The 55882-nt window shown below is 58.3% G+C and carries 59 protein-coding genes and 1 pseudogene (2 of these 60 running past the window's edge); 29 read left to right on the top strand and 31 right to left on the bottom strand.

The genetic code is table 11. The annotated features are described in order from the left end of the window. The 5 genes from argH to GOX21_RS13190 all read left to right on the top strand — a co-directional run. Positions 1-963 carry the 3' portion of an argininosuccinate lyase gene (gene argH / locus GOX21_RS13210; RefSeq protein ID WP_170377780.1) on the top strand. It extends 426 nt beyond the left edge of the window, so 963 of the gene's 1389 nt are visible here — the last part of the coding sequence; the start codon falls outside the window, past its left edge; its stop codon occupies positions 961-963. Then, positions 960-1145: an argininosuccinate lyase gene (locus GOX21_RS13205; RefSeq protein ID WP_413247489.1), complete on the top strand. Its 186-nt coding sequence runs from the start codon at positions 960-962 to the stop codon at positions 1143-1145. Before argH ends, GOX21_RS13205 begins: the two co-directional genes overlap by 4 nt. A gap of 91 nt (positions 1146-1236) precedes the next feature. Next, the gene (locus tag GOX21_RS13200) at positions 1237-1386 is read left to right on the top strand and encodes a hypothetical protein (protein WP_170350645.1); all 150 of its coding nucleotides are present in this window, start codon (positions 1237-1239) and stop codon (positions 1384-1386) included. Between the two features lie 65 nt (positions 1387-1451). Further along, a complete protein-coding gene (gene lysA, locus GOX21_RS13195; protein WP_170377778.1) occupies positions 1452-2717 on the top strand; it encodes a diaminopimelate decarboxylase in 1266 nt (421 codons plus the stop codon). Between the two features lie 36 nt (positions 2718-2753). Beyond that, entirely contained in the window at positions 2754-5291 is a 2538-nt protein-coding gene (locus tag GOX21_RS13190) for a TIGR02302 family protein (protein WP_368040023.1), read from the top strand. 18 nt (positions 5292-5309) lie between these two features. Here the strand turns inward: GOX21_RS13190 and GOX21_RS13185 are convergent, their stop codons facing one another. Then, positions 5310-6110, bottom strand: a complete 801-nt coding sequence (locus tag GOX21_RS13185; RefSeq protein ID WP_170377776.1) for a zinc-ribbon domain-containing protein — start codon at positions 6108-6110, stop codon at positions 5310-5312. Positions 6111-6293: 183 nt separating this feature from the next. On the opposite strand from GOX21_RS13185, the gene GOX21_RS13180 reads away from it, so the two are divergent. Genes GOX21_RS13180 through GOX21_RS13165 form a run of 4 tightly spaced genes read left to right on the top strand, consistent with a single transcriptional unit; the run spans position 6294 to position 9202 of the window. Beyond that, positions 6294-6971 carry a cell division ATP-binding protein FtsE gene (locus GOX21_RS13180; protein WP_170377774.1) on the top strand — a complete coding sequence of 226 codons (678 nt, stop codon included), beginning with the start codon at positions 6294-6296 and terminating at the stop codon, positions 6969-6971. Then, positions 6968-7867, top strand: coding sequence for a cell division protein FtsX (locus GOX21_RS13175; protein WP_170350641.1), 900 nt, complete (start codon positions 6968-6970; stop codon positions 7865-7867). Before GOX21_RS13180 ends, GOX21_RS13175 begins: the two co-directional genes overlap by 4 nt. Beyond that, the gene (locus tag GOX21_RS13170; RefSeq protein WP_170377773.1) at positions 7867-8607 is read left to right on the top strand and encodes a lysophospholipid acyltransferase family protein; all 741 of its coding nucleotides are present in this window, start codon (positions 7867-7869) and stop codon (positions 8605-8607) included. Before GOX21_RS13175 ends, GOX21_RS13170 begins: the two co-directional genes overlap by 1 nt. Further along, entirely contained in the window at positions 8594-9202 is a 609-nt protein-coding gene (locus GOX21_RS13165) for a pyridoxamine 5'-phosphate oxidase family protein (RefSeq protein WP_170377771.1), read from the top strand. Before GOX21_RS13170 ends, GOX21_RS13165 begins: the two co-directional genes overlap by 14 nt. Before the next feature lie 148 nt (positions 9203-9350). Here GOX21_RS13165 and lpdA read toward each other — a convergent pair whose 3' ends face one another. The 11 genes from lpdA to mdh all read right to left on the bottom strand — a co-directional run bounded on the left by lpdA (position 9351) and on the right by mdh (position 21729). Further along, the gene (gene lpdA / locus GOX21_RS13160; RefSeq protein ID WP_170377769.1) at positions 9351-10739 is read right to left on the bottom strand and encodes a dihydrolipoyl dehydrogenase; all 1389 of its coding nucleotides are present in this window, start codon (positions 10737-10739) and stop codon (positions 9351-9353) included. Between the two features lie 73 nt (positions 10740-10812). Next, positions 10813-11082 carry a hypothetical protein gene (locus GOX21_RS13155; RefSeq protein WP_170361376.1) on the bottom strand — a complete coding sequence of 90 codons (270 nt, stop codon included), beginning with the start codon at positions 11080-11082 and terminating at the stop codon, positions 10813-10815. A gap of 2 nt (positions 11083-11084) precedes the next feature. Then, on the bottom strand, positions 11085-12596 hold the full coding sequence (gene odhB, locus GOX21_RS13150; RefSeq protein ID WP_170377768.1) for a 2-oxoglutarate dehydrogenase complex dihydrolipoyllysine-residue succinyltransferase: 1512 nt from the start codon (positions 12594-12596) through the stop codon (positions 11085-11087). A gap of 3 nt (positions 12597-12599) precedes the next feature. Further along, on the bottom strand, positions 12600-15557 hold the full coding sequence (locus GOX21_RS13145; RefSeq protein WP_170377766.1) for a 2-oxoglutarate dehydrogenase E1 component: 2958 nt from the start codon (positions 15555-15557) through the stop codon (positions 12600-12602). A gap of 39 nt (positions 15558-15596) precedes the next feature. Continuing rightward, complete coding sequence (locus GOX21_RS13140; protein ID WP_170350632.1) at positions 15597-16301, bottom strand: sulfotransferase family 2 domain-containing protein; 705 nt, start codon at positions 16299-16301, stop codon at positions 15597-15599. A gap of 57 nt (positions 16302-16358) precedes the next feature. Next, complete coding sequence (locus GOX21_RS13135; protein ID WP_170377764.1) at positions 16359-16901, bottom strand: DUF805 domain-containing protein; 543 nt, start codon at positions 16899-16901, stop codon at positions 16359-16361. Continuing rightward, entirely contained in the window at positions 16898-17584 is a 687-nt protein-coding gene (locus GOX21_RS13130) for a hypothetical protein (RefSeq protein WP_170350629.1), read from the bottom strand. Before GOX21_RS13130 ends, GOX21_RS13135 begins: the two co-directional genes overlap by 4 nt. Before the next feature lie 3 nt (positions 17585-17587). Beyond that, entirely contained in the window at positions 17588-18469 is an 882-nt protein-coding gene (gene sucD / locus GOX21_RS13125; RefSeq protein ID WP_170350627.1) for a succinate--CoA ligase subunit alpha, read from the bottom strand. Positions 18470-18502: 33 nt separating this feature from the next. Then, positions 18503-19210, bottom strand: coding sequence for a class I SAM-dependent methyltransferase (locus GOX21_RS13120; protein ID WP_170377761.1), 708 nt, complete (start codon positions 19208-19210; stop codon positions 18503-18505). Positions 19211-19252: 42 nt separating this feature from the next. After that, positions 19253-20446: an ADP-forming succinate--CoA ligase subunit beta gene (gene sucC / locus GOX21_RS13115; RefSeq protein WP_170350625.1), complete on the bottom strand. Its 1194-nt coding sequence runs from the start codon at positions 20444-20446 to the stop codon at positions 19253-19255. Positions 20447-20766: 320 nt separating this feature from the next. Beyond that, the gene (gene mdh / locus GOX21_RS13110; RefSeq protein ID WP_170377759.1) at positions 20767-21729 is read right to left on the bottom strand and encodes a malate dehydrogenase; all 963 of its coding nucleotides are present in this window, start codon (positions 21727-21729) and stop codon (positions 20767-20769) included. 161 nt (positions 21730-21890) lie between these two features. On the opposite strand from mdh, the gene GOX21_RS13105 reads away from it, so the two are divergent. Beyond that, a complete protein-coding gene (locus GOX21_RS13105; protein WP_170377757.1) occupies positions 21891-22646 on the top strand; it encodes a sulfite exporter TauE/SafE family protein in 756 nt (251 codons plus the stop codon). Here GOX21_RS13105 and GOX21_RS13100 read toward each other — a convergent pair. Further along, the gene (locus GOX21_RS13100) at positions 22643-22942 is read right to left on the bottom strand and encodes a hypothetical protein (RefSeq protein ID WP_170377755.1); all 300 of its coding nucleotides are present in this window, start codon (positions 22940-22942) and stop codon (positions 22643-22645) included. The two genes, GOX21_RS13105 and GOX21_RS13100, sit on opposite strands and share 4 nt — an antisense overlap. Positions 22943-23110: 168 nt before the next feature. On the opposite strand from GOX21_RS13100, the gene GOX21_RS13095 reads away from it, so the two are divergent. The 11 genes from GOX21_RS13095 (at position 23111) to GOX21_RS13045 (ending at position 30730) form a co-directional block, all read left to right on the top strand. Then, complete coding sequence (locus GOX21_RS13095) at positions 23111-23968, top strand: HpcH/HpaI aldolase/citrate lyase family protein (protein WP_170377753.1); 858 nt, start codon at positions 23111-23113, stop codon at positions 23966-23968. A 6-nt stretch (positions 23969-23974) separates the two neighbouring features. Further along, positions 23975-24529, top strand: a complete 555-nt coding sequence (locus GOX21_RS13090) for an NnrU family protein (RefSeq protein ID WP_170377751.1) — start codon at positions 23975-23977, stop codon at positions 24527-24529. Between the two features lie 12 nt (positions 24530-24541). Continuing rightward, the gene (locus GOX21_RS13085; protein ID WP_170350615.1) at positions 24542-24748 is read left to right on the top strand and encodes a DUF1737 domain-containing protein; all 207 of its coding nucleotides are present in this window, start codon (positions 24542-24544) and stop codon (positions 24746-24748) included. Continuing rightward, complete coding sequence (locus GOX21_RS13080; RefSeq protein ID WP_170377749.1) at positions 24748-25776, top strand: MaoC family dehydratase; 1029 nt, start codon at positions 24748-24750, stop codon at positions 25774-25776. The genes GOX21_RS13085 and GOX21_RS13080 overlap by 1 nt, the downstream gene beginning before the upstream one ends. Positions 25777-25831: 55 nt before the next feature. Beyond that, positions 25832-26500 (top strand): DUF1194 domain-containing protein, encoded by a 669-nt coding sequence (locus tag GOX21_RS13075; RefSeq protein WP_170377747.1) that lies wholly within the window; start codon positions 25832-25834, stop codon positions 26498-26500. A 207-nt stretch (positions 26501-26707) separates the two neighbouring features. Further along, positions 26708-27091, top strand: coding sequence for a succinate dehydrogenase, cytochrome b556 subunit (gene sdhC / locus GOX21_RS13070; RefSeq protein WP_170350610.1), 384 nt, complete (start codon positions 26708-26710; stop codon positions 27089-27091). A gap of 11 nt (positions 27092-27102) precedes the next feature. Further along, positions 27103-27474 (top strand): succinate dehydrogenase, hydrophobic membrane anchor protein, encoded by a 372-nt coding sequence (locus GOX21_RS13065; RefSeq protein WP_170350608.1) that lies wholly within the window; start codon positions 27103-27105, stop codon positions 27472-27474. 22 nt (positions 27475-27496) lie between these two features. Beyond that, complete coding sequence (sdhA, locus tag GOX21_RS13060; protein WP_170377745.1) at positions 27497-29305, top strand: succinate dehydrogenase flavoprotein subunit; 1809 nt, start codon at positions 27497-27499, stop codon at positions 29303-29305. Positions 29306-29317: 12 nt separating this feature from the next. Continuing rightward, a complete protein-coding gene (locus GOX21_RS13055; protein WP_170361401.1) occupies positions 29318-30097 on the top strand; it encodes a succinate dehydrogenase iron-sulfur subunit in 780 nt (259 codons plus the stop codon). 88 nt (positions 30098-30185) lie between these two features. Continuing rightward, positions 30186-30434 carry a hypothetical protein gene (locus GOX21_RS13050; RefSeq protein ID WP_170377743.1) on the top strand — a complete coding sequence of 83 codons (249 nt, stop codon included), beginning with the start codon at positions 30186-30188 and terminating at the stop codon, positions 30432-30434. A 155-nt stretch (positions 30435-30589) separates the two neighbouring features. After that, a complete protein-coding gene (locus GOX21_RS13045; protein WP_170377741.1) occupies positions 30590-30730 on the top strand; it encodes a hypothetical protein in 141 nt (46 codons plus the stop codon). Between the two features lie 258 nt (positions 30731-30988). Here the strand turns inward: GOX21_RS13045 and deoD are convergent, their stop codons facing one another. The 3 genes and pseudogenes from deoD to GOX21_RS13030 all read right to left on the bottom strand — a co-directional run. Beyond that, positions 30989-31702, bottom strand: coding sequence for a purine-nucleoside phosphorylase (gene deoD / locus GOX21_RS13040; RefSeq protein ID WP_170377739.1), 714 nt, complete (start codon positions 31700-31702; stop codon positions 30989-30991). 17 nt (positions 31703-31719) lie between these two features. Beyond that, positions 31720-32037 carry an H-NS histone family protein gene (locus GOX21_RS13035; RefSeq protein WP_170361622.1) on the bottom strand — a complete coding sequence of 106 codons (318 nt, stop codon included), beginning with the start codon at positions 32035-32037 and terminating at the stop codon, positions 31720-31722. 123 nt (positions 32038-32160) lie between these two features. Then, positions 32161-34137, bottom strand: a pseudogene (locus GOX21_RS13030) (methylmalonyl-CoA mutase family protein); the annotation flags it as partial. Between the two features lie 135 nt (positions 34138-34272). Here GOX21_RS13030 and GOX21_RS13025 point away from each other — a divergent pair. The 7 genes from GOX21_RS13025 to GOX21_RS12995 all read left to right on the top strand — a co-directional run bounded on the left by GOX21_RS13025 (position 34273) and on the right by GOX21_RS12995 (position 41181). After that, positions 34273-35661: a 1-acyl-sn-glycerol-3-phosphate acyltransferase gene (locus GOX21_RS13025; protein WP_170377735.1), complete on the top strand. Its 1389-nt coding sequence runs from the start codon at positions 34273-34275 to the stop codon at positions 35659-35661. 110 nt (positions 35662-35771) lie between these two features. Continuing rightward, entirely contained in the window at positions 35772-37058 is a 1287-nt protein-coding gene (ccrA, locus tag GOX21_RS13020; RefSeq protein ID WP_170377733.1) for a crotonyl-CoA carboxylase/reductase, read from the top strand. Between the two features lie 205 nt (positions 37059-37263). After that, the gene (locus tag GOX21_RS13015; protein WP_170377559.1) at positions 37264-37485 is read left to right on the top strand and encodes a hypothetical protein; all 222 of its coding nucleotides are present in this window, start codon (positions 37264-37266) and stop codon (positions 37483-37485) included. Next, positions 37421-38140, top strand: a complete 720-nt coding sequence (locus tag GOX21_RS13010; RefSeq protein WP_170361413.1) for a helix-turn-helix transcriptional regulator — start codon at positions 37421-37423, stop codon at positions 38138-38140. The genes GOX21_RS13015 and GOX21_RS13010 overlap by 65 nt, the downstream gene beginning before the upstream one ends. Positions 38141-38224: 84 nt before the next feature. After that, positions 38225-38863, top strand: coding sequence for an acyl-homoserine-lactone synthase (locus GOX21_RS13005; protein WP_170377731.1), 639 nt, complete (start codon positions 38225-38227; stop codon positions 38861-38863). Between the two features lie 60 nt (positions 38864-38923). Then, the gene (locus tag GOX21_RS13000; protein ID WP_170377729.1) at positions 38924-40456 is read left to right on the top strand and encodes an ATP-dependent DNA helicase; all 1533 of its coding nucleotides are present in this window, start codon (positions 38924-38926) and stop codon (positions 40454-40456) included. Further along, a complete protein-coding gene (locus tag GOX21_RS12995; protein WP_170377727.1) occupies positions 40453-41181 on the top strand; it encodes an SDR family oxidoreductase in 729 nt (242 codons plus the stop codon). The genes GOX21_RS13000 and GOX21_RS12995 overlap by 4 nt, the downstream gene beginning before the upstream one ends. A gap of 3 nt (positions 41182-41184) precedes the next feature. On the opposite strand, the gene GOX21_RS12990 is transcribed toward GOX21_RS12995, so the two are convergent. The 13 genes from GOX21_RS12990 to trpS form a co-directional block, all read right to left on the bottom strand. Then, the gene (locus GOX21_RS12990; protein WP_170350596.1) at positions 41185-41952 is read right to left on the bottom strand and encodes a TIGR02186 family protein; all 768 of its coding nucleotides are present in this window, start codon (positions 41950-41952) and stop codon (positions 41185-41187) included. Between the two features lie 2 nt (positions 41953-41954). Continuing rightward, complete coding sequence (locus tag GOX21_RS12985; protein ID WP_170350595.1) at positions 41955-42875, bottom strand: sulfite exporter TauE/SafE family protein; 921 nt, start codon at positions 42873-42875, stop codon at positions 41955-41957. 344 nt (positions 42876-43219) lie between these two features. Further along, positions 43220-44230, bottom strand: coding sequence for an ABC transporter permease (locus tag GOX21_RS12980; protein WP_170350594.1), 1011 nt, complete (start codon positions 44228-44230; stop codon positions 43220-43222). Next, positions 44230-45324, bottom strand: a complete 1095-nt coding sequence (locus tag GOX21_RS12975) for an ABC transporter permease (RefSeq protein WP_170377724.1) — start codon at positions 45322-45324, stop codon at positions 44230-44232. Before GOX21_RS12975 ends, GOX21_RS12980 begins: the two co-directional genes overlap by 1 nt. Before the next feature lie 3 nt (positions 45325-45327). After that, positions 45328-46857 (bottom strand): ABC transporter ATP-binding protein, encoded by a 1530-nt coding sequence (locus GOX21_RS12970; RefSeq protein ID WP_170377722.1) that lies wholly within the window; start codon positions 46855-46857, stop codon positions 45328-45330. 85 nt (positions 46858-46942) lie between these two features. Beyond that, positions 46943-47941: a BMP family lipoprotein gene (locus tag GOX21_RS12965; protein ID WP_058281934.1), complete on the bottom strand. Its 999-nt coding sequence runs from the start codon at positions 47939-47941 to the stop codon at positions 46943-46945. A 159-nt stretch (positions 47942-48100) separates the two neighbouring features. After that, positions 48101-48514, bottom strand: a complete 414-nt coding sequence (locus GOX21_RS12960) for a GNAT family N-acetyltransferase (protein WP_170377720.1) — start codon at positions 48512-48514, stop codon at positions 48101-48103. After that, positions 48511-49095: a tRNA (adenosine(37)-N6)-threonylcarbamoyltransferase complex dimerization subunit type 1 TsaB gene (tsaB, locus tag GOX21_RS12955; protein ID WP_170377718.1), complete on the bottom strand. Its 585-nt coding sequence runs from the start codon at positions 49093-49095 to the stop codon at positions 48511-48513. The genes GOX21_RS12960 and tsaB overlap by 4 nt, the downstream gene beginning before the upstream one ends. Continuing rightward, a complete protein-coding gene (locus GOX21_RS12950; protein ID WP_170350589.1) occupies positions 49085-49648 on the bottom strand; it encodes a NifU family protein in 564 nt (187 codons plus the stop codon). Before GOX21_RS12950 ends, tsaB begins: the two co-directional genes overlap by 11 nt. A gap of 69 nt (positions 49649-49717) precedes the next feature. Next, a complete protein-coding gene (locus GOX21_RS12945; protein ID WP_170377716.1) occupies positions 49718-50311 on the bottom strand; it encodes a 2-hydroxychromene-2-carboxylate isomerase in 594 nt (197 codons plus the stop codon). A 10-nt stretch (positions 50312-50321) separates the two neighbouring features. Beyond that, positions 50322-50777 (bottom strand): universal stress protein, encoded by a 456-nt coding sequence (locus GOX21_RS12940; RefSeq protein WP_170350587.1) that lies wholly within the window; start codon positions 50775-50777, stop codon positions 50322-50324. Between the two features lie 65 nt (positions 50778-50842). After that, the gene (locus GOX21_RS12935; protein WP_170377714.1) at positions 50843-51706 is read right to left on the bottom strand and encodes a branched-chain amino acid aminotransferase; all 864 of its coding nucleotides are present in this window, start codon (positions 51704-51706) and stop codon (positions 50843-50845) included. Between the two features lie 58 nt (positions 51707-51764). Beyond that, positions 51765-52793 (bottom strand): tryptophan--tRNA ligase, encoded by a 1029-nt coding sequence (gene trpS, locus GOX21_RS12930; RefSeq protein WP_170377712.1) that lies wholly within the window; start codon positions 52791-52793, stop codon positions 51765-51767. Positions 52794-52879: 86 nt separating this feature from the next. On the opposite strand from trpS, the gene GOX21_RS12925 reads away from it, so the two are divergent. Beyond that, positions 52880-53566, top strand: a complete 687-nt coding sequence (locus tag GOX21_RS12925) for a rhomboid family intramembrane serine protease (protein WP_170350584.1) — start codon at positions 52880-52882, stop codon at positions 53564-53566. On the opposite strand, the gene murJ is transcribed toward GOX21_RS12925, so the two are convergent. Both murJ and GOX21_RS12915 read right to left on the bottom strand, forming a co-directional pair. After that, positions 53567-55108 (bottom strand): murein biosynthesis integral membrane protein MurJ, encoded by a 1542-nt coding sequence (gene murJ, locus GOX21_RS12920; RefSeq protein WP_170377710.1) that lies wholly within the window; start codon positions 55106-55108, stop codon positions 53567-53569. Beyond that, on the bottom strand, positions 55105-55882 hold the 3' end of the coding sequence (locus GOX21_RS12915; RefSeq protein ID WP_170377708.1) for a [protein-PII] uridylyltransferase. It continues 2042 nt past the right edge of the window; the window shows 778 of its 2820 coding nt (coding positions 2043-2820); its start codon lies beyond the right edge, outside the window — the gene reads right to left on this strand; its stop codon occupies positions 55105-55107. Before GOX21_RS12915 ends, murJ begins: the two co-directional genes overlap by 4 nt.

Below are 55882 nucleotides of genomic sequence, written 5' to 3'. Positions count from 1 at the left end.
GCGCTTTTGGCGCAGGCCGAGGCCGGGGCCGATTGGGTCATGCCAGGCTTTACCCATCTGCAAACCGCACAGCCGGTGACGTGGGGCCACCACATGATGGCCTATGTCGAGATGTTTGGCCGTGACCTGAGCCGCGTCCGCGATGCGCGAGCCCGGATGAACGAATCCCCCTTGGGGGCGGCGGCCTTGGCTGGGACGTCTTTTCCCATCGACCGCCAGATGACGGCCGAGGCGCTGGGCTTTGACCGGCCTGCCGCCAACTCGCTGGATGCAGTCAGCGACCGCGATTTCGCGCTTGAGTTCCTGTCGACCGCCTCGATCTGCGCCATGCACCTGTCGCGCTTTGCTGAAGAGCTGGTGATCTGGTCTTCGGCCCAGTTCCGATTTGTCACCCTGTCTGATCGGTTTTCAACTGGTTCGTCGATCATGCCGCAGAAGAAGAACCCGGATGCTGCAGAGTTAATCCGCGCCAAAGTGGGCCGCATTTACGGTGCAAATACCGCATTGATGATGGTGATGAAAGGCCTGCCGCTGGCCTATTCCAAGGACATGCAAGAAGACAAGGAGCAGGTCTTTGATGCCGCCGACAATTGGATGCTGGCGCTGGCTGCGATGGAAGGTATGGTTAAGGACATGACTGCCAACCGCGAGAGCCTTGCGGCGGCAGCGGGCTCGGGGTTCTCGACCGCTACCGACCTTGCTGACTGGCTGGTTCGTGTATTGGGCCTGCCGTTCCGCGACGCCCACCATGTGACCGGATCGCTGGTGGCCATGGCCGAAAGCAAAGGCTGCGACTTGCCTGACCTGACGCTGGAGGACATGCAATCGGTCCACGCAGATATCACCGATGACGTCTATTCTGTCCTTACCGTCCAAAATTCGGTAAACTCGCGCCAGTCTTATGGCGGCACCGCACCGGATCAGGTGCGGGCCCAGATCAAGCGATGGAGGGCGTTGGTATGATGCAAATTCTCCGTGTTGTCCTGCTGATTGCGGCTGGGTTTGCCCTGGCCGCCTGTGGCGCAGATGGCGAGCCGATCCAACCCACGATGAGCGCCAATGTAGGCGTCGGAAGCAGTGGCACCTATGTTGGTGGTGGTGTTGGCTTTCGGCGCGGTGGATTGGGTGTTTTTCTTGGGGTTTAATCCTCTGAGGTAATTGCATTTTGTCCACGCGGCGCCCATGTTCGCACGTATGATCGGCCTAGCGCCGAATTTCCTGAGCTAAGATGACATCATGAAGATTTTCGGCCTGATCCTGACTATTGCCGTACTTGCGGCCTGCGAGCCTTCGCACAACTCCCGCCCCGAACCCGAGGCGAATTCCGGCAGCTCTGGCGTTTCGATTTCGGGCTATGGTCGGGTTGGCGTTTCTGTCACCAACTGACCGAATAGCGCCGGATGTGCGGAATCCATTGATCCGCCGGGCGGTTTTGGTCTAAGCGCGCTGTCATGGATCACTTTCTCTACCGCGACGGCGCGCTTTACGCCGAGGATGTCCCAATCTCCGAAATCGCTGCCGCGGTCGGGACCCCGTTTTACGTCTATTCCACCGCGACTTTACTGCGCCATTTCCAGCTGTTCGATGATGCGCTGGAAGGGACCGAGCATCTTGTATGCTATGCGATGAAAGCCGCCAGTAATCAGGCGATCCTGAAAACGCTGGCGCAGGCGGGCGCGGGGATGGATGTGGTCTCGGGCGGGGAATACCTGCGCGCCAAGGCGGCGGGTGTGTCCGGCGATAAAATCGTGTTCTCAGGTGTTGGCAAAACTGTGGATGAGATCCGCACCGCGCTGACCGGGGGCATCCGTCAGTTCAACGTCGAATCCGAGCCCGAGATGGAAGTGATTAACGCTGTAGCGCTGGAATTGGGTGTGGTTGCGCCTATCACTGTGCGGGTTAACCCGGATGTTGATGCCAAAACCCACGCCAAGATCGCTACAGGAAAGTCCGAGAACAAGTTCGGTATTCCCATCGCCCGCGCGTCAGAGGTCTATGCCCACGCCGCGTCCCTGCCCGGGCTTGAGGTGATTGGCATCGACGTCCATATCGGCTCGCAACTGACCGAGCTGGAGCCGTTCGAGCTGGCCTATACCAAAGTCGCAGAGTTGACTGAGCAGCTGCGTGCCGAAGGTCACAATATCCGCCGTCTCGATCTGGGCGGAGGTTTGGGCATTCCCTATACCCGTGCCAATGACGCACCACCGCTGCCCGTAGAATACGGTGCGTTGATCAAGAAAACGCTGGGCCATCTGGATTGCGAGATCGAGATCGAACCTGGTCGTCTGATCGCGGGCAATGCCGGTTTGATGATCAGCAAGGTGATTTATGTGAAATCCGGTGAGGGGCGCGATTTTCTGATCCTCGACGGGGCCATGAACGACCTGATCCGCCCCGCCATGTACGAGGCGCATCACGATATCGTTGCCGTGCAAGAACCGGCGCCGGGCCTAGAACAACAACCCTATGATATTGTCGGTCCGGTCTGTGAGACCGGTGATACCTTTGCCAAACAACGCAACATGCCACCACTGGCGCCGGGTGATCTGGTGGCCTTTCGCAGCGCCGGAGCCTATGGGGCGGTGATGGCAAGCGAATATAACACGCGCCCCCTGATCCCTGAGGTTCTGGTACATGGGGATCAATTTGCAGTTATTCGTGAACGGCCAAGCTTTGACGAAATCATAAACCGCGATACCATACCTGAGTGGCTTTGACGCGATGACCGCGCGGGCCCGCTCAGGAGGCCTGCCTTGAACGCAAGACATAACCTGCCGATTCCAAGACTTTCCCTGTGGCTGACGCACGCAGGGATGCTGGCCGAGCAGGTTTTGCGTGCATTCTGGCCATTTTTCTCGATTTTCATGGCGATTCTGGCTGCGTTGATGCTGGGGTTGCAGGATCACGTCCGGGTCGAGGTGGTCTGGGCAGTGGGTGTTGTCGCAGTGATTGGCCTGCTGGTGGCGCTGGTTTGGGGTATCAGGCGATTCCATCTGCCCAGACGGGCCGAAGCGCTGATGCGGGTGGATGCGTCACTGCCGGGGCGTCCGATTCAGGCGCTTATGGACGATCAGGCCATTGGGGCGATGGATGCCGATTCAGTCGCGCTGTGGCAGGCGCACCAGACGCGTATGGCGCAACGGGCGGCGCAGGCTGAGCCGGTCAAACCAGATTTGCGGCTGGCTGATCGCGATCCTTATGCGTTGCGTTACTCTGCCTTGCTGGCGCTGGTGATTGCGGTTTTGTTCGGATCGTTCTGGCGCATTGGTTCAGTGGCCGAGATGACGCCGGGCGCGGCCACGGCTGGGCAGGGGCCCAGCTGGGAAGGCTGGGTGGAGCCGCCACGCTATACCGGCTTGCCGACGCTTTACTTGGCGGATCAATCAGACCCGACACTATCTGTTCCGCAAGGTAGCCGCATCACCCTACGTTTTTATGGCGAAGTCGGCGGCCATAGCTTGACCGAGACAACATCGCCCCTGGGTGCCGAAGACGCATCTGAGGTGGAACAGGATTTTCTTGCCACCCGTTCAGGCCAGTTGACGATTGATGGTCCGGCAGGGCGGAACTGGGCCGTAAACATCATTGCTGATACATCGCCGAAGATTGCGATCGCCGACGAGGCCGAGACCGAGGCTGGCGGACGCATGAAACTGCCGTTCACTGCTGTGGACGATTATGGCGTAGTCTCTGGATCAGCCGTGATCGCGCTGGATCTGGCTGAAGTCAGCCGGAGCTATGGCCTGGCCGCTGTACCTGAACCGCGCGAAGTGATCACCGTGGAACTTCCGATGCCGATTACCGGCGACCGGATCGATTTTACCGAAGACCTGATCGAGGATTTCTCGCAGCACCCTTGGGCGCATTTGCCGGTCAAAGTTACATTGACGGCACGGGATGCGGCCGATCAGGAAGGCCACTCTGATCCGTATCAGACCACATTGCCTGCGCGACGTTTCTTTGATCCGCTGGCCGCTGCGGTGATCGAACAGCGGCGTGATTTGCTGTGGGCTAGGGATAACGCGACCCGGGTGTCTCAGATTTTGCGCGCGGTCTCGCATCTGCCCGAAGGGTTCTTTCGATCCGACACCGCGTATCTGCGTCTTCGTGTGACCCTGCGGCGATTGGAAATGTTCGATGACTACGGGCTGACACTGGAACAACAGGAAGAGATCGCCCAGGCCCTATGGGATCTGGCGATCATCATCGAAGACGGAACGCTGGCCGATGCGCTGGAACGGATGCGCCGGGCACAGGAACGCCTGACCGAAGCGATGAAGAACGGCGCCACCGATGAGGAAATCGCTGAGCTGATGCAAGAGCTGCGCGAGGCAACGCAGGATTACATGCGCCAACTGCAGCGTCTGGCACAGGAAAACGGTGAGTTTGACGAAAACCAACAAGGCGAGAATGGCGAATCCCTGCAGATGACGCAGGATGATCTGCAGCGGATGATGGACCGTATTCAGGAACTGATGGAACAGGGCCGCATGGCTGAGGCTCAGCAGGCGCTGGAAGAGTTCCAGCGGATGATGGAAAACATGCGCGTCACTCAGGGCCAGGGGCAGGGCCAGCAATCCGAAGGCCAGCAGGCGATGGAAGGGTTGGCCGAAACCCTGCGCGAACAGCAAGGCCTCAGCGATCAGGCTTTCCGCGATCTGCAGGAACAGTTCAACCCCGGCGCGCAGGCTGGTGAAAGCCAGGGCAACGAAGGCCGCAATGGCGGTCAGGGTCGGGGACAAAGCCACGAAGGTCAGGGTGGTCGCGGCTCGGATCAACAGGGCGACGGCCAGCAAGGGCAAGGATCGCTGGCTGATCGCCAACAGGCTTTGCGCGATGAATTGGGTCGTCAGCAACAGAATCTACCCGGTGCGGGCACGCCCGAGGGCGATGCCGCGCGCGATGCGCTGGGCCGCGCAGGGCGGGCTATGGACGAGGCCGAAAACGCGCTGCGCAATGATGATCTGGCTGATGCAATCGACAACCAGTCCGAGGCGATGGAAGCCCTGCGCGAAGGTATGCGGTCACTGGGTGAAGCCTTGGCCCAGAACCAGCAGAACCAACCGGGTCAGGGATCGCAAGAAGGTGATATGCAGGCCAACAGCCGTGATCCGCTGGGCCGCAACCCGGGTTCGAATGGCTCGATCTCAACCGATGACAGCCTGTTGCAGGGCGAGGATGTCTATCGTCGCGCCCGCGAATTGCTGGACGAAATCCGTCGCCGCACCGGTGAATCGGATCGTCCTCAGATCGAGTTGGAATACCTCAAGCGGCTGTTAGAGCGGTTCTAGGTCCGTCTTTCAATCAGGTCAGTTCTGTGCTGTCCCCGAAGTCTGTGCTTCGAGCCACAGACGTGCCTGATCCACCAGCGACACATATGGGGTCAGGATCGGTTCGGCCTGCGGCACAACCTCGCTGATTTTTTGGGCGTTGCCATAGACCAGCAACAGAATGATGCCAACAATCAGGATCAATGCAAATCCGCGCACAAATCCGCCAGATTTACGCGGCGCGGGCTCGTCTTCTGCGCCCATGATGTCGTCGCTGCGCAAGCTGGAATTGATCGCCTCGACATCGGGCAGGTCATCTTTCTGGCCCGCGTCTTCTGCGGTTTCCGTGGCCGTCAGTTCCTTGATGGCGTGTTCGGGGTCAGGTTCCGGAGGAGTGTCCAGTGCCAAATCGGGCTGAGTTTCTATGCTGCCGCCTTCCTGGGCACGCAGCTCAGCCTCTCGGGCGGCTTCCTCTTGCAGAATGCCGGCAACAGCGGGGTCAATATTTCCGGTTGTTTCGGGTTTTTCCGGCTCGGGGGCTGCTTCAGGTTCTGGTGCGGGTGTTGTTTCGGGTTCCGTCGCAGGTTCAGATCTAGGCTCAGCCTGCGGTTCCGCGGCAAACGCTTCATCCACCGGTGTGGGGGTCGGGTCTGTCGCGGCTTCCTCGGCTGCAGGCTCTTCTGAAATGGGCGTGACCGCTGCGGGCGCGGGTTGGTCCGGGTATTTGGCCTGGAACCAGGTGTTCTCGCAATTTGAACACTGAACGTCGCGGCCCTCTTCCGGGATGACTTCGTCTGGCACCTCATATTGGGCACCGCAATTCGGACACGTAAGACGCATGCTGCCTCCTGGTCGGGACCTCGACCTGATAATAGTTTTTTTAGGGATGTTATTCCGTTAAGACCTGACCGCAAAGGGTGTTTTCGGTTTGGCAGCATAAATGTCACCAATTCGCCCCGGTGCAGGCATTGAAACCACAACCACGCTCGGGCAAGAAGAGCAGCAATTAGAACGGGGGCCCCTGTGATCGAGCTGGAAAATGTCAGCTACACCTATGGTGGAGGTGAATTGCTGAGCAACGTGTCCCTGCGACTGCAGCCGGGTTCGTTCCACTTTCTGACCGGCCCGTCGGGCGCGGGCAAGACCACTTTGCTTAAACTGTGCTACGGCGCATTGCTGCCCACGTCCGGACGGTTAAATGCGTTTGAACAGGACGTGGCCCAGTTGGATCGCGATCAGATGGCTCTGCTGCGCCGCCGGGTTGGCGTTGTGCATCAGGATTGCCGGTTTCTGGATCATATGACGGTGGCCGAAAATGTCTCGCTGCCGCTGATGGTGTCGGGGCGTTCGGAATCTGCGTTGCGGGATGATCTGACTGAATTGCTGAACTGGGTGGGTCTTGGCACCCGGCTGGGCGCGCTTCCGCCCGAACTGTCGGGTGGTGAACGTCAGCGCGCCGCGCTGGCCCGGGCGGTGATCCTGTCGCCCGATGTTGTTCTGGCAGATGAGCCCACTGGCAATGTGGACTGGGAGATGTCGCAACGCTTGCTGCGCCTGTTGGTCGAGCTGAACAAGATGGGCAAAACCGTGCTGATTGCCACCCATGATCTAAGCCTGATCCGAGCCGCCAAAAGCCAGGTGCAAGCACGCGTGCTGCGTATTTCGCAACGGCAGGTCCAACTTGCGGGGGCAGACCTATGAGCAAGGGGATGATCCGAAACTTGCTGAAACGGGATGCGCGGGCCGATCGGGTGGTGCCCCCCACCGGTTACACCGCGCATCTAACCTTGTTCGTATCGGGCGCGATGGCTTTTCTGGCCGTGTTTGCGCTGGCCCTGTCGCTGGCGTCCGGACGATTGGCCGACCGTTGGGCAACCGAACTGGCCGGGGCGGCCACCTTGCGGATCAATGCCCCCGCCGACCAGCTGGCCGCCCAGACCGAGGCTGCGTTGACCGTGCTGGCCCAAACCCCCGGCGTCGCATCGGCCCGGGCGCTGACGACCGAGGAGCAGGCCGCGCTGTTGTCGCCATGGTTTGGTTCTGACCTGCCGCTGGACACATTGCCCGTTCCGCAACTGATCGAGATCATCGAAGGCGATCCGGGTCTGGATGCAACCGGACTGCGGTTGCGGTTGGGGGCCGAGGTACCGGGCGCTGTGCTGGACGACCACACCCGCTGGCGCGAACCTCTGGTCGATGCGGCCATGTCACTGCGCCGGCTCGGTTGGGTCTCAATCCTGCTGATCGGTGGCGCGACCGCAGCAATGATTACGCTTGCGGCTAATGCCTCGCTTGCGGCCAACGCGCAGATCATCGAGGTGCTGCGTCTGGTTGGTGCCAGGGATCGCTTTATCGCCCGCGCCTTTGTCCGGCGCTTTACCTACCGGGCATTCTTTGGCGCGGTTGTCGGGGTATTGCTGGGTATGACCGGGGTGCTTTTGCTGCCCGAAGCCTCGGACGAGGGCGGGTTTTTGACCGGTCTGGGCTTTCAGGGGGCAGGCTGGTTGCTGCCTGCACTGATCCCTGTGTTGGGCGCAACTGTTGCCTTCCTGGCCACGTGGACCGCCGCCAGCCGCAAATTGAAGGAGCTTTCGTGATGGCCACAGCGTTTCAATGGGTGCGCTCTTTGATCTTCATGATCGTGATCTATGTCTGGATGCTGATCCTGGGCATCGTGTTTGCCCCCTTTGCCCTGTTCAACAAGCGTGGTGCGTTGCGGGCGTGTAAGACCTATGCCCGCACAACCCTGTGGCTGGCGCGCTGGATGGTTGGCATTCGATCCGAAGTACGCGGCACAGTGCCGGTGGACGAGGTGGTGATTGGCGCCAAGCACCAGTCCTTTCTCGACATCATCATAATTTTCGACGCCATCCCCCACGGCAAATTCATCATGAAGAAAGAGCTGCTGTGGACCCCTGTCATCGGCATGTATGCGCGGCGCCTCGGCTGTATCCCAGTCGATCGCGGTAAAAAAGGCGCTGCCGTTGCCAAGATGGTCAAAGACGTCGCAAAAGAATTCACCGAGCCCGGTCAATTGGTGATCTACCCGCAGGGCACTCGCGTTGCGCCAGGGGTGCAGAAACCTTACAAAGTGGGCACAGCGGTTCTGTATGAGGGGTTGGGATTTCCCTGTGTCCCGGTGGCGACAAATGCCGGAGTTTTCTGGCCGCGCACAGGTGTTCTGCGCAAACCGGGTTTGGCGATTGTGGACTTTCTTGATCCGATCGAGCCGGGGGTTGCGCGCAATTCGTTTCTTGGTCGATTGGAAGACGTGATTGAGACGCGATCCAATGCATTGATGAAAGAAGTGGGGTTTGATCCGGATGGAATTCATTAAGGACATCAAATCGCTCGAAGAGATCTACAACAGACCGCCCGGCGCGGCCTCTTTTCGAAAAGTGGTACACAGCCTGACGCCACTTTATCGCAAATGGATCATGACCTCGCGGCTTTGTATCCTCAGTACCGTGGGTCCCGAAGGTGTGGATGGCAGCCCCCGCGGAGATGATGGCCCGGCGGTGTTAGAGCTTAATCCAAATACGCTGGCCCTTCCGGACTGGCGCGGCAATAATCGATTGGATTCCCTGCGCAATATTGTACGTGATCCGCGTGTGGCCTTGATGTTTATGGTATCGGGTTCAAACAACGTGGTGCGTGTGAATGGAACGGCCCGACTGACTGCGGATGCAGACCTGCGCGCCCGGTTTGAGAAACACGGCAAACAGCCAGCTACGGTCATCGTTATCGAAATCACCGAGATCTACACGCAATGCGCCCGTGCCTTGATGCGCGCTGAAATTTGGACCTCGGGTGACAATTCCGCCGAGTTGCCCAGTATTGGTGAGATTTTGGCCGAGGCAAGTCAGGGTGAGGAGGGCGGTGAACGCTACGATTCAGAATGGGGCGCACGCGCTGCAAAAACGATGTGGTAAATGGGGGCTCTGCCCCTGCTGCGGCAAGCCGCAACTCCCCCGAGGTATTTAATGGCCAGATGAACGAGGAATCCGTCTTTTCATCTTGCCAAAAATATCTCGGAGCGCGAGGCAGAGCCTCGCTAACTCCGGTTGAGTCAGTGCTGTCCTACGAGTGGATCGGACCGTCACCACAAGCCAGTGCAGCTTCGCGCACCGCTTCCGAATAGGTCGGGTGGGCGTGACAGGTCAGGGCCAGATCCTCGGCTGACGCACCGAATTCCATCGCCACGCAGACCTCGTGGATCAGATCACCCGCTGCCGGGCCGATGATGTGGCAGCCCAGAATGCGGTCCGTGTCCTTGTCGGCCAGAATCTTCACAAAGCCATCGGCGGCAAAGTTCGCCTTGGCGCGCCCGTTGCCCATGAACATGAACTTGCCGACTTTGTAGTTGCGGCCCTGTGCTTTCAGCGTCTCTTCGGTTTCACCCACATTGGCCACTTCGGGCCAAGTGTAGATCACGCCGGGAATGACGCCATAGTTCACGTGGCCATGCTTGCCCGCGACCTGTTCAGCAGCGGCCATGCCCTCATCCTCGGCCTTGTGGGCCAGCATCGGGCCTTCGGTCACGTCGCCGATGGCGTAGACTCCCGGTACGTTTGTCTGCCAGTCGCTGCCAACTTTGATCTGACCGCGCGGTGTCATTTCGACCCCCAGAGCCTCCAGTCCCAACCCGTCAGAGAACGGCTTGCGCCCGGTGGCGACCAACACGGTATCCGCGTCGATCACATGCTCGCTGTCGTCTTTCAGAAGTTTATAGGTGACCTTGGCCTTGGTTTTGGTCGCTTCGGTCTTTTGCACCGCTGCGCCCATCACAAACTTCAAGCCCTGTTTCTTGAGAATGCGCTGGAAAGTCTTCTGAACCTCGGGGTCCATGCCCGGTGTGATTTCCTTGAGGAACTCAATCACCGTCACTTCGGCCCCCAATCGCTGATAAACCGAGCCAAGTTCCAACCCGATCACACCGGCACCAATCACGACCATCTTCTTGGGAATCTTGCCAAGTGACAGCGCACCAGTCGAGGTCACGACAACCTTTTCGTCAACGTCTACACCAGGCAGCGAGGACGGTTCAGACCCCGAGGCAATGATGATGTTCTTGGCCGTGTGAACCTCATCGCCCACCTTGACCTGACCGGCAGCAGGGATCGACCCCCAGCCCTTCAGCCAGTCGATCTTGTTCTTTTTGAACAGGAACTCGATGCCCTTGGTGTTCCCTTCGATGGTTTCTTCCTTGTAGGCCTGCATCTGTTTCCAGTCGACCGAGGGGCTTTTGCCCTTCAGGCCCATCTTAGCAAAGTTATGCTCGGCCTCATGCAGCTGATGGCTGGCATGCAGCAATGCCTTGGACGGGATACAGCCCACGTTCAGACAGGTGCCGCCCAGCGTTTCGCGCCCTTCAACAACAGCAGTCTTCAGGCCCAGCTGGGCGCAACGGACGGCGCAGACATAGCCGCCGGGGCCGGCGCCGATTACGATGACATCATAATTTGCCATTTTACTCTCCTAAGTCGACCGGATTGGCCGGTGGCCGCATGATCCAAAGTGGTTGGATCATGCTGTGCTTACTTCAAACCGGTTCCAGCAGCTTGATCGTGATATGGGCGATGCCGCCCCGTTCATGGTGCATCGCCAATTCCTCAGATCCGAAAAAGGCGCGGGCCTTGTCCAGGTTCGTAACCTCGAACATGGCAATGGCATGGTCGGCCTGATCCGGGTCACGCCAGACGTGCAAGTCGCGGATACCCGCAGCCTTGCGCATTGGCGTATCCTCACGAAACACTTTCAGCCAGGCATCGAAATCGGCCACATCGGCCTGCCACAATACATGCGTTGCCATAATTACAGATCCATCAGCAGGCGGCGCGGATCTTCCAGCGCCTCTTTTACACGAACAAGGAAGGTCACGGCGCCTTTGCCGTCAACGATCCGGTGGTCATAGGACAGAGCAAGGTACATCATCGGACGGATCACAACCTGACCGTTGATCGCCATCGGACGGTCCTGAATCTTGTGCATGCCCAGGATACCCGATTGCGGCGGGTTCAGGATTGGCGAGGACATCAGCGAACCATAGACACCGCCATTCGAGATGGTGAAGGTGCCGCCCTGCATCTCCTCCATTGACAGCTTGCCATCACGGGCGCGCTTGCCTTTTTCGGCGATGGCTTTTTCGATCTGGGCAAAGGACATCGAATCCGCGTCGCGGATAACCGGAACCACAAGACCGGTCGGTGTTCCGGCGGCAACGCCCATATGGACAAAGTTCTTGTAAACGATGTCGGTGCCGTCGATTTCCGCATTCACTTCAGGCACTTCTTTCAGCGCGTGGCAGCAGGCCTTGGTGAAGAAAGACATAAAGCCCAGACGCACGCCGTGCTTCTTTTCGAACTGGTCTTTGTACTGGTTACGCAGGGCCATCACCTCGGTCATGTCCACCTCGTTATAAGTGGTCAGCATGGCGGCGGTGTTCTGACTGTCTTTCAGACGCTTGGCGATGGTCTGGCGCAGGCGGGTCATCTTGACCCGTTCCTCGCGCGCGGCATCACCTGCTGCGACCGGTGCGCGCGGTGCAGGTGCAGGCGCTGGGGCAGGGGCCGCAGCCGCGGCTGCGGGGGCCGATGCGGCGCGGGCCACGTCCTCTTTCATGATGCGGCCATCGCGGCCAGTACCTGTAACCTGATCGGCGGACAGGCCAGCCTCGGCCATCGCTTTCTCAGCCGAGGGTGCATTGGCCACGTCTTTACCAGCGGTGGCTGCTGCAGGCGCTGCTGCGGCGGCTGGGGCTGCGGCCGGGGCGGCTCCAGCACCCGAACCCGAAATCACGGCCAGCTTGGCCGAGGCGTCCACGGTGGTGCCTTCGGGCGCTACGATTTCCGCCAGAACACCAGCAGCCGGTGCCGGAACCTCAACCGAGACCTTATCGGTTTCCAATTCGCACAGCATTTCGTCTTGCGCCACGGCATCGCCAACCTGTTTGAACCAGGTCGAAACGGTAGCCTCGGTCACGGATTCACCCAAAGTGGGCACCATCACATCGACGCTGCCACCACCAGCGGCCGCTGCAGGCGCGGCAGCAGGGGCTGGGGCAGCGGCGGGTGCCGGCGCAGCACCTTCGCCTGCGGTGATGGTGGCCAGCAATGCGTCAACGCCTACGGTTTCACCTTCGGCAGCGACGATTTCGCCCATCACGCCGGCAGCGGGGGCCGGAACCTCGACCGTTACCTTGTCGGTTTCAAGCTCACAGAGCATCTCATCCACGGCTACAGCGTCACCAGGTTTCTTGAACCAGGTGGCAACCGTAGCTTCGGTGACGGATTCGCCTAGCGTAGGTACACGAACTTCAATGGTCATCGTTTACTTTCCTTCGAGGCTCAGCGCTTCGTTCACAAGCGCCTCTTGTTGAGCTTTGTGTTGGCTGGCCAGACCCGTCGCGGGCGAAGCCGAGGTTGCGCGGCCGACATAAATCGGCCTTGTATGTTTGGCGCCGATGCGGGTCAGCACCCATTCGATATTGGGTTCGATAAAGGTCCAGGCGCCCTGGTTCTTGGGTTCTTCCTGACACCAAACCATCTCGGCCCCTTTGAAACGCTCAAGCTCATTGATCAGCGAGTGGGCGGGGAAGGGGTAGAACTGCTCGATCCGCATCAGATAGACGTCGTCGATCCCGCGGGCGTCGCGTTCTTCCAGCAGGTCATAGTAGACCTTACCCGAACACATCACGACCCGCTTGATCTTGTCATCCTTGACCAGCTTGGTGTCCGAATTGCCGTGTTGTGCATCATCCCACAGCACCCGATGGAAGCTTGAGCCTGTGGTGAATTCGTCGGCAGTGCTGACCGCCAGCTTGTGGCGCAGCAGCGATTTCGGCGTCACCAGGATCAGCGGTTTGCGGAAGGTGCGGTGCAGCTGACGGCGCAGGATGTGGAAGTAGTTCGCAGGCGTCGTACAATTCGCCACGATCCAGTTATCCTGGCCGCACATCTGCAGGAACCGCTCAAGCCGTGCGGATGAGTGTTCGGGCCCTTGCCCTTCAAACCCGTGCGGCAGCAGGCAGACCAGACCGGACATGCGCAGCCATTTGCTTTCGCCCGAGCTGATGAACTGATCGAACATGATCTGCGCACCGTTGGCAAAGTCTCCGAACTGCGCTTCCCACAGGGTCAGTGCGTTCGGTTCGGCCAATGAAAACCCGTATTCGAAACCCAGTACAGCGTATTCGCTGAGCATCGAGTCGATCACTTCGTATTTCGACTGGCCTGCACGGATGTTGTTCAGCGGGTAGTACCGCTCTTCGCTTTCCTGATGCACAAAGCCCGAGTGACGTTGACTAAAGGTGCCGCGTGTCGCGTCCTGACCGGACAGGCGCACCGGGAACCCTTCGGTCAGCAACGAGCCAAAGGCCAGCGCCTCGCCCGTGGCCCAGTCAAAGCCCTTGCCGCTGTCGAACATGTTCTTCTTGTGATCCAGCAACCGCCCGACGGTCTTGTGCAGGGCAACGTCGGCGGGTGCATGCGTCAGGGCCTTGCCGATCTCGGTCAGAGTGTCCGGGGTAATCGCGGTTTCCCCGCGCACGTACTCCTCTTTGTTCTTGTCCAGATGTGACCAGCGCCCGTCCAGCCAGTCAGCCTTGTTCGGTTTATAGTCTTTGCCCGCGTCGAACTCATCGTTCAGATGGGCCTGAAAGGCGGCTTTCATATCCTCGATCTCACCCTCGGGGATCAGGCCGTCCTTGACCAAGCGCTCGGTGTACAGCGACAGCGTGGTCTTATGGGTTTTGATCTTCTTATACATGATCGGATTGGTGAACATGGGCTCGTCGCCCTCATTGTGACCAAACCGGCGATAGCAGAAGATGTCGATCACGACGTCTTTGTGGAACTTCTGGCGGAACTCGGTTGCGACCTTGGCGGCGTGCACGACGGCCTCTGGGTCGTCACCGTTCACGTGGAAGATTGGTGCTTCGACCATCAGCGCGATATCCGTGGGATATGGGCTGGAGCGTGAGAAGTGCGGAGCGGTGGTGAAACCGATTTGGTTATTGACCACGATGTGCATGGTGCCGCCGGTCTTGTGCCCGCGCAGACCCGACAGGCCAAAGCCTTCGGCCACAACACCCTGACCGGCGAACGCCGCGTCGCCGTGCAGCAGGATGCCCATCACAGTCGTGCGGTCATCGTCTTTCAACTGGTCTTGCTTGGCGCGGACCTTGCCCAGCACCACCGGGTTCACCGCCTCAAGGTGCGAGGGGTTCGCGGTCAGTGACAGGTGGACCGAGTTGCCATCAAACTCACGGTCGCTGGAGGCGCCGAGATGGTATTTCACGTCGCCCGAACCATCCACGTCTTCGGGCTTGAAGCTGCCCCCCTGGAATTCGTTGAAGATCGCGCGATAGGGCTTGCGCATCACGTTGGCCAGAATGTTCAGACGGCCCCGGTGCGGCATGCCGATCACGATGTCCCGAACGCCCAGGGCGCCACCGCGTTTGATGATCTGCTCCATCGCCGGGATCAGGGCCTCGCCGCCGTCCAGACCAAAGCGCTTGGTGCCCATGTATTTGACGTGCAGGAATTTCTCGAAACCTTCGGCCTCGACCATCTTGTTCAGGATCGCCTTGCGGCCCTCCTTGGTGAAGGCGATTTCTTTGCCATAGCCTTCGATCCGTTCCTTCAGCCACGCGGCCTGTTCGGGATCAGAGATATGCATGTATTGCAGCGCAAAAGTGCCGCAATAGGTGCGTTTCACGATCTCAACGATCTGGCGCATGCTTGCCATCTGCAGGCCAAGCACGTTGTCGATAAAGATCGGACGGTCCATGTCGGCCTCGGTGAAGCCATAGGTTTTGGGGTCCAGCTCGGGGTGTGTACTGGCCGTGCGCATGCCCAGCGGGTCCAGATTGGCGGCCAGATGGCCCCGGATACGGTAGGCCCGGATCAGCATCAGCGCCCGCAGGCTGTCCAGCACCGCGCGCTTGATTTGATCGTCGCTGACGGCAACGCCCTTGTCCGCAGCCTTTTCCTTGATCTTTTGGCCCGCTGCCTTGGCGTCGATCTCGGCCCATTCGCCGGTTAGCGCGCCGGTTAGGTCATCGGCTGGCATCGGCGGCCAGTCGGTGCGCGCCCAGGATGGCCCCTCGGCCTCACGCTGCACGTCCGGCGTAGCGTCACCCATGGCCTTGAAGAACTCGGCCCAGGCGGCATCCACCGCGCCGGGATTCTTGGTGTACTGGGCATAAAGCTGTTCCAGATACTCGGCATTGTGCCCCTGCATAAAGCTAGAGGCGTGAAATGCGGAATTGGGCGTATGTTCGGTCATGTGCGAACCTCGAATGGGCTGGCGGTTTCGGTTTTGGTCTCAGTGCTGCGGGCTGTCGGGGTAGCCCAGCTTGTCAAACACCCAGGCCATGTTTCGTCGGACAGTATCGATCGTTTCGGTGTCATAATACTCTGGCACAGGTATTCCTTTTCGTCGTTCCTTCATCGATTTGTCATGCCCCAGGTTAAAACTGTTTTCCGGCAGGCCAAAATCAGCGAAAATACCGTTCAGGTCGGCAACCAGATGTTCCTTTCGAATAAAGCGATCCACGATCAAAATGTTGTCGATCGAGACAATCTTCCAATCGATGGACCAGGTTCCCGACAAGATGAACGATTTGAATTGCTCAAATTCCGTTTTCGGATCTTCCGAGGGCAGGTTCTGCTGGTATTTCATGAAGTGAAACTGAGACACCGCCCGGTCAAAGGGATCGCGGACATTTGCGATTTTGGTGTACTCGTCGAATGTTTCGGCCCCAAGGTTCTCTTTGACTTCCCAGGCTGGCATGTGGTTGCGCCATGGGTATTTGTGCTTGCGCCAGAACTGCCAATCCGGATGCGGTTCAAGCCGCCCAGGCCCCCGTGCCCCGACGATCCCGTATTTAGAGATCCTGACCTTGCCGTTTTCCAGTTCCCCCAGACCCGGCTTTTCGCAAAGCGGCTGAAGGACCTTTTCCGTCGACGTGCCAGCCGTCTTAGTAGTCTTGAGGTAGATGAATTTATGCTTGTGGCACACCAGAACCATTTCAACGGTCCTTTCCGGAAGACGATGGCCGCGACCTTTTTTGCATACCAAGTCCGTTCACTGGGGCACCTCAATTGGATTGGGGCCGTATTTATTGACACCTGGCTGACTTGGGCGGGTTAGCCACCACAACACCAGAAGAGGAGACACAAACAGAACGATCAACGTCGGAACTACGATCAGCAGCGTGGCGCGGGTGAACAGGATGTCCAGACTGCCGCCGTGCTGAAAATGCGACGCAAGACCGATACCAAAGATCAGAACCGCAAAGGCCCCGAGGATCAGCAGGATCGGCAGCAATGCGTATAGCCCGCTGCGCCCTGTATCATGCATCCGCCGCCAAGCGACCGCCAGATGCGGGAAGAAAACGATCAGGCTAACGATGCTTTGCACCGGTGCCGAAGACGTGGCGGTGACAGATTTGGATGTTTCAGTTTCAGTCACAGCAACCTGAGTGAAGAACTGTGCATCAATGATCCCGGCGATGATACTCCAGATCACGATGAACAGGAAAAAGAACCAATATTCAGACCGCGAGGCACGACCCGAGAAGGTGAAGAATTTCGAGAAACAGGTGCGGATGGCGTCGGAGAAGGTCATTTTGAGTTCTCTGCCTGTTTCGTGACATAGGTTGAGAAAATGGAGGACACATCTATCCCAATGTCCGAAACGGTTGAAATGCGCTCGGTGTTCAGTACTGCACTGTTCAGAACCCGTTTTAGGCCATTGCTTTCATAAGATTGAGATCTGAGACGGTACACCGGAGGCAAAGTCGCAGGGTCGCGTCCTGAACCCCCAAGCAAACGCTCAAATGTCACTGGCGAGTCTTCATCCTTGAGTGCAATCAGGCAACGTAATTGACTGTAGGTGTTATACTCATCAGTGCTGATGCGTAAAACACTCCCAGTTTGCAATTTTACAAACCAACGGTCTTTTTGTTCTGTGCCTTCGAAAGTTACTAGATTGCGTGTACCGGCGGCATTTTTTAGCGCAAGTTCCCATGTTCTTACTATGCGCGGATCAGCAACGTCCCCATAACCAAACTGTTCTGAAAGTAACGATGCGGCAAAAGACTTTATTGCGCGGTCATCAAGTTCTGCTGGAACAGCGTGAGTCCAACCAATCTTGATCAGGTTATCCGTTACCGTCACCAGATCAATGGCGGATTGACAAGCCGCCACGGTTTCCGAAGCGAATTTTGAGCTGTCGGCGACAGCTGGGGCAGTTGTGGCTGCCGAGACGGCAGCCACAAGGCCAATAAGGGTTCTTGTACCCCAGTTCACAGTTTACCCAATCGCTTCCAGCACTGCCTCACCCAGTTGCGCCGGGCTTTCGGCCACGACGATACCGGCCGAGCGCATGGCTTCGATCTTGTCCTCAGCTCCACCTTTGCCGCCGGCGACGATTGCGCCCGCGTGGCCCATGCGGCGGCCCGGAGGGGCCGTACGGCCTGCGATGAAACCTGCGGTTGGCTTTTTGCGGCCCTTCTTGGCCTCATCCGCCAGGAACTGCGCGGCTTCTTCCTCGGCTGAGCCACCGATCTCACCGATCATAATGATCGACTCGGTTTCGTCATCGGCCAGGAACCATTCCAGCACGTCGATATGCTCGGTGCCTTTGATCGGGTCGCCGCCGATGCCCACGCAGGTGGACTGGCCCAGACCTACATCGGTGGTCTGCTTGACGGCCTCATAGGTCAGGGTGCCCGAACGGGACACAACGCCGACCGAACCGCGCTTGTGGATGTGACCGGGCATGATGCCGATCTTGCAGGCATCCGGCGTAATCACACCGGGGCAGTTCGGGCCGATCAGGCGCGAGCTTGAGCCTTCCAGCGCGCGCTTCACCTTCATCATGTCCAGAACCGGGATGCCTTCGGTGATGCAGACGATCACTTCCATTTCGGCATCAATCGCTTCGAGGATCGAGTCCGCCGCGAAGGGCGGCGGTACATAGATCACGCTGGCATTGGCTTCGGTCACATGCTTGGCCTCGTGGACCGAGTTGAAAACGGGCAGGTCAAGATGGGTCATCCCGCCTTTGCCGGGGGTCACGCCGCCGACCATCTTGGTGCCATAGGCGATGGCCTGTTCGCTGTGAAATGTGCCCTGCGAGCCGGTAAAGCCCTGACAGATCACTTTGGTATTTTCATCGATGAGGACTGCCATTTCGTGGCCTCCATAGTGATTAATGTTAGCGCGCTAGATGTTTTGATCACCAGCGCTGCGAGTCTCGTTTTGGTCGGGATCAGAACCGCGTCGTGCCACGGCGTCGATGACCTGGTCTCGGGACCAAATCCCCAAAGACCGTTGTTTCTGACCTTCTCGCGTCAGCATAAACTCGGGGTCCAGGTTGATTTCGCCCGTTTCACTGACGGTCTCGATCGGTTCTGAAAAGTTAAAGGGTGCAACGCACGGGTTGAACCGTTTGAAACCTCCGTTTCTTGGCAGTCTGGGGTTTTGGGGTATGTAATGCCGCGTCGTCAGCAAATACGGGATTCCGCTGGCGACGAAGTTTTCAAAAAAGGCCCACCGCAACCACCATTTTAGATGAAAAAGACAGTCGCGGCACATCATCATGTCCGCCTTTGGCAGAGTGTCTGATGTGATGTCGAGGTGCATGAACTCGCGTCCCGGAGCAGCATGCTGCTGTTTGACCTCTTCCAGAACCTCCAGCGAAATGTCCCCGCCGACATATTGAATGCCGGTCAGGTCAACATGTTGCATCCAGGTCCAATCACCACATGGCGCGTCAAGAAACGTTTTGACATTGTACTCGTCAAAAATACGCGGAAGCGCATCACGCAGCGGTCGGGTCGCCGCAAGGGTCGACCCATGCCCCGAGCGCGGTCCGTTGCGGCGTCCGGACCAGCTCAGCGTTTCAAAAGTGTCTCTCAAACCACTGCGCATAGCGGTTCTCCGTTTGGTTTAAGGTTCGATGAGTTGTGGCGATTACCCCTTAACCGCCTTCACGATCTTCTCGGCACCGTCTTTCAGGTTGTCCGCCGCGATCACGTCCAGGCCTGAGGTGTTGATGATCTCTTTGCCTTTCTCGACATTCGTGCCTTCCAGACGCACGACCAGCGGAACCTGCAGGCCGACCTCTTTCACCGCGGCGACAACGCCCTCGGCAATCACATCACAGCGCATGATGCCGCCGAAGATGTTGACCAGAATGCCTTTGACCTGCGGGTCCGAGGTGATGATCTTGAACGCCTCGGTCACTTTCTCTTTGGTCGCACCGCCACCCACGTCGAGGAAGTTGGCAGGCTCAGCGCCATACAGCTTGATGATGTCCATCGTCGCCATCGCCAGACCGGCACCGTTGACCATGCAGCCGATCTCACCATCCAGCGCGATGTAGTTCAGGTCGTATTTCGAGGCTTCCAATTCCTTGGGGTCTTCCTCGGTCGTGTCGCGCAGTTCGGCGATGTCGGGGTGGCGGTAGACCGCGTTGCCGTCAAATCCGACCTTGGCGTCCAGCACCTTGAGGTCGCCGCTGTCGGACACGATCAGCGGGTTGATTTCCAGCATCTCCATATCCTTCTCGACGAAGGCGTTATAGAGCTGGCCCATCAGCTTGACGCATTGCTTGACCTGAGCGCCTTCCAGACCCAGCGAGAACGCGATCCGGCGGCCGTGATAGGGCTGATAGCCGGTTGCAGGGTCAACCGAGAAGGACAGGATTTTCTCGGGCGTGGCTGCGGCCACTTCTTCGATGTCCATGCCGCCTTCGGTCGAACAGACGAAGGAAATGCGGCTGGTCTGGCGATCCACCAGCAGGGCCAGGTACAGTTCACGCTCGATGCCGGAACCGGCTTCGATATAAATGCGGTTAACCTGTTTGCCCGCCGGGCCGGTCTGATGCGTAACCAGCGTGCGGCCCAGCATCTTCTTGGCTTCTTCGGCGGCTTCTTCCACCGATTTGGTCAGACGCACGCCGCCTTTTTCACCGGCATCGGCCTCTTTGAAGCTACCTTTGCCGCGTCCACCTGCGTGGATTTGCGCTTTGACAACCCAAAGCGGGCCGTCCAGTTCACCGGCTGCGGTTTTGGCTTCCTCGGCGCGCAGAACCGCGCGTCCCTCGGAGACCGGAGCGCCATAGCTGCGAAGAAGAGCTTTGGCCTGATATTCGTGAATGTTCATCAACACTGTCCCGTCTGACTACGATTACCCCGTTATAGAGGGCTGTAGAGCGCAAATATAAAGGCTTTTTTGACGGCGAAGAGCTTTTTAGCGTAGATTTTTGCTATTTGTGATCACAGTTTTTTGGGGTGTGATCACAATTCATTCTCGGGCAGTTACTTGATTCGAATCTGAAACCAAACCTGCCAAAAACACATTCAAAAACAAAATTTAAAACGTTTGCGCCAACATTTTCGGTAGCTCCATTCGGACTTGGGCAAACGGGCAATAGAAAAGCCGGACCTGAAAAGGACCGGCTTTCAGAATTCTCACAGAAGGGATCAGGCCAGCGAGCTGTCGATGCCTTTGCACGCCTCGATCAGGCCCTTCACCGCGTTGACCGAATTGTCGAAACCAGCCTGCTCTTCTTCGTTCAAGTTGATGTCGACGATCCTTTCAATACCGCCCGCGCCGATCACGGTGGGTACGCCCACGTACAGGCCGCTGACGCCCAGCTCACCTTCGCAATAGGCTGCGCAGGGCAGGACGCGCTTTTGGTCTTTCAGATAGGCTTCGGCCATTTCGATTGCCGACGTGGCCGGTGCGTAGAAGGCCGAACCGGTTTTCAGCAGGCCAACAATTTCGGCACCGCCGTCACGGGTGCGCTGTACGATAGCGTCCAGCTTGTCTTGCGTGGTCCAGCCCATTTCGACCAGATCGGGCAGCGGGATACCAGCGACGGTCGAGTAACGGACCGACGGCACCATAGTGTCGCCATGGCCGCCCAGAACAAACGCGGTGACGTCTTTCATCGAGACGTTGAACTCTTCGGCCAGGAAATGAGCAAAGCGGCCCGAATCCAGAACACCTGCCATACCGCAGACCTTGTTGTGCGGCAGGCCCGAGAATTCACGCAGCGCCCAGACCATCGCGTCCAGCGGGTTGGTGATGCAGATGACGAACGCGTCGGGTGCGTTGGCCGCAATGCCTTCGCCGACAGATTTCATGACCTTCAGGTTGATGCCCAACAGGTCGTCGCGGCTCATGCCCGGCTTGCGAGGGACGCCAGCGGTCACGATGCAGACGTCGGCGCCAGCGATATCTTCGTAGGACTGAGTGCCTTTCAGCTTGGCGTCAAAGCCTTCGGACGGGCCGGATTCAGCGATGTCCAGCGCCTTGCCTTCGGGGGTGCCTTCGGCGATGTCGAACAGGACGACGTCACCCAGTTCTTTCATTGCTGCGAGGTGGGCGAGCGTGCCGCCGATCTGACCTGCGCCGATCAGCGCGATCTTGGGTCTGGCCATTTGGATTATCTCCGGTCGGTTTTGAAATCGCGGTTTTGCTAGTCGTTAAATGGGTTTCGCGCAAGTACCCTTGGGCGCGGCATGCAACCGCATACCATTTGCACCCGGCCGTGTGATTGCGCTAAACGGCCTTTTAGACAGGCCAATTTGCAGGACGCCACATGTTCGAATTGAACTTGATGTTTTTTGCCGTGGCGATCCCTGCGGTGGTCTTTGCCGGAATCTCGAAGGGCGGGTTCGGGTCGGGGGTGGCGTTTGCGTCCTCGTCGATTCTGGCCCTAATACTTGAACCCGGGCAGGCGCTTGCGCTGATGTTGCCGATCCTGATGGTGATCGATGTGGCCACCCTTGGCCCATACTGGAAACGGTGGAGCTGGCCGGATTCACGCCTGTTAATACTGGGCGCTGTGCCGGGGGTTGCGCTGGGGGCGTGGTTGTATCGCGCCACCAATGATGACCTGCTGCGATTGTTGATCGGCGGAATTTCTGTCGGATTTGTGATTTGGCATTTTTCGCAGACCAAAGGCTGGGTGCGCGGCTTTGCCAACCGCCTGCCACCGCCTGCCGGGCTGTTCGCGGGTCTGATCGCCGGGTTCACCAGTTTCGTCAGCCACGCCGGAGGGCCCCCGGCCGCGGTCTACCTGCTGTCGCAGCGCTTGACGAAGACTCAGTTTCAGGCGTCGACCGTGCTGGTTTTCTGGGTCATCAATATCGCGAAGTTTGTGCCTTATGCCTATCTGGGTCTGTTCACCTGGCACACCGCATGGGTTGACCTGCTGCTGACGCCCTTTGCTATTCTGGGTGCTTGGCTGGGCGTCCGGGCGCATTTCATGCTGTCCGAGCGCCTGTTCTTTGGCATCGCCTATGTGCTGCTGACATTGACCGGCAGCAAGCTGATCTGGGACGCGTTGACCTAGACGTTGGGCGGCAGCGCCTCGGCCATATCATCATAGGCCTGGCCCGAGGCAACCAGGCAAGTTATCCCGTCCGGCAATGTCACCGTGATCGTCCAGCTGCCGCTTTGATCCGAAGCGTAAACCTCCATCATGGTCCCTTGCCGCGCGACGCCGATACTGCGGCGTGTTTCGCCGTAGGTCTCGGTCAGGCGCCTCACTATGTCCTCGCGCGGGGCACAGGTGCGGGCCTGTACCTGTTGTGCGGCCAGAACCATGATCCCAAGGCCCATCGTCATCTTGAACAGCGTCGTTTTCATCAGGCACCCCTTTCGATTCCATAGCAATCAGAGTGCGTCCGGCGGGCAGAAATCCGGTTAAAGCTCCGCACGTTGCATCGTAAATGCTGCAGCGCGGCGATTTTGCTCTTGAACTTTCCGACAAAAAATGCCCCATTCCGCGCAACATTCTTTCAAAGGGAGAGGCCAATGGACCCCCGTCAGCGCCCCTATCGTTCCGTTCTCTATATCCCCGGCTCGCGCGATCGGGCGCTGGATAAGGCCCGCACCCTGCCAGTGGATGCGATCATCTTTGATCTTGAAGATGCCGTTGCCGCCGACGAAAAGGTCAATGCGCGCGAAACGCTCAGGGCGGCACTGGCTGCTGGCGGGTATGGTGACCGGGCCAGGATCGTGCGCATCAACGGGCTGGATACCGAATGGGGCCGTGCCGACGCCGAAGCCGTACACGAGATGGACGCGGATGCCGTGTTGTTGCCCAAGGTGGGTTCGGCCGCTGACGTGGACGCGCTGGCCGCGATCACCGGCGACATGCCGATCTGGGCGATGATGGAAACTCCGCAAGGGATGTTGAATGCGGCCGAGATTGCAGCGCATCCGTTGATGGCAGGCTTTGTCATGGGCACCAACGATCTGGCCAAAGATCTGCAAACCCGGTTCCGTCCGGACCGTCTGCCGTTGATGACGTCGCTGGGCCTGTGCGTGCTGGCCGCCAAGGCCCATGGGCTGATCATCGTGGATGGTGTCTATAACGCATTCAAGGATGAGGCTGGTCTGGCCGCAGAATGCGAACAAGGCCGTGACATGGGTTTTGACGGCAAGACGCTGATCCACCCGGCGCAGGTCAACATCACCAATGCGGCCTATGCGCCGTCAGAGGCCGAGATCGACTTGGCCCGCCGTCAGATTGCAGCTTTTGAAGAGACCGAGGCACAGGGGCAGGGCGTTGCCGTCGTGGATGGGAAGATCGTTGAAAACCTGCATGTTGTAACAGCCCGCGAAATTCTGGCAAAAGCAGAGGCGATTTCAGCTTTGCAAGCGGGGTAGCCAGCAATGGGCTTTGTTCTTCTGATCCTTGGGGTGGCGCTGTGGTGGGCCGCTCATCTGTTCCAACGCGTCATGCCGGCGCAGCGCGCGGCGATGGGCAGCGCGGGCAAAGGCGCGGTTGCGCTGGCGCTGGTCGTGGCAATCCTGCTAATGATCTTCGGCTATCGCTTGACCGATACCGTTTTCGTCTGGGCACCACCATCCTTCATGATCCACATAAACAATCTGTTGGTGTTGATCGCGATCTATATGATGAGCCCCGCAGGCACCAAGGGTCGCCTGTTGAACAAGCTTCGCCACCCAATGCTGGGCGGGTTCAAGCTGTGGGCTTTTGCGCATTTGCTGGTTAACGGCGATTTGGCCTCGATCATTCTGTTCGGCGGGCTTCTGGCCTGGGCTGTTGTAGAGGTCATTGTGATCAACAAGTCCGAGCCCGGTTGGACACCCGGTGAACCCGGTACCTATGGCAAGGACGCGATGTTCTTTGTCGCCTCGGTCGTGTTGTTGGGTGTGATCGGCTATATTCACGGGCTGGTTGGTCCGTCTCCGTTCCCATCTTAAGGAAATGACATCATGGCAAAACTCTATCGCCTGCTGACCGAGGAAGACACATCCGCCTTCTGCCACAAAGTGTCAGACGCCTTAGCAAAAGGGTGGGAGTTGTATGGCGACCCGTCTTACGCCTATGACGAAAACAGCCGCATGATGCGGTGTGCGCAGGCTGTGACCAAAGAGGTCGAGGCCGACTATTCCTCCGATATGAAACTGGGACAGCAATAATGGCAAAGACAAATCCGGGCCGCTTTTTCGAGGACTACTCTGTTGGTCAGGTGCTGCATCACGCCGTGCCGCGTACAGTAACTGACGGAGAGCGGGCGCTGTATCATGCGCTCTACCCGGCGCGGCACGCGCTGTATTCGTCGGATGAATTTGCTCGGAATTGCGGCTTGCAGCAAAGCCCGATTGACGATCTGGCTGCTTTCCACGTGGTGTTTGGTAAGACCGTGCCAGACATCTCGCTGAACGCGGTTGCCAATCTGGGCTATGCCGAGGGACGCTGGCTGTTGCCGGTCTATCCGGGCGATACGCTGCGCTCTGAATCCGAGGTAATCGGGGTCAAGCAGAATTCGAACGGCAAGACCGGCGTGGTCTGGGTACGCACGCGTGGCCTGAATCAGCGCGATGAGGTCGTGATCGAATATGTCCGCTGGGTGATGGTGCGCAAATCGAACCTTGACGCTCCTGCGCCTGAAGCGGTTGTGCCGGACCTGAAAAAGGTGCTTGAGCCCAAAGACCTGGTGGTGCCTGCGGGGTTGGATTTCTCGAATTACGATTTTGCCCAATCGGGCGAGGCGCATCGTTGGGGTGATTACGAGATTGGCGAAACCATTGATCATGTCGACGGCGTGACGGTGGAAGAGGCCGAGCATATGCTTGCCACCCGGCTGTGGCAGAACACAGCCAAGGTACATTTCGACCTGACCTTCCGGCCCGATGGTCGTTTGATTTATGGTGGCCACGTAATTTCGATGGCGCGGACATTGTCGTTCAACGGCCTGGCCAATGCGCAGATGATTGTCGGCCTGAACGGCGGCGCCCATGCCAACCCCTGCTTCGCAGGCGACACAATCAAGGCCTGGTCCGAGGTTCTGGACAAGGCCGAAACCGGTGTGCCGGGCGTGGGGGCCATCCGTCTGCGGCTGGTCGCGACAAAGGGTGGAGAGCCGTTTGCGCTGAAAAACGAAGATGGCCGGTATCAGCCGAACGTCCTGTTGGACCTTGATTATTGGGCGCTTATGCCAATCTGAGCACGCCCCACATTCATTTGATCGCAGCCTGCGTCAATCATGCTAGGCTGCGATCATGGTCCTACTTCGATCACTTGCTGCCTGCCTGTTTCTGACGCCGCCCGCCGTCGCGTGCGATCTGGCGTTGGCTTTGGCAGTGGACGTATCCGGTTCGGTCGATACGACGGAATACCGGATACAGATGGATGGGCTGGCCGCCGGGCTGCGCGACCCCTTAGTGTCCGAGGCGCTGGTGCGGGGGCAGGCACAGTTGATGCTGGTGCAGTGGACCGGGTCCTCGCGTCAAAAGGTGACGATCCCGTGGACCCGGATCGATAGCTTTGACACTCTTGAACGGTTTGCCGATCAAGTTGCCGACGACCCTAGGGTTTGGCGCAACTTTTCAACCGCAATCGGTGAGGCGCTTGAGATGACCATGTCCAGCTTCGATGCGGTGGCGGATTGCAAACGGCACCTAATAGACATTTCGGGCGATGGGGTGTCGAACGAGGGTGTCGAACCAACCGAGACGCACAGGGCGTTACGCACACGCGGGGTGACGGTAAACGCAATTGCGATCGAGGAAAGCGAACCGGACCTGACCGCCTATTTCTTTGAAAATGTCATTGTCGGCGAGGGCGCATTTGTGGTGTCGGCAGCGGGGTTTGCCGATTACCCCGAGCGGATTCGAAAGAAGCTGTTGCGCGAAGTTACACAGCAATCAGCGGCTTTGGAGCAGCAGTAGCAGATTCGTGATCACAATGCTTGTTCCCTGAAAACGCTAACATTCAAGGCTTGGAAGAGTTTTCGTGATCACAGTATTATTTTGCGTGATCACAAACTGATGAAATCTGCTATTTTGAACCCTTTTTACCCATTTTTGCGCATGCAGCACGTGACAGAAGGGCAAAAAACAGTAAAACGACCGGTAGCCAACGAAAGAGGAGCCGACATGGCCGATGTCAATCGGGGCAACCGCCCGCTCTCGCCACACATTATGATCTATCGCCCCCAGATGACTTCGTTGTCGTCGATCATGGTTCGCCTCTCGGGATTGGGCGCCTTTGCCGTTGCAATCCTGATCGTCTGGTGGCTGTTGGCCGCTTCGACATCGGAAAGCGCGTTTCTGGCCATCGACGGTTTTCTGCGCAGCTGGTTCGGCGACATCCTCCTGACCTTGGCCACCTGGGCGCTTTGGTATCACACGCTGGGTCGTCTGCGTCACGTCTTTTGGGATTTCGGCTACTGCCTTGATGTTGAGGTCTCTGAGAAACTGGGTCTAGGCATGTTCGTCGGTGCGACCATCCTGACCATTATCACTGTGATTGCGGTTTAAGGGGGCGGCACATGCGATATCTGACTGACCGTAAACGCGCGCAGGGTCTGGGCGCAGGGAAATCCGGCACACAAACACATTGGCGCACCATGGTCCGGGCGATGATCCTGACCGTGCTGGTTCCGATCTTCATCTTCACCTTCGGGGCCGGTATCGGCGGCACATACGAAGAAGTCGTCGCCTATTTCAGCCGCCCATTCCCGGCAATTGTGACCGCTCTGACTTTGGTCGTGGGCATGCAACAGCTGATGTATGAGGCGCAGGAAACCATCGAAGATTATGTCCATGGTGTTCTCGAGAAAGTCTCGCTGGTTGCAATGTGGGCCCTGGGCTACACGCTGATCGCGGCCGGGCTGTTCGCTCTGGTCAAGCTCGCCCTGTGATGCGCGGTAAGGAACAAGAACAATGACAGCAGCATATGAATATGAAACCCACGAATACGACGTCGTTGTCGTAGGCGCAGGTGGTGCAGGTCTGCGGGCGACGCTGGGCATGGCCGAACAGGGCCTACGCACTGCATGCGTCACCAAAGTGTTCCCGACACGCTCGCACACGGTTGCGGCGCAGGGCGGCATCGCGGCATCTCTGTCTAACATGGGACCGGACCACTGGCAGTGGCACATGTACGATACCGTCAAGGGTTCGGACTGGTTGGGTGACACTGACGCGATGGAATATCTGGCCCGTGAAGCACCCAAAGCGGTGTATGAGCTGGAGCACTACGGCGTGCCCTTCAGCCGGACCGAAGAAGGCAAGATTTATCAGCGTCCCTTCGGTGGCCACACAACCGAATTCGGCGAAGGTCCTGCCGTGCAGCGAACCTGTGCCGCAGCCGACCGGACAGGCCACGCGATCCTGCACACGCTGTATGGTCAGTCGCTGAAGAACAACGCCGAGTTCTACATCGAATACTTCGCCATCGATCTGATCATGTCCGAGGACGGGCAGTGTCAGGGTGTCGTTTGCTGGAAGCTTGACGACGGAACGATGCACGTCTTCAACGCCAAGATGGTGGTACTGGCGACCGGCGGCTACGGCCGTGCCTATTTCAGCGCGACGTCGGCCCATACCTGTACTGGTGACGGCGGCGGTATGGTGGCCCGGGCGGGCCTGGCGCTGCAGGATATGGAATTCGTGCAGTTCCACCCGACCGGCATCTACGGTTCGGGCTGCCTGATCACCGAAGGCGCACGGGGCGAGGGTGGCTACCTGACCAATTCGGAAGGTGAACGGTTCATGGAGCGTTACGCGCCCCAATACAAGGACCTCGCGCCGCGCGACTATGTTTCGCGTTCGATGACCATGGAGATCCGCGAAGGCCGTGGCCATGGTGACAACGGCGATCACATTCACCTGAACCTCAGCCACCTACCTGCCGAAGCACTGGCGGAACGTCTGCCGGGCATCTCGGAATCGGCGCGTGTGTTTGCCGGTGTGGACGTGACCAAGGAACCGATCCCAGTTCTGCCGACCGTGCACTATAACATGGGTGGCATTCCGACCAACTATTGGGGTGAGGTTCTGAACCCCACAGCCGATAACCCAACGGCTGTTGTCCCGGGCCTGATGGCCGTGGGTGAAGCGGGTTGTGCCTCGGTCCATGGCGCGAACCGTTTGGGCTCGAACTCGCTGATTGACCTTGTGGTGTTTGGCCGGGCTGCCGCGATCCGGGCCGGTGAAGTTGTCGATGCCAAAGCGTCGAACCCGGTTCTGAACCAAGCGTCGGTCGACAAGGCGTTTGACCGGTTTGATGCTGTGCGGAATGCGAGCGGCGCAATCCCTACCGCCGATCTGCGGCTTGAGATGCAGCGGACCATGCAGGAAGACGCAGCCGTATTCAGGACCGCCAAAACCATGGCCGAAGGCGTCGAAAAGATGACGGTGATCGCGGCCAAGATGGACGACCTGAAGGTCTCCGACCGTTCGCTGGTGTGGAACAGTGATCTGATGGAATCTCTGGAACTGACCAACCTGATGCCAAGCGCGCTGGCTACCATCGTTGGTGCCGAGGCACGCAAGGAATCCCGCGGTGCTCATGCGCACGAAGACTTCACCGAGCGCGACGACGAAAACTGGCGTGTCCATACCGTTTCGCGGGTTGAGGGCAACAAGGTTGAGCTCAGCTATCGCCCGGTCATAGCCGATCCGCTGACCACCGAAGAAGAAGGTGGCATCAGCCTCAAGAAAATCGCGCCCAAGGCGCGGACGTTCTAAGGAGAGGAACTAATGGTACAACTGACCCTCCCAAAGAATTCGCGCATCACGACGGGCAAAACTTGGCCCAAACCCGAAGGCGCGACCAATGTGCGTAAGTTCCAGATTTATCGCTGGAACCCGGATGACGGCAAAAACCCCCAGCTCGACACGTACTTCGTCGATATGGACAACTGTGGGCCGATGATTCTGGATGCGCTGATCAAGATCAAGAACGAGATCGATCCGACTCTGACCTTCCGCCGCTCGTGCCGTGAAGGCATCTGCGGTTCCTGCGCAATGAATATCGACGGGATCAACACGCTGGCCTGTATCTACGGTATGGATGAGATCAAGGGCGACGTGAAAATCTATCCGCTGCCGCATATGCCTGTGGTTAAGGACCTGATCCCCGATCTGACGCATTTCTATGCCCAGCACGCTTCGATCATGCCGTGGTTGGAAACCAAGACCAACCGCCCCGCGAAAGAGTGGAAGCAGTCGATCGAAGACCGCAAAAAGCTGGATGGTTTGTATGAATGTGTGATGTGCGCCAGCTGCTCGACCTCGTGCCCGAGTTACTGGTGGAACGGCGATCGCTACCTTGGGCCCGCCGCGTTGCTGCATGCCTATCGTTGGATCATCGACAGCCGCGATGAAGCCACGGGTGAGCGTCTGGACGAGCTGGAAGATCCCTTCAAGCTGTATCGCTGCCATACGATCATGAACTGTGCCAAGACCTGTCCCAAGGGGCTGAACCCGGCCAAGGCAATTGCCGAGATCAAGAAGATGATGGTCGATCGGTCCGTTTGATCACAGCCACAAAAGAAGACAAAACCCGGGGTAGAAAAACTCCGGGTTTTTTCGTGTTATGCGGGCATTGTAGTATCGGAGTACATCAATGACCCAAAGACTACTAAAAGCCTTTTCAATTTCTGCCATCACCATTCTTTCAGCGTGTGGTGGATCGGGCAGCGACCGGGCGGACTTAGCATTCAAACAGGTAGACTGTGCAAAACAGGCCGGAATTGGTGGGGCATTTACCACTCAATACACCCTTCAGGATGGTAAGCAGACTGAGGTGTTCGTTTCCGGCAACGGCGTCAGCGAAGAACAAGCCGCTAAAGCGAATGCTTGTATGACCGCGTAATTGGCGAAAAACGAGAAAGGCTGGCAGATGCAAGTGCCAGCCTTTTATGCAGTTTTGTCATACCGAGGTTGCGAAAAGATGTGATGAAGTCAGTTGTTGGACTGCTTAACCTTTAAACAGGGGAGGAGTGATGGAACCGAAACGGGATCGCTCCGATGCAAGGCCAAAACTCTAAAACGAACGCTGCTGAAGCTCTGGAACTGTTGGAACAAGCTTGGGCTTATTACACGCCGGAACCTGCGCCGGTGGCTGAGGTTCACGAGCCTGAATTGTTCGAATACGCAAACGCCGCCTAACGCTTGAATTTATCCTTGGATTGGGCAATGCATAAGCATGCCCATTCTGTTGTTAGTACTGGCGGCCGGAGTGTTCGCCTATTTTATCTGGCGATCACGGACGTCGTCGTTGACGCGCGATTGCCGATGGCGGCAGCACCGCAAGGAAGGCGTCTGGGTTTGTGCCTATTGCGGGGCACAGCACGAAGGCGCGGATACACCGACCAGTTGCCTGAAAGGGAAATAGGACAGCAGGGCGATCATTCGCCCAGTCTGTGGCTATGTCGCGTCGGGAAATGCTGCTTGCAGCGCGATTTCCACCATATCCCCAAAGCTGCTTTCGCGTTCGGACGACGGCAGTGCCTCACCCGTCAGCAGGTGATCGGACACGGTCAGAACGGCCAGCGCGCGGCAATTGTGACGCGCGGCGAGGATATACAATTCGGCGGCCTCCATCTCGACCCCCAGAATGCCGTGTCGCACCATCTGTTCATTCAAATCAGGTCGTTCGTCATAAAACACGTCCGACGAATAAATCCCGCCGATATGCGTGGGTGTCCCTTTCGCAGCCGCCGCCTGAGCCGCCGCCTGTAGCAAACCCCAGTCGGCGCAGGGGGCAAAGTTCAGTTCTTTCAGAATGCCGCGTGATGGCGTGCTGAGCGTTGTCGAGGTCATCGCCAATATCACATCGCGGATATTGACACTGTCCTGCATCCCGCCGCACGATCCGATGCGGATCAGGGTTTTAGCACCAAAATCGCGGATCAGTTCATTGGCGTAAATCGACAAGGACGGCATCCCCATGCCGCTGCCCTGAATTGAAACCGGGTTTCCTTTCCAGGTTCCGGTGAAACCCAGCATGCCCCGCACGTTATTGACCAGCCTGGCATCCTGCAAAAAGGTTTCTGCCGCCCATTTCGCCCGATAGGGATCACCGGGCATTAAAACGGTTTCAGCAATTTCACCTTTTTCTGCGCCAATATGAATTGTCATTTTTCACTCAATTCCTGTCAGATTTCCAAATCCGAAATATCTGCCCCGGCTTTTAACGCGTCATGAACCCATTGCGGTTTGCGGCCTCGGCCCGACCAGGTTTGTTCGGGGTTGGAGGGATTTTTGTACTTTGCGTTGGCCTTTGAACTCTTAGGTAATTTTGAGCCATTGCCAGACAGGTCTGAAAGTGAAAATCCGAACTCAGCGGCGGCCTTTTCGGCCGCTTTCAAAGCCTCTTTGCGATCACGCTTTTCCGCATTTTTAAGCGCGATTTCCACCTTGTCGCGCAATTCAAGCAGTTCTTTTCGAGACATTTTATCTAGGCTGATCGCCATTTTTTTCTCCGTTCCGCACTTCGTCATACGTGGACGCAATAGCCCACCGTAATTCCAAATCCGAAATTTATCTATCCCCTCGTGAAGGGGAATAGAAACAGAGATTTCCCAAAAAGGGTTGAACTATTCAGCCGCGATATTTTGCGGATCGACCAGAGTTACGATATCGCCCATGATTACATTCAACTCAAAGTTCTTGGGCGTATAGATTTTGGCAACGCCCATTGCCTTGAGTTTCGCTGCATCATCATCGGGAATGATCCCTCCAACCACGACAGGGACATCGTTCAGCCCGGCTTCGCGCAGGCGGGTCATGACGTCTTGCACCAATGGGATGTGGCTGCCGGACAGAATCGACAGACCGATGACATGGGCCTTGTCTTCAATGGCAGCCGTGACGATTTCCTCGGGCGTCAGGCGAATGCCTTCATAGCTGATGTCGATGCCGCAATCGCGGGCGCGGAAGGCGATTTGCTCGGCTCCGTTTGAATGGCCGTCCAATCCCGGCTTACCCACCAGGAATTTCAGGCGGCGCCCCAGTTTGTCACTGACCGCATCAACAGCAGCGCGCAGATCCTCCAGCCCTTCGGTCTTGTTCGATACCGAACCTGAGACGCCGGTTGGGCCGCGGTAGGTGCCGTAGACCTTGCGCATTTCTTCAGCCCACTCTCCGGTGGTGACACCTGCCTTGGCGGCGGCGATTGACGGTTCCATCACGTTGGTGCCGGATCGCGCCGCCTCACGTAGTGCGGCCAAAGCCGCCTTGACGGCTGCGTCGTCACGATCTGCGCGCCATTCATTCAGGCGGTTGATCTGCTCTTGCTCAACGGCAGGGTCGACAACCATGATACCGCCATCTTCGGTCTCCAGTGGTGAGGGTTCGCCCTGTGTCCATTTGTTCACCCCGACCACGACGGTTTCGTTGCGTTCGATCCGGTTCAGGCGTTCGGCGTTGGAATCGACCAGACGGGATTTCATGTATTCGATCGACGCCACCGCGCCGCCCATCGATTCGAGGTTGCCCAATTCAGCCCGCGCGCCTGCTTTCAGCTCTTCAACCTTAGCGTCCACGACGGGGTTGCCGTCAAACAGGTCACCATATTCCAGCAAGTCGGTTTCATAGGCCAGGATTTGCTGCATCCGCATCGACCATTGCTGATCCCACGGACGTGGCAAACCCAACGCTTCATTCCATGCGGGCAATTGCACAGCACGGGCGCGGGCCTTTTTCGACAAGGTCACGGCAAGCATTTCGATCAGGATGCGATAGACGTTGTTTTCGGGCTGCTGCTCGGTCAGGCCCAGCGAGTTGACCTGAACACCATAGCGGAACCGACGGTATTTTGAATCCTCGACGCCATAGCGTTGTTGCAGAATCTCGTCCCAAAGATCCACGAAAGCCCGCATCTTGCACATTTCGGTGACAAAGCGGATGCCCGCGTTCACAAAGAACGAAATGCGACCGCAAAGCGCCGGGAAATCCTCGGCTGGGACGCGGGGGCGCAGCTCATCCAATACGGCGATGGCCGTGGCCAGTGCATAGGCCAGCTCTTGTTCGGGTGTCGCGCCGGCTTCTTGCAAGTGATAGGAACACACATTCATCGGGTTCCATTTCGGCACGTTGGTATAGCAATACTCGGCCACGTCCGCGATCATCTTCAGCGACGGTTTTGGCGGGCAGACATAGGTACCGCGGCTCAGGTATTCCTTGATCAGGTCGTTCTGCACGGTGCCTTGCAGCTTGGACACGTCCGCGCCCTGTTCCTCGGCCACAGCGATATAAAGCGCCAGCAACCAAGGGGCGGTGGCGTTGATAGTCATCGAGGTGTTCATCTGTTCCAACGGAATCTGATCGAACAATACCCGCATGTCGCCCAGATGGCTGATCGGAACGCCAACCTTGCCGACCTCGCCGCGCGCCAATGTGTGATCGCTGTCGTAACCGGTCTGCGTCGGCAGGTCGAAAGCCACGGAAAGACCGGTCTGTCCCTTCGCCAAATTCCCGCGATACAGCGCGTTTGAGGCCTTGGCGGTGGAATGACCGGCATAGGTTCGGATGAGCCAAGGGCGATCTTTCTGCGTCTGCGTCATAGCTGGGCCTCGTGTTGCGGGTGGGCAAGAAAATTACGTCAATGGCCTCTAAAGCGCAATTTTCGGGATATGTCAATTCGCTGCGTCGCGGCATTTCAGGTTCTTCAGATTGTAGGTGACCCGGTTTGGTGGCAGGGTGCGTGCATGACTCAGACCGTGGAACTTCCGCTTTGGCTGTTTTTGCTGATCGTGGTGTTTGCCGCGGTCACTCTGGCCTCGCATTTTCTGTTCCCTTCGGTGCGCTGGTTTTTTCGCCGCCGGCTTGAGCGGGCAGTCAAACGCCTGAACAAACGCCTGCAGCGCCCCATCCAGCCGTTCAAGCTGGCGCATCGACATGACATGATTCAGCGGCTGATTTATGACCCGCAGGTCGGGCAGGCGGTTCAGAACTTTGCACGCGAGGAACGTGTTCCCGAGGCCGTGGCCTTTGAAACGGCCCGTCGTTATGCGCGCGAAATCGTTCCGTCCTTTTCAGCGGTAGCCTATTTCAGCATCGCCATCCGCCTGACTCGTATGCTGAGCAACGCGTTTTATAACGTGCGTCTTAGCTATATGGACGAAAAAGCCCTGCGCAACATTGACCCAGAGGCGACGGTTGTTTTCGTCATGAACCATCGCAGCAATATGGACTATGTGTTGGTGACCTATCTGGCGGCGCAACAATCTGCGCTGTCTTATGCGGTTGGGGAATGGGCGCGCGTCTGGCCGCTCAGCCGTTTGATCCGGGCAATGGGTGCCTACTTTATCCGCCGAAAATCGGGCAGTGAGCTTTATCGGCAGGTGCTGGCTTGCTATGTGCGGCACGCGACCGAAGCGGGCGTGACACAAGCCATGTTCCCCGAGGGCGGTCTTAGCTTGACCGGCGCACTGGGTCGGCCAAAGTTGGGGCTGCTCAAATACATCATTGATGCCACCACCCCCGACGGTAGGGACGTTGTTTTTGTACCCGTCGCGCTGAATTATGACCGCGTGCTAGAGGATACAATCCTGACCAAAGCGGCGCTGGGAAATGAACGCAGGTTTCGGGCCAGGATCGGGGTCATCGCCTGGTGGATTATCAAACAGGTAGGCCGACGGTTGGTAGGTCGCTATCAGCGATTCGGCGTGGCTTCGGTGCGGTACGGCCAGCCTGTTTCGCTGCGGGCGTTCCGGGCGGACCACAAAACCAACCTGATGACCGATCTGGCTCGGGACTTGATGGTGGGCATTGGTAAAGCGATTCCGCTGGTTCCGGGGCCTGCTGCGTGTTGGTTGGTGCGTGAAAAGGGCGAAATTGCCGAGACAGACGCGGTGGCGCTGATAGACCAACTGCTGCGACGCAACGGAAGTTCTACACCATTGGAGCACAGTGCAATCAAGGCTAGTATTCAGCAATTGGTGGATCGCCGCATTCTGAAACGCGAGGGCGGGAAATTATCGTCGTCAGGTCAAAGAGTTGACCTTTTGAACTACTATGCTGCCTCGGCGCCACTGGATGCAGGGCAAGTGATTTCTGCGACTGCAAAAGAAATTTCTGCACCCGCTGGGTCATAAAATTACAAAATGAACTCAAAATGGGTTGCAATATTGCTCGATGGAAAATACTCATCGGGTAAAGCCGCCGATTCTGCGTTGCGGCAAGGATTTTAGAAAAGGAGGCCAACATGGCTCTGGACACCGATAGCGGCATCGCGTCGTACGAGGCACCGGAAAAAGACCTCTATGAAATGGGTGAAATCCCTCCGATGGGGTTTGTCCCGAAACAAATGTATGCATGGGCGATCCGCAAGGAACGCCATGGCGAGCCGGACACGGCCATGCAATTGGAAGTGGTAGATGTCCCCAAGCTGGACAGCCACGAGGTGCTGGTTCTGGTGATGGCTGCTGGCGTCAACTACAACGGCGTCTGGGCGTCGTTGGGTAAACCGATCAGCCCGTTTGATGGTCACGGACAGCCGTTCCACATTGCTGGATCGGATGCGTCGGGCATCGTTTGGGCCGTAGGCGACAAGGTCAAGCGCTGGAAAGTGGGCGACGAAGTCGTAATCCACTGCAACCAGGATGACGGTGACGACGAAGCCTGTAACGGCGGCGATCCGATGTATTCGGACAGCCAGCGGATCTGGGGTTATGAGACGCCGGACGGGTCGTTCGCTCAGTTCACTAATGTTCAGGCACAGCAGCTGATGCCGCGCCCCAAGCACCTGACCTGGGAAGAAAGCGCCTGCTACACGCTGACGCTGGCCACCGCATACCGGATGCTGTTCGGTCACGAACCACACGATCTGAAGCCGGGCCAGAACGTTCTGGTTTGGGGTGCGTCGGGTGGTCTGGGCTCATATGCAATCCAGTTGATCAACACTGCGGGTGCAAACGCAATCGGCGTGATCTCGGACGAAAGCAAACGTGACTTTGTAATGGGTCTGGGTGCTAAGGGTGTTCTGAACCGCAAAGACTTTAACTGCTGGGGCCAATTGCCCACAGTAAACACACCGGAATATGCCGATTGGTTCAAAGAAGCACGCAAGTTCGGAAAGGCCATCTGGGACATTACCGGCAAGGGCAACAATGTCGACATGGTGTTTGAACACCCCGGCGAAAGCACCTTCCCGGTGTCGACCTTCGTGGTGAAAAAGGGCGGCATGGTTGTGATCTGCGCCGGCACCACCGGCTATAACCTGACCTTCGACGTGCGCTATATGTGGATGCACCAGAAGCGTCTGCAGGGTTCGCACTTTGCGCATCTGAAACAAGCAGCTGCTGCGAACCAGCTGATGGTCGAGCGTCGCCTGGACCCATGCATGTCCGAGGTGTTCTCGTGGAATGAACTACCCGATGCACACATGAAGATGATGCGCAACGAGCATAAACCGGGCAACATGTCGGTCTTGGTTCAAGCTCCGCAGACCGGAATGCGGACACTGGAAGAGGTTTTGGACGCCCGCGGTTGAGCCGCACCAAAATCAGGTAATGGAGCCCGCGAACCGTGTTAACGGTTCGCGGGCGTCACTTTTTCAAGGGTAAGTCTATTTATTTTAAGAGGTTATAGATATTAACCCCACTGATTTGGGGGAGTAGAAAGCAGCGAATAGGCAAAAAATACTGCACATGTTATGGTTGTGTTAACCCTTCGTTAACCGTTTCGGAGAGACCCTGATGGCGCAGAATGAGTGGATACTGGACGTGTTGTCGGACCTCAACGCCTTCGCCGTTGAGAATGGTATGATCGCGCTGGCCGAACAGCTGGACGACACCAAGCTGATCGCCGCAGCCGAGATCGCGTCCATGAAGGCTGAGGTACGGACGCCGGCGGATGGGAAAAATACTCGATATGAGCCAAGTCCTGGAGGACTTGGAAAACACCAGCACGCTCGATGAATTAAGTGGCGTCGCAATCCGATTGCGTGACCGGCTGAAAGTCGAGCACCTTATATACCACTGGGTCGACGGTGCCGGGGATCAGTACGGCTATACGACCTATCCCGATGCTTGGGCAGAGCGATATCTGGAAAAGAGTTATCACCGCATTGATCCGGTCATCCTGGGGTGCTTTCAGCGGTTCCACCCGGTCGATTGGAAAACGCTGGATTGGTCCAGCAAAGTGGCCAAGGCATTTCTGCAAGACGCACAAAGCCACGGTGTCGGCAATCAAGGCTATTCCATCCCGATCCGGGGGCCGAACGGGCAATTCGCCTTGTTTACGGTCAACCATACCTGTGATGATGAAACCTGGCAGCGTTTCATCGAGCGTCATGGTCGTGAGCTGATCCTGATCGCGCATTATTTCAACCGCAAAGCGCTGGAATTCGAAGTTGACCGACAGCCCGACTCTGCCCGCAGTCTGTCGCCACGCGAAGTCGACGCGATGACCTTGCTGGCGCTGGGGTACAGCCGGGCCCAGGTGGCCCATTCGCTGTCTATCTCTGAACATACACTACGGGTCTATATCGAAGGCGCCCGGGCGAAGCTTGGGGCGCAGAACACCACTCACGCCATCGCCACAGCGCTCAGCCGAGGATTAATAGTGGTTTAAGAGGCGCGCGCCCTCAGAACGGGAAATTAACTATGACTTTGTACCCCCTTCGTTCCTGCACAGGACGACAAGGGGAAAAAAGTCATGTTGCGCTATTTGTATGCGGATGAGCTGCACAAGTTTCCGGATCTGGCCGAAGGGATGTTCCGGGATCGCGCGGATCAGTTCAAAACCCGGTTGGGTTGGGACGTACACGTTAACGAAAAAGGGGAAGAGCGGGATCGGTATGACGAACTGAACCCGCTTTATGTCATCTGGGAAGAAGAAGACGGCAGTCATGGAGGCTCAATGCGCGTGTTGCCGACCACCGGCCCGGTCATGGTGAACGAGGTGTTCGGCCATCTGACCGGTGGCAAACCAGTCTGCAGCCCGCTGATTTGGGAGGTCACAAGGTTCTGCCTGTCGCGCACGGCCAGCCCACACACCGCAGGCGCCATCATGCTAAGCGGCGGTGAGATGATGGAAGGGTTCGGCCTGACCCATATCGCCGGGGTCTTCGATGCGCGCATGATTCGGATTTACCGCCTGATCGGATCGTCCCCGGTGGTTCTGGGGACCGAAGGGCATGGGCGTGATCAGATTTCGGTCGGGCTGTGGCCCTATTCTGCCGATGATTGCAACCGCGTGGCCGAACGCGCGGGGATCCCGCGAGAGCTGTCGCGGCTGTGGTTCAAGACGGCATTCGGGATCGGACGGCAGCATCGCTTTTCTCTGTCGGCCTGATCAGGCGAAAAGCCCAATCCCTCTCTGGTGATAGCTGGCGCGGCCCTGTAGGGTCGCGCCATGTCTTTGCCCCCCGTGACCTTCTCTGACGACCAGGCCGCCGCCTATGACAGCATCTCTGAAATGCTGCGATCAGCCGGTGTTGATCTGGATGATGACGCCCTGCTAAAATTGCCGGGCAATGGCAAATCCGGTGTGATGGCGGTGATCGGCAAAGCGGGCTCGGGCAAGACCTTGTTGCTGGCCGAGCTGTACAAGGCCTTGGCCGAAACCGGTGTTCAGATTGTGTCTGGTGATTTCGAAAGCCGCAAGGCGAAGGAAAAGCGTAGCCTTGCGATCCTGGCCCCCACCAACAAGGCCGCCAGCGTGTTGCGCCTGCGCGGGGTCCCTGCAACGACCATTCACCGCATTCTCTATACCCCGGTTTATGACCCGGAATATGAACGCATCGCCGAATGGCTGGCGGGCAATGACGAACGCCCCGAGATCGAAGGTCTGACGGACGAGGCGTTGGACCGGGCAGCGGCGTTTTATGCAAACAATAAATCGATCCCTGGTGCCTTGGCCGCCGCCGGATTGCGCGGGTCCGATTTCATCACCGGCTGGAAACGTCGGGACGAGCCTTTGGATATCGGGTTCGTCGATGAGGCCTCGATGCTGGACGACCGGCAATTCGAGGACCTGCAAGAGATTTTTCCGACCTTGTTGTTATTTGGTGACCCTGCGCAGCTAGCCCCCGTCAATCAATCGGGCAGCATGGTGTTCGACGCTTTGCCCGAGCCGCGCAAACAGATCCTGCACCGGGTCCACCGGCAAGAGGCGGACAATCCTATCCTAGACCTGGCCCACGCGCTGGCAGACCCTAAGATGGGGTTCGAGGATTTCGAACGTCTTATAGAACAAACCGCCCGTCAGGATGACCGCGTGGTCTGGGGTCAGCGGGTCGAGGTTGATCTGATGGCCCGCAGCCCGGTTCTGGTCTGGCGCAACGCCACACGTATTCGGTTGATTCAGGCGTTTCGGCAAGTTCACAGCGCGCCGGAGACCGAGCTGCTGGAAGGTGAACCACTGATCTGTGATGGCATCGAACTGCCGTTGAAACACCGCAAGAAACGTTTGGACCTTGAGGCGCGCGGGCTGATCAAAGGCGCGCAAGTCATCTATTTGGGACCGGGGCGCAAGCCGGGCTTTTCACGCCTGCACGTGATGGGCGCCGAGGACCCACAGGTCAGTGCGGCCTCGATCGTCAAGATCGAAAAACCGGATGAAGAAGAACCCTTTATCCCCTTCGCCGCCCGCATGGGTGCCACCTTTCTGCATGGCGCGGCGGTAACCATTCACAAGGCGCAGGGCTCGCAATGGGACACGGTACAGGTCTTTGCGCCGGACATTTACGCCGCCGCCCGCATGGGCAGGACCGAGGCCGGGCAGCCGCTTTGGAAGCGGCTGGCCTATGTCGCCATCACCCGCGCGCAAGAGCGGTTGATCTGGGTTGTGCGCAACCGTCTGGCCAAGCCCACCCATCCGCTGCGTGTGGATGATCTGCGCGCGGTTCCGGCGGCGTCCTTGACATTGGAGGCTGAAGATACATGACATCCATCATAGTAACCGGCGCAAGCTCGGGCATTGGGCGGGCCACGGCGGACTTGTTCTTGAACGAAGGCTGGACAGTGGGCCTGTTGGCGCGCAGTGCCGATACGTTGCACGAAATGGCCAAGGATCGCACAAACGCGATCCCATTGGTTGCGGATGTAACGGAGGCGGATGCGGTCCATGCGGCCTTTGGCGCGTTTCAGGAAAAGGCTGGCCGGTTGGACGCGTTGTTCAACAATGCGGGCATCTTTGCGCCCGGCGGAACCATCGACGAGATCGCGCTGGAGGATTGGTATCAAACCGTCAACGTCAATCTGAACGGCATGTTCCTATGCGCGCGCGAGGCTTTTCGGATCATGCGCCATCAGTCGCCGCAGGGCGGGCGCATCATCAACAACGGCTCGATTGCCGCATATGTGCCGCGCCCGAACTCGGTGCACTACACGACCACGAAACATGCGATCACCGGTCTGACCCGCAGTCTGTCGCTGGACGGGCGGGACTTCGGAATTGCTTGCGGTCAGATCGACATCGGCAACGCGCGCACGCAGATGGTACAGGGACTGGTGGATGCCGCGGTTGAGGGCGGTCAGACGCCCGACCCGACCATGGCGGTTGAAGATGCAGCACGCTCGGTGCTGCATATGGCGACCCTGCCGCCCGAGGCGAATGTGCAGTTCATGACCGTGATGGCAACAACGATGCCCTATATCGGGCGCGGTTAGAGGTTAGTTTTCACGCAGCAATCGGAACGCAGTCGACGCCCCCCAGCCCGCTGCAATCGCAATGACCAGTGACATCAGCCCGTACCACACAGGTTGCTGTCGGGACATGTTGTACAAAAACCGCTCCAGCCCCACTTTGCGCACGTCGATGGTTGTCTCGAATTCCGAGATCACCTCTTTGCCGCGGGTCAGGAAGATGCGCGCAGCATAGTCGCCTTCGGTCAGGTCGGCAGGCATTGCAATTGAGGTGCGGAACAGGGTTTGCTCATCCACGGCCACTGTGTTTTCGCGAATGGAATACAGCCCCTCATCCTCGCGAATGCGCACCACGGCATCTGCAAAATCCTGCGCGCCTCGGATATGCATGGCCGCCCCGACCGATCGGATGGCGCGTTCGATTGAAATCCGGTATCTCAGGTCCTCGGTGTCCAAAAGGATATTATCCAGCGGCCCGCTCGTGGCGACGGCGTAGAAACTTGGCGCAAGGTCGACCAGAACGCTGTCAGTGTTGACCCAGATGCCCAGTTTGCGTTCCTTGCGCCGGACTGTCACTGGGCTGGACGGCCCGGCCACAGTCACGATCACCTCAAGCGGTGGGCCGGCGGGGATCGGTGCTTCTCGTTTGACGGCACCGAAGATCAGGATTTCAGAACCATCGAATGTCGCGGTAATGGCGACCCGGTCCTGGCTGAGACCCAGCACCACCTGCTCTTCTTGCGCAAGGGCTGGCGAGCAGCAGAAAACCAGCAGGGCAATCAAGCGTTTCAGCATGATCAGTGCCCTCCTTCGCTGCCAATGGAATACAGCTCGGATGGTTCGATCAATAAGTCCAGTGCCAGCTTGCCGCAGACCACCAGAACCAGGGCTGCCAGCAGCACGCGCAACTGCTCGGCGGGCATCTTCGCGCCAATCACCGTTCCAATCTGCGCGCCCACGACACCGCCGACCAGCAGCAGAACGGCCAGAACAACATCAACCGTATAGTTCGTGGTTGCGTGCAGCATGGTGGTAAAGCCGGTCACGAAGATGATCTGAAACAAGGATGTTCCAACCACCACCTTGGTGGGCATGCCCAGTAGATAGATCATTGCAGGCACCATAATAAAGCCGCCGCCGACGCCCATGATGGCCGCCAGTACACCGACGCAAAGCCCGACCAGAATTGGGGGAATGACCGAGATATACAGGCCCGAAGTGCGAAAGCGCATTTTGAACGGCATCGCATGAACCCAGCCACGCTGGCGCCGTTTTGCTGGTGCGCCGCCGCCCTTTTTGGCCTTGCGCAGTGCCCGCAAGCTTTCGATGAACATCAGGCCACCAACGACGCCAAGGAAGACGACGTAGCATAGCGTGACAAGCAGATCGACCTGGCCCAGGCTTTTGAGATAGTTGAACACCACCACCCCAAGGGCAGCACCCATTAAGCCCCCGATCAATAAGACCGTGCCCATTTTCAGATCTACGGTCTTTCGTCGAAAATGCGCTAATACACCGGAAAAGGACGAGGCGACGATCTGGTTGGCTTCGGTTGCGACGGCGACAGCGGGGGGGATGCCGATGAAGAACAGCAGCGGCGTCATCAGAAACCCGCCGCCTACACCGAACATGCCCGACAGGATGCCAACCATCCCACCCAGCCCCAACAGCAAAAAGGCGTTGACGGAGACTTCGGCGATTGGAAGGTAGATCTGCATGTGTATTTACCGGATGAGATCAGACGCGTCACACAAAGTGATCCGGCCTGTCCCATACCACAGGGATGAGGCTTTAATACCGCGCGCGCAATGCGGCCGTATGGCGAATACCAACCTGCCGATCGCGCAGACCGCGTGACCGACAAGCCGATCTGGCTGAATTGAAAAACGGACCCCGGAACCGGGACGTTTTTGTGTGCTTGCCACCCCGACAGGAACGAATCCGATCTCGGCTATCACAGGAAACAAACACATACCCCCTTAGAGCGCTTGCGGCATGCAAAATCAACTCTGCATGCCGCTCTGCAGCGAACAGGACTGAAATGAGTTTTAAACTGGACTTATCAGCGCTCTTTCACATAGGGCTCGCCACCGGCGCGTGGCGGGACGGCTTTGCCTACGAACCCGGCCAGAATAACCACCGTCAGGATATAGGGCAGGGCGTCCATGGCCTGTACCGGGATAACCACGCCGCCCAGGTCGATGTTCTGGAAACGCAGCGCAATCGCCTGTAACAGACCGAACAGCAGGCAAGCCCACATCGCATGCCAAGGCCGCCATTTCGCAAAGATCAGCGCGGCCAAAGCGATGAACCCGCGACCGGCGGTCATTTCCTTGACGAACCCGGCCTGCAGGGCAGTGGCCAAATAGGCCCCGGCGATCCCACACAGCACGCCGCAGATGGCAACGGCCGCAAATCTCAGGCCGACAACCGAGACACCGGCGGTATCCACCGCAGCCGGATTTTCACCCACCGCGCGCAGGCGCAAGCCGAACCGGGTGCGATACAGAATCCACCATGTCAATGGCACCATCAGAAACGCCACATAGACCAATATCGAATGACCCGAGAGTAGTTCGGAATACACCATGTGAAACGAATTGGTGTCAGACATCAGTTCAGAAACCGGTTTCCCCGACAGTTCAGCATCTTCGGGGCCGATTGCATAAGGAAACTCTGCAGATTCGAACCGTCCACCGCCAAAGAGAGAAGGCGTGCGCCCGCCCTGTTTGAACCAGCTCTGCGCAATCAGAACGGTCAGGCCCGAGGCCAGAAAGTTGATGGCAACGCCCGAGATCAGCTGATTGCCTCTGAAGGTTATCGAAGCGAGCCCGTGCAAGCCGGACAAAATCAGCGAGGATCCGATTCCCGCCAGCAGGCCCAACCAGACAGACCCGGTCACTGCCGCAATCGCCGCCGAGAAAAACGCCGCCATCAACATCTTGCCTTCCAGCCCGATGTCGAAAATACCCGCGCGTTCCGAATACAACCCGGCCAGACACGCCAGTAAAAGCGGTGTTGCCAGGCGGATCGTTGAATCAAAAACCTGAATGAGTGTTACGAAAATCTCCATCACTCGGCCCCCTTCCGAAGACCGAGGAACAGTTTCTCAAGCGGCATGCGCACCATGTTGTCCAGTGCCCCGGTAAACAGGATCACCAGCGCTTGAATAACCACGATCAGCTCACGCGGGATCGTGGTCCACAGCGCCAATTCGGCACCGCCCTGGTACAGGAACCCGAATAAAAGGGCCGCCACAAACACGCCGAACGGGTGCGACCGGCCCATCAGCGCCACGGCAATCCCGATGAAACCCGCACCTTCGGTCGAGTTGAGTACCAGCCGTTCAGCCTCTCCCATCACGTTGTTGGTCGCCATCAACCCGGCCAACGCACCCGAGATCAGCATGGCGACGATAGTGATGCGTACGGGCGAGATACCGGCATAAACAGCGCCGGTTTCGGAATGACCATAGGCGCGGATCTCATACCCCAGCCGCGTCCGCCAGATCAGCGCCCAGACCACGAAACAGGCCAGGATCGCGACAAAGAACGAGATATTGGCCGGCGCACCCTTGAACACCGCGTTTTCAGCGGTCGAGAACATCGACTGGAAGGTCGGCAGATGCACGGCCTCGGGGAAGCGTGCAGTTGCAGGATCTTGCGAGCCCTGCGGGCGCATCACATTGACCAGCATATAGTTCAGGAAGGCCGCCGCGATAAAGTTGAACATGATCGTGGTGATGACGATATGACTGCCGCGCTTGGCTTGCAGATAGGCCGGTATCGCGGCCCATGCCGCCCCAAACAGCATCGACGCCGCACAGGCGGCCAGCAGGGCAATGCTCCAATGCGGCCAGTCGATGTACAGACACACTATGGCAACGCCAAGCCCGCCCAGCATGGCTTGGCCTTCGCCGCCGATGTTGAACAGCCGCGCGTGGAACGCCACAGCCACCGCCAGCCCGGTGAACATGAAATTGGTCGCGTAATAGAGCGTATAGCCCCAGCCATAAGTCGACCCCAGCGCGCCGGTAACCATCAGATTCACCGCTTCAAACGGGTTTTCACCAATGGCCAGAATAACCAGCGCCGAAAGGATCGCGGCCAATATCAGACTGATCAGTGGGATCAGAACGACATCGGCCCATTTGGGCATTTTATCCATGCTTCACGCGGCCTCTTCCGCAACACCGGCCATCAGCAGGCCCAGTTCTTTTTCATCTGTCTCATGGGGCAGGCGTTCGCCCATAATATGTCCGTCGAACATCACCGCGATCCGATCGGACAGCGAGAAGATCTCCTCCAACTCGACCGAGACCAGCAGGATTGCCTTCCCCTGATCGCGCAGGGCGACGATTTGTTTGTGAATGAATTCGATCGCGCCGATATCCACCCCGCGTGTCGGCTGGCCTACCAGCAACAGGTCGGGGTTCCGCTCGATCTCGCGCGCGACAACGATTTTCTGCTGGTTGCCGCCTGAAAAGCTTTTGGCGGTCAGCCAGCCATTGGGCGGGCGCACATCGAACTTTTCAATCTTGCGCTCGGTATCCGCGCGCAGGGCGGCATTGTCCATGAACAGACCGCGTTTATAGGCAGGGTCGCGGTGATAGCCGAACGCCACGTTTTCCCACGCGTGGAAATCCATGATCAGGCCCTCGCGCTGACGATCCTCGGGGACGTGAGCGATGTGCTGCGCACGCCGCGCCTGACCGTCAGACCCATGCCCACTAAGCGCCAGCGGTTCACCATTCAGCTTGATCGACCCTTTTCCAGGCCGCATCCCGCCCAAAACCTCAAGCAGTTCCGACTGGCCATTACCCGCAACACCGGCGATGCCGACGATCTCACCCGCGCGGACCGTCAAGTCGATACCCTTGACCCGCTCAACGCCCGCTGAATCGAAGACGCGCAGGTTTTCGACCTCAAGAATGGGTTTGCCGGGTTTTGCAGGAACCTTGTCGACTTGCAGCAGAACCTTGCGGCCTACCATCAGCTCGGCCAGCTCCTCGGGGCTGGTTTCGGCGGTTTTTACTGTCGCCGTCATCTGCCCGCGCCGCATCACCGAGACTGTATCGGTGTTTTCCATGATCTCGCGCAGCTTGTGGGTGATCACGATGATCGTCTTCCCTTCGGCCCGCAGACGGTCGAGAATGCGGAACAGCTGGTCGGCCTCGGCCGGGGTCAGAACGCCTGTCGGTTCGTCCAAAATCAAAATCTCGGCCTTGCGATACAAGGCTTTGAGGATTTCGACCCGTTGCTGCATCCCCACGCCGATTTCGTCAATGCGCTTGTCTGGGTCAACGAACAGCTCGTATTCTTCTTCCAGCTCTTTCAGTTCCTTGCGAGCCTTGGACAAAGACGGAGCCAGCAGCCCTCCATCTTCGGCGCCCAGAACGATGTTTTCCAGAACCGTGAAATTCTCAACCAGCTTGAAATGCTGGAACACCATCCCGATGCCCGCCGCAATCGCCGCCTGACTGTCGGGGATGACGGTCTTGGTCCCGTTGATCCAAATCTCTCCTTTGTCGGCTTTGTAGAAACCGTAGAGAATACTCATCAGCGTGGATTTGCCCGCACCGTTTTCACCGATGATCCCGTGGATCGTGCCGGGGGCGACGCTGATGGAAATGTCTTTGTTGGCCTGAACCGGCCCAAAGGCTTTGGAAATCCCTTTGAGCTCAATGGCGGGGACTGTCATGTCGTGTCCTCACTTGCCGAAGGGGCCGCACAGGGCGCGGCCAAGTGGAGACGAGGCGGAGGTCAAACCCCCGCCCCGCGTGGTATTAGAACTGCAGTGCCGGGCAGCTGTCGTTCTCGTAATAGCTGACAACGGTGACGTTTCCGTTGATGATGTCACTGCGTGCGTCTGCAACGGCCGAGCTCATCTCTTCCGTAACTAGTTCAGCGTTGTATTCATCCATGGCGACGCCCACACCCTCTTCGGCCAGACCCATGGCGAAAACGCCGGTTTGCAGATCCTCGCCAGCCTTCATGGCGTCATAAACGGCCACGTCCACGCGCTTCAGCATCGAGGTCAGAACCTTGCCCGGATGCAGGTGGTTCTGGTTGCTGTCCACACCGATCGAAAGGATGCCTTCATCGGCGGCGGTCTGCAGAACGCCCACACCGGTGCCGCCCGCAGCAGCATAGATGACGTCAGCACCCTGGCTGATCTGTGCCTTGGTCAGTTCGGAGCCCTTGACCGGGTCGTTCCATGCCGATGGGGTGGTACCAGTCATGTTGGCAACGATATTGATGTCGGGGTTCACGGCTTTGGCGCCTTGCGCGTAACCGCAGCCAAAATGACGGATCAGCGGAATATCCATGCCACCGATGAAGCCAACTGTTCCGGTCTTAGATGCCATCGCAGCCATCATTCCAACCAGATAGGAACCCTCATGCTCGGCAAAGCCGATCTGACGCACGTTCGGAGCATCTAGCCAATTCACATCAACTGCAACGAATTTGGTGTCGGGATAGTCGCCCGCGACAGCCGCCAGCGGATCAGCCATTGCGAAACCCATGGTGATGATTGGGTTCAGGCCAGCTTCGGCAAAACGACGCAGGGCTTGTTCACGCTGGGCTTCAGACTGCAGTTCGATTTCGCGATAAGTCTTACCGGTCTGTTCCGCCCAACGTGATGCCCCATTATGGGCTGCTTCGTTGAACGATTTGTCAAACTTGCCACCCAGGTCGAAAATCAGGGCTGGTTCAGCCAGGGCCGCACCGGCGGTCAACGCGACGGCGGCAGCAGCGCCCATCAAGGATTTCATCAGGGTCATTTCATACTCCCGTTTGTTATTGTTGGTCGGGGTCAAGATAGCCCCGATTACTCACTGTGAGCGAGCATAACTGTTGTGATGGCGGGAATTAAGGGCGTTTGCAACCGGTGCGGTCAACTGATTCTTGACCAAATGGTCGAAAAAATTAGGAGGCGTCGGTCAGGTCAGGGCGCAGATCATGACAACGGCGTCGATTTTCTCAGCTTTTTCGCGCAGATAGTAACCCTTGCGCAGGCCGCAGGTTGTGTATCCACAGCGCTGGTACAACGCGATAGCCGGGTGATTGTCTGCCGCAACGTCCAGAAAGGCGCGGGTTGCGCCCAAAGCTTTGGCTTTTGCGTGCCAGTCCTGCATGAGGCGCAGGGCAAGACCTTGGCGCTGACTATTGGGGTGGGTGGCGATTGTCAGCAGTTCAGCTTCACCTGCAGTGACTTGAAACAGGGCAAAACAGTCTGCGTTACCAATGACATGCGTGAAACGATTGGTCAGAAGATCAGCAAATTCTGATTCCGTCCACGGGCGCGACTGCGTGAAGGCTGCCGTATGGGTATGAGCCAATTCTTGCGGGGTCATCCGTCCAGCAGAACCGGTGGTGAGTCCTTTGACGGGGCCGCATCAGCCGGGCGCACATATAACGGGGCAGGGGGCTGGGTCGTGGTGGACCATCTTTGCGCTGTCAGCCGGGCAAGGGTGTTGACCAGCACATCGGCGTCATCATTCAGAATCAGATTTCCAAGTGATTCTGCCTGTTCCTGCGCCATCAGTGCGGGGTCCTGACCGGGCAGCGCGACATAGACTTGCTCGCGGGGTGCGCGGATCGCGGGAATCCCATCCCCGATTTCGGCCAAGGCATCAAAACCGGTAACTCCAACAGCCGGGATACCAAGTCCCAACGCCAATCCCCGCGCCGCCGAAACCGAGATACGGATGCCGGTAAAATTCCCCGGCCCGATCCCGACTCCAATGGCGGTCAGATCGCGCCACGTGCAATCCGCCTCGGCCAGAATCTCTTCTAACAGCGGCATCAACCGTTCTGCCTGCCCGCGTGACATGGGCTCAACGCGCGAAGCGACAATCGTGTCGCCATGTAGCAAAGCGGCCGCGCAATGCGCGGCCGATGTGTCAAATGCCAAAATGATCGGGTCAGACGGCAACGGGGCGAACCTCGGTCACTTCCGGGATGTAGTGGCGCAGCAGGTTCTCAATTCCCATTTTCAGCGTCAGGGTCGAGGACGGGCAGCCAGCGCAAGCGCCTTGCATGTGCAGGTAAACAACGCCCCGGTCGAACCCGTGGAACGTGATGTCACCCCCATCCTGCGCCACCGCAGGGCGCACGCGCGTATCCAGCAGGTCCTTGATCTGATTGACCACTTCGGCATCCTCGCCGAAATGTTCTGCGTGACCTGACCCATCAACAGCATCTTCACCCAATACCGGCTGACCGGACTGAAAATGCTCCATCACAGCGCCCAGAATGGCCGGTTTGATATGATCCCACTGAACGTCATCCGATTTGGTCACGGTGACGAAATCATTGCCAAAGAACACGCCGGTGACACCAGACACTGCAAAAATCCGTTTCGCCAAGGGCGATTTTTCCCCGGCTTCCGCCGAAGGAAAGTCTGCAGTGCCCGCTTCCAGCACCGGCTGACCGGGCAGGAATTTCAGCGTAGCAGGGTTCGGCGTGGATTCGGTCTGGATGAACATGTCACGGCTCCGTTTCAGTTGTACCTGATATGCGGGTCCGGGCCGGGGAAGTCAAGATTTGGAACCATTCTAAATTTCTGCCGCCAGTTGCATCGCCGCATCCAGCCGGTCATCGCCCCAGAACAGTTCATCCCCCACTAGAAAGCTTGGCGCCCCGAAAATCTCCTTGGCCTGCGCGGTCTGAGTCTGTTGGATCAAGGCCGCCTTGATATCCGGGTCTTGACAGCCGGCCAGCGTTTCTGGGGGCAGGCTTGCTTGGGACAGGCAGTCGATCAGCACCTTGTCGTCCGAGATATTGAGGCCATCAACGAATTCGGCGGCATAGACGGCCCGAACAAAGGCAGCCCGTTGAGGGTGGGTTTCAATCGTCATCACTAGCCGCGCAGCCTTCAGACCATTTTGGGGAAAGGGGTCTGGCCGGGCAAATCGCAACCCCCGACGGGCCGACAACCTCTCCATATCGCGCCACATATAGCGCCCTTTGGCGGGATAGATATTGAACGGGGAATTGTCCCAGCCCTGCGCGGCGAAAATCGGACCAAGCAAAAAGGGATGCCATTCAACTGACACCCCGTTCTGCGCAGCCAGATCCTCGATTCGCATCGCACTTAGGTAAGAGTATGTGGATGCGAATTCGAACCAGAACTGGATGCTGCGCTGCATGGGTGCCCTTTTAGGTGATTTCTTCCAGCTTTTCCTTGCTCAGATCACCAGGAACGATGGTGATCGGAATTGGCAGGTTGCCCGAATTCTTGGTCAGTTGCGTCACCAGCGGCCCGGGGCCTTTCTTTTCAACGCCTGCGCCTAGCACCAGCACCCCGATCTCGGGGTCTGATTGCACATGTTCGATGATCTCGGCGACCGGCTCACCTTCGCGGATGGCCAGTTCGGGGTCGATGTTTTGCTTGTCGCGCATCCACTTGGCGAACACCTCGTAATGGGCGTGAATACGCTCGCGTGCTTCCTCGCGCATTACCTCGGCCACGCCGATCCAATGGTTGAACTCATCCGGCGGAATGACCGATAGGATTGTAACGCCACCGCCGGTGTGGGCTGCGCGCATAGCGGCAAAACGCATCGCGTTCAGGCATTCGCGACTGTCATCCAGAACGACCAAGAATTTGCGCATGAAGTGTCCTCGTATATCTCAGGCGATCATGCCCGACCATTTGCGTGCTGGCAATAAGCGGCTGGTTAGCGGGTGCTTAGTGCCCAGTCCCAATACAGCTCGCGCGCACGGCGGGCTATGGGGCCGATTTGATATTGTGTATCCTCCAGCGCGGTGACCGGGGTGATCTTGTTCATGTTGCCGGTCATAAAGACCTCATCCGCCTTGTGGAAATCGTCAAAGCCAAGGATGGCTTCGTGAACGACCGTCCCGTCGGCGCGCAGGTTTTCAATGTGACGCGCGCGGGTGATGCCAGCCAGGAAGGTGCCGTTGGGGGTTGGGGTAAACACCTCTCCGTCACGGACCATGAAGATGTTGGCGGTTGCGGTCTCGGCCACGTGGCCCAGTGCGTCCGCGACCAGCGCATTCGAGAACCCCTTGGCGCGAACCTCTTGCAGCATGCGCGCATTGTTGGGGTACAGGCACCCGGCCTTGGCATTCACCACCGACGATTCCAGAACCGGACGGCGGAATTTTGTGGTACCCAGCGTGACCGAGGCGGTCTCGGGCGCCATCGGGATCTCTTCCAGGCAGATGGCAAAACCAGTGCTGTTTTCCTGTGGGACAATCGCGGTCGCGTCGCCGTCGATGCCCCAATACATCGGGCGAATATAGACGGCTGAGTCCGGTCCGTAAGAAGCCAACCCCTCGCGGATGATCTCGACCATCTGCTGGGTTGAGACGAACGGGGTCAGCATCAGTGCCTCGGCTGAGCGATTCACGCGGGCACAATGTGCCTCAAGATCCGGGGCCATGCCGTCGAAATAGCGTGCACCGTCGAAGACTGACGATCCCAGCCAAGCACCGTGATCGGCCGCGCGCATGATCGGGGCATCCCCGTCATGCCATTGACTTTCGAAATAGGTGCGGATGTTCTTGCCGACTGCCATGACGCCCTCCCATGCTTTGCGCAAACCTAGGAAGGCGCTGCGGTAACGTCCAGCGCAATCAGCCTTGTTTTGAGCTGACCATGCCCACAATTTCGTAAGTCTGCTGCAGGATCGGCGCAGCAATCGCGCGGGCCTTTTCCGCACCTTTGCCCAGAATCCGGTCAATCTCGGCTTCTTCGCCCATCAGGCGGGCCATTTCGGACGAAATCGGTGCCAGTTTTTCCACCGCCAGTTCTGCAAGCATCGGTTTGAATTCACCGAACTGTTTACCGCCAACAGCGGCGAGCACCTGATCGACCGTCTGATCGCTGAGCGCGGCATAGATGTTCACCAGATTGCGCGCCTCGGGGCGGTCTTCCAGACCATCGATCTCGGATGGCAGCGCATCCGGGTCGGTCTTGGCTTTGCGAATCTTCTTGGCGATCGTGTCGGCGTCGTCCGTCATGTTGATGCGGCTCATGTCCGAGGGGTCGGACTTGGACATCTTTTTGGACCCGTCGCGCAGGCTCATGACACGGGTCGCGGCCCCTTCGATCACAGGTTCGGTGATCGGAAAGAAATCGACGCCGTAATCATGGTTAAACTTGATCGCGATATCGCGCGTCAGCTCAAGATGCTGTTTCTGGTCGTCGCCAACCGGCACATGCGTTGCGTGATAGGTCAGGATGTCGGCGGCCATCAGCGACGGATAAGCGAACAGACCCAACGAAGCGTTTTGCTGGTTCTTTCCGGCCTTGTCCTTCCACTGGGTCATCCGCTGCATCCAGCCCATGCGGGCGACGCAGTTGAAGATCCACGCCAATTGCGCATGCTCAGGCACCTGGCTTTGGTTGAACAGGATCGATTTATCCGGGTCGAGACCGGCAGCGATGAAACCAGCGCACAATTCGCGCGTCGAATGGGCCAGTTCCTTGGGGTCCTGCCAAACGGTGATCGCGTGCAGATCGACCATGCAATAGATGGTCTCCATGTCCGGCTGCTGCATATCCACAAACCGCTTGAGCGCACCCAGATAGTTGCCAAGATGCAGGTTTCCCGACGGCTGGATGCCGGAAAACACGCGCGGTGTGAACTGGGTCTCGGTCATCGAAGGGAACTCCCGTCTGGAAAAATCAGCCCCCGTCGCTTACCCATGAGGCCAAGGGACGTCAACCGCCGCGAAAGGCCAGCCCAATGAGCAGTGAGAATTATACACCCGCCGTGAACCCTTTGCCGCCCGTTGTGGTGGCCTTGGTGCTGTTCATTATGGGGGTGGAACTGGCCTTTACCCTGGGAACACGCGGGCTGATCGGCGGTCCGTCGGCGGTGGGATGGCGGCTGGATGCGCTGCAGAGCTATTCGTTTTCGCCTGATATCTTTGATTGGATGGTCGAGAACGGGCGCTGGCCTTTCGAACATGTCATGCGTTTCGTGACCTACCCCTTCGTGTCGGGCTCTTTCACGCAAGCCGTTTTTGTCTGCGTCTTCCTGCTGGCCATGGGCAAGATGGTGGCCGAGGTCTTTGGCGGGTTTCAGATGTTGGTGATCTTCGTGCTGTCTGGCGTGGGCGGGGCACTGGCCTATGCACTGTTGCTGGACCCCCAATACCCGCTGGTCGGAGGGTTCCCGCCTGTCTATGGCCTGATCGGCGCATTCACGTGGTTGCTGTGGCGCAAACTGTCATTGGTTGGTGAAAACCAGCACCGCGCCTTTGGTTTGATCGCGGCCCTGATGGGGATTCAACTGGTGTTCGGCCTGCTGTTCGGCGGTACGTCCGACTGGGTGGCCGATCTGGGCGGGTTTGCCACAGGCTTTGGCCTTTCGTTCCTGCTTGCCCCGGGTGGCTGGGCGCGGATCGTGCGGCGCATTCGCCGCGACTGATCACGACCGACGCAAGGCTTTGCGGAACTCTGACACCTCGAAAGCGCCAAACAGGTGGCCCAGAAAGAAATAGGTGGCCGCGGCAATCTTGATCAGGATGATCAGCGCCAGATAACGCCAGCCGGACAGTTCGAATGCCCAGCCGAATAGATGAATGGCGGCGTATAGAACGGCACCCATCCCCAGCGACGCGGCCACGATGCGCCATGCCCGGTGTTTGAAGCGGTCGTCGAACCGCGCCTCTTCACCCATGCGTCGCGCGCCGAGGATCAGCAGACCGACCATAGCCCACCCGGCAGCCGACGCCGCAATGGCCGGTGCGATCCATCCCACCAACGGGTAAAGTCCAAAGGCCAGCCCGGCGTTTACGACCATTGCAACCACGGCATAGCGGAACGGGGACCGCGTATCCTCACGCGCGAAATAGAGCGGCTGCAGCAGCTTTTGCAGCATGAAGGCAGGCAGGCCGATTCCGTAAATTGCCACTGCCAGCGCTGTGGCCGCGGTGTCCTCGGCGCTGAATTGGCCACGTTCGAACAGGACCGAGACCATCGGGTTTGGCAGGATCACAAACGCCACGGTCGACGGTATGGTCAGCAACAGCGTGAACTCACCTGCGCGGGAAAATGCGTTGCGGGCGCCGTCCTTGTCCCCGGCGCGCAGGCGGCGGGACAGATCGGGCAGCAGCACGATGCCGACGGCAATGCCCACCACGCCCAGCGGCAGTTGATACAACCGGTCAGCCGCGAACAGCCAACTGATCGCCTTTTCGGTTTTCGAGGCTACCAATTGCCCCACCACCAGATTGATCTGAGTGACGCCCATTGCCAGTGCCGCCGGAACGGCGATGCGCACCATGCGGCGCATCTCGGGGCTGAGCTTCGGCAGGCCGGGCCGGATGCGAATGCCTGCACGCTCGGTCGCCACCCAGACCAGCGCCAGCTGTGCGACCCCGGCCAAGGGAATGACTGCGATCAGCCAACGGATCACCTCGCCTCCAGCGGCTGCCCCGGCGATCAGGGCCGTGCAGGCAAAGATGTTCAGCAATACGGGTGCGGCGGCGGCGGCGGCAAAGCGACCCGTGGCGTTCAAAACACCCGAGAACAGCGCTGCCAGCGACATGAACAGGATGTAAGGGAACACCACATATCCATAGTCCACGGCCAGATCGAACCGTTCATCACCGTGAAACCCTTCGGCCGTGATCCAGACCAGCGCGGGCATGAACACCATTGCCAGCCCGACCAGCGCCAGCACCGCCACGGCCAACAGATTGAAGGCGTCCTGCGCAAAGCCTTGGGCGTTTTCCTCGCCTTCCAGCCGCTTGGAAAACATCGGCACAAAGGCCGCGTTGAACGCGCCTTCGGCAAAGAAACGGCGGAACATGTTTGGCAGACGGAAGGCCGCGACAAAAGCATCCATCACCGGACCCGGACCGATATAAGCCGTCAGCAGGATTTCCCGCAAAAAGCCCAGAATCCGGCTGGCCAGCGTCCAGAACCCGACCGTGAACAGGCCTGAAAACAACCGGATCTGCTTCATGAGGCCGCGCGCTCGGCGCCTTCGGTGATGGCTTTGCGCAGTTTGGTTTCAAGCGTGCGCTGTTTGCCTTCCGCATGGTATTTTAGACCAAACATGTCCTTGACGTAAAAGGTGTCGACCACCTGTTCGCCATAGGTCGCGATCACTGCGTTGGCGATATAGACATTGGCCGCGGCCAACGTTCGGGTCAGGTCATAGAGCAGACCCGGACGGTCGCGGGTATCGACCTCGATGATCGTGTAAATCTCGGACCCATCATTATCAAAGGTGATATGGGTCGGCACGTTAAAGGCGCGTTCGCGTTTCTTGATCTTGTCGCGCGATTTCAGCGCATCGCGGGCAACCACCTCACCCTTGAGTGTCTTTCGGATCATCTGGGCCAGGCGTGGCAGGCGGCTGGCCTCGAACGGGTGGCCTTCGGTGTCCTGAATCCAGAAGGCATCGGTTACATAACCGTCTTTGGTGGTGTAGCTGCGCGCATCCACCACGTTGGCCCCGACCAGCGCCAGAGCACCCGCAATTCGCGCAAAGATACCGGGGTGATCGCCCATTGCGAAACAGGCCCGCGTGGCGTCCCGGTCTTCGTCCGGTTGCATGCGGATTTCTACCTCACCCGGATCACCGCTGTGTTCCAGCGCCCGCAGCATCTCGGCAAACTCGACTTGGGTGTGCAGGTTCAGGCCCTGCCAGTACGGCGCATAGTGCCGCCCGGTTTCGACCTTTAGGTCCGCCTTGGACCAATTCGACAACGCGGCACGCAGGGCTTTTTTGGCC

Origin of the sequence: Ruegeria atlantica, assembly GCF_013032005.1 — a bacterium.
GTDB lineage: Bacteria > Pseudomonadota > Alphaproteobacteria > Rhodobacterales > Rhodobacteraceae > Ruegeria > Ruegeria atlantica_A.
This window is presented reverse-complemented; position numbering and strand designations above follow the sequence as displayed.

Bases quoted from the DNA above. Each gene is read 5' to 3' on its own strand.
- GOX21_RS12945 (WP_170377716.1), bottom strand. From the start codon at position 50,311: ATGCAGCGCAGCATCCAGTTCTGGTTCGAATTCGCATCCACATACTCT.
- GOX21_RS13200 (WP_170350645.1), top strand. From the start codon at position 1,237: ATGAAGATTTTCGGCCTGATCCTGACTATTGCCGTACTTGCGGCCTGC.
- GOX21_RS13045 (WP_170377741.1), top strand. From the start codon at position 30,590: ATGCAAGGCCAAAACTCTAAAACGAACGCTGCTGAAGCTCTGGAACTG.
- GOX21_RS12990 (WP_170350596.1), bottom strand. From the start codon at position 41,952: ATGCTGAAACGCTTGATTGCCCTGCTGGTTTTCTGCTGCTCGCCAGCC.
- GOX21_RS13005 (WP_170377731.1), top strand. From the start codon at position 38,225: ATGTTGCGCTATTTGTATGCGGATGAGCTGCACAAGTTTCCGGATCTG.
- GOX21_RS13055 (WP_170361401.1), top strand. From the start codon at position 29,318: ATGGTACAACTGACCCTCCCAAAGAATTCGCGCATCACGACGGGCAAA.
- sdhC (WP_170350610.1), top strand. From the start codon at position 26,708: ATGGCCGATGTCAATCGGGGCAACCGCCCGCTCTCGCCACACATTATG.
- GOX21_RS12985 (WP_170350595.1), bottom strand. From the start codon at position 42,875: ATGCAGATCTACCTTCCAATCGCCGAAGTCTCCGTCAACGCCTTTTTG.
- GOX21_RS13205 (WP_413247489.1), top strand. From the start codon at position 960: ATGATGCAAATTCTCCGTGTTGTCCTGCTGATTGCGGCTGGGTTTGCC.
- trpS (WP_170377712.1), bottom strand. From the start codon at position 52,793: ATGACCGAGACCCAGTTCACACCGCGCGTGTTTTCCGGCATCCAGCCG.
- GOX21_RS13155 (WP_170361376.1), bottom strand. From the start codon at position 11,082: ATGGCAACGCATGTATTGTGGCAGGCCGATGTGGCCGATTTCGATGCC.
- sucD (WP_170350627.1), bottom strand. From the start codon at position 18,469: ATGGCAGTCCTCATCGATGAAAATACCAAAGTGATCTGTCAGGGCTTT.
- lpdA (WP_170377769.1), bottom strand. From the start codon at position 10,739: ATGGCAAATTATGATGTCATCGTAATCGGCGCCGGCCCCGGCGGCTAT.
- GOX21_RS13105 (WP_170377757.1), top strand. From the start codon at position 21,891: ATGTTCGAATTGAACTTGATGTTTTTTGCCGTGGCGATCCCTGCGGTG.
- GOX21_RS13095 (WP_170377753.1), top strand. From the start codon at position 23,111: ATGGACCCCCGTCAGCGCCCCTATCGTTCCGTTCTCTATATCCCCGGC.
- GOX21_RS13100 (WP_170377755.1), bottom strand. From the start codon at position 22,942: ATGAAAACGACGCTGTTCAAGATGACGATGGGCCTTGGGATCATGGTT.
- GOX21_RS13080 (WP_170377749.1), top strand. From the start codon at position 24,748: ATGGCAAAGACAAATCCGGGCCGCTTTTTCGAGGACTACTCTGTTGGT.
- GOX21_RS13010 (WP_170361413.1), top strand. From the start codon at position 37,421: ATGGGAAAAATACTCGATATGAGCCAAGTCCTGGAGGACTTGGAAAAC.
- GOX21_RS13185 (WP_170377776.1), bottom strand. From the start codon at position 6,110: ATGCGTCTTACGTGTCCGAATTGCGGTGCCCAATATGAGGTGCCAGAC.
- GOX21_RS13145 (WP_170377766.1), bottom strand. From the start codon at position 15,557: ATGACCGAACATACGCCCAATTCCGCATTTCACGCCTCTAGCTTTATG.
- GOX21_RS12960 (WP_170377720.1), bottom strand. From the start codon at position 48,514: ATGACCCCGCAAGAATTGGCTCATACCCATACGGCAGCCTTCACGCAG.
- GOX21_RS12950 (WP_170350589.1), bottom strand. From the start codon at position 49,648: ATGTTCATCCAGACCGAATCCACGCCGAACCCTGCTACGCTGAAATTC.
- GOX21_RS12995 (WP_170377727.1), top strand. From the start codon at position 40,453: ATGACATCCATCATAGTAACCGGCGCAAGCTCGGGCATTGGGCGGGCC.
- GOX21_RS12940 (WP_170350587.1), bottom strand. From the start codon at position 50,777: ATGCGCAAATTCTTGGTCGTTCTGGATGACAGTCGCGAATGCCTGAAC.
- GOX21_RS13170 (WP_170377773.1), top strand. From the start codon at position 7,867: ATGGCCACAGCGTTTCAATGGGTGCGCTCTTTGATCTTCATGATCGTG.
- lysA (WP_170377778.1), top strand. From the start codon at position 1,452: ATGGATCACTTTCTCTACCGCGACGGCGCGCTTTACGCCGAGGATGTC.
- GOX21_RS13165 (WP_170377771.1), top strand. From the start codon at position 8,594: ATGGAATTCATTAAGGACATCAAATCGCTCGAAGAGATCTACAACAGA.
- GOX21_RS13140 (WP_170350632.1), bottom strand. From the start codon at position 16,301: ATGGTTCTGGTGTGCCACAAGCATAAATTCATCTACCTCAAGACTACT.
- GOX21_RS13065 (WP_170350608.1), top strand. From the start codon at position 27,103: ATGCGATATCTGACTGACCGTAAACGCGCGCAGGGTCTGGGCGCAGGG.
- sdhA (WP_170377745.1), top strand. From the start codon at position 27,497: ATGACAGCAGCATATGAATATGAAACCCACGAATACGACGTCGTTGTC.
- GOX21_RS13085 (WP_170350615.1), top strand. From the start codon at position 24,542: ATGGCAAAACTCTATCGCCTGCTGACCGAGGAAGACACATCCGCCTTC.
- mdh (WP_170377759.1), bottom strand. From the start codon at position 21,729: ATGGCCAGACCCAAGATCGCGCTGATCGGCGCAGGTCAGATCGGCGGC.
- GOX21_RS13025 (WP_170377735.1), top strand. From the start codon at position 34,273: ATGACTCAGACCGTGGAACTTCCGCTTTGGCTGTTTTTGCTGATCGTG.
- GOX21_RS12935 (WP_170377714.1), bottom strand. From the start codon at position 51,706: ATGGCAGTCGGCAAGAACATCCGCACCTATTTCGAAAGTCAATGGCAT.
- GOX21_RS13015 (WP_170377559.1), top strand. From the start codon at position 37,264: ATGGCGCAGAATGAGTGGATACTGGACGTGTTGTCGGACCTCAACGCC.
- GOX21_RS13075 (WP_170377747.1), top strand. From the start codon at position 25,832: ATGGTCCTACTTCGATCACTTGCTGCCTGCCTGTTTCTGACGCCGCCC.
- GOX21_RS13090 (WP_170377751.1), top strand. From the start codon at position 23,975: ATGGGCTTTGTTCTTCTGATCCTTGGGGTGGCGCTGTGGTGGGCCGCT.
- GOX21_RS12970 (WP_170377722.1), bottom strand. From the start codon at position 46,857: ATGACAGTCCCCGCCATTGAGCTCAAAGGGATTTCCAAAGCCTTTGGG.
- deoD (WP_170377739.1), bottom strand. From the start codon at position 31,702: ATGACAATTCATATTGGCGCAGAAAAAGGTGAAATTGCTGAAACCGTT.
- odhB (WP_170377768.1), bottom strand. From the start codon at position 12,596: ATGACCATTGAAGTTCGTGTACCTACGCTAGGCGAATCCGTCACCGAA.
- GOX21_RS13135 (WP_170377764.1), bottom strand. From the start codon at position 16,901: ATGACCTTCTCCGACGCCATCCGCACCTGTTTCTCGAAATTCTTCACC.
- GOX21_RS12925 (WP_170350584.1), top strand. From the start codon at position 52,880: ATGAGCAGTGAGAATTATACACCCGCCGTGAACCCTTTGCCGCCCGTT.
- sucC (WP_170350625.1), bottom strand. From the start codon at position 20,446: ATGAACATTCACGAATATCAGGCCAAAGCTCTTCTTCGCAGCTATGGC.
- GOX21_RS13050 (WP_170377743.1), top strand. From the start codon at position 30,186: ATGACCCAAAGACTACTAAAAGCCTTTTCAATTTCTGCCATCACCATT.
- ccrA (WP_170377733.1), top strand. From the start codon at position 35,772: ATGGCTCTGGACACCGATAGCGGCATCGCGTCGTACGAGGCACCGGAA.
- GOX21_RS13120 (WP_170377761.1), bottom strand. From the start codon at position 19,210: ATGCGCAGTGGTTTGAGAGACACTTTTGAAACGCTGAGCTGGTCCGGA.
- GOX21_RS13175 (WP_170350641.1), top strand. From the start codon at position 6,968: ATGAGCAAGGGGATGATCCGAAACTTGCTGAAACGGGATGCGCGGGCC.
- GOX21_RS12980 (WP_170350594.1), bottom strand. From the start codon at position 44,230: ATGGAGATTTTCGTAACACTCATTCAGGTTTTTGATTCAACGATCCGC.
- GOX21_RS13000 (WP_170377729.1), top strand. From the start codon at position 38,924: ATGTCTTTGCCCCCCGTGACCTTCTCTGACGACCAGGCCGCCGCCTAT.
- GOX21_RS12975 (WP_170377724.1), bottom strand. From the start codon at position 45,324: ATGGATAAAATGCCCAAATGGGCCGATGTCGTTCTGATCCCACTGATC.
- GOX21_RS12965 (WP_058281934.1), bottom strand. From the start codon at position 47,941: ATGACCCTGATGAAATCCTTGATGGGCGCTGCTGCCGCCGTCGCGTTG.
- GOX21_RS13035 (WP_170361622.1), bottom strand. From the start codon at position 32,037: ATGGCGATCAGCCTAGATAAAATGTCTCGAAAAGAACTGCTTGAATTG.
- murJ (WP_170377710.1), bottom strand. From the start codon at position 55,108: ATGAAGCAGATCCGGTTGTTTTCAGGCCTGTTCACGGTCGGGTTCTGG.